The sequence below is a fragment of the Alloyangia pacifica genome, from assembly GCF_020524285.1.
In the GTDB taxonomy this organism is placed as follows: Bacteria; Pseudomonadota; Alphaproteobacteria; order Rhodobacterales; family Rhodobacteraceae; genus Salipiger; species Salipiger pacificus_B.
Genome location: NZ_JAIVKX010000021.1, coordinates 56,256 through 112,935 on the forward strand (window position 1 = coordinate 56,256; position 56,680 = coordinate 112,935).

The 56,680-nt window shown below is 64.6% G+C and carries 54 protein-coding genes (1 of these 54 running past the window's edge); 29 read left to right on the forward strand and 25 right to left on the reverse strand.

Annotated elements, in window-relative coordinates:
• The 7 genes in view from LC039_RS23815 to LC039_RS23845 are tightly spaced (at most 15 nt apart) and all read left to right on the forward strand, a layout consistent with a single transcriptional unit that may run on beyond the window.
• Positions 1-990: the 3' portion of an MBOAT family O-acyltransferase gene (locus LC039_RS23815; RefSeq protein ID WP_226628885.1), read on the forward strand. Its footprint begins 468 nt before the window's first position; only the last 990 of its 1,458 coding nucleotides appear in the window; the start codon falls outside the window, past its left edge; it ends in the stop codon at positions 988-990.
• An 8-nt stretch (positions 991-998) separates the two neighbouring features.
• The gene (locus LC039_RS23820) at positions 999-2,096 is read left to right on the forward strand and encodes an alginate O-acetyltransferase AlgX-related protein (RefSeq protein WP_226628887.1); all 1,098 of its coding nucleotides are present in this window, start codon (positions 999-1,001) and stop codon (positions 2,094-2,096) included.
• Positions 2,093-2,911 (forward strand): hypothetical protein, encoded by an 819-nt coding sequence (locus LC039_RS23825; protein ID WP_226628888.1) that lies wholly within the window; start codon positions 2,093-2,095, stop codon positions 2,909-2,911. The genes LC039_RS23820 and LC039_RS23825 overlap by 4 nt, the downstream gene beginning before the upstream one ends.
• On the forward strand, positions 2,908-4,257 hold the full coding sequence (locus tag LC039_RS23830) for an alginate O-acetyltransferase AlgX-related protein (protein WP_226628889.1): 1,350 nt from the start codon (positions 2,908-2,910) through the stop codon (positions 4,255-4,257). The genes LC039_RS23825 and LC039_RS23830 overlap by 4 nt, the downstream gene beginning before the upstream one ends.
• Positions 4,254-4,904, forward strand: a complete 651-nt coding sequence (locus LC039_RS23835; protein ID WP_226628890.1) for an alginate O-acetyltransferase AlgF — start codon at positions 4,254-4,256, stop codon at positions 4,902-4,904. The genes LC039_RS23830 and LC039_RS23835 overlap by 4 nt, the downstream gene beginning before the upstream one ends.
• A gap of 15 nt (positions 4,905-4,919) precedes the next feature.
• Positions 4,920-7,697 carry a tetratricopeptide repeat protein gene (locus tag LC039_RS23840; protein WP_226628891.1) on the forward strand — a complete coding sequence of 926 codons (2,778 nt, stop codon included), beginning with the start codon at positions 4,920-4,922 and terminating at the stop codon, positions 7,695-7,697.
• 2 nt (positions 7,698-7,699) lie between these two features.
• Positions 7,700-8,722, forward strand: a complete 1,023-nt coding sequence (locus LC039_RS23845; protein ID WP_226628892.1) for an alginate lyase family protein — start codon at positions 7,700-7,702, stop codon at positions 8,720-8,722.
• Between the two features lie 24 nt (positions 8,723-8,746).
• Here the strand turns inward: LC039_RS23845 and LC039_RS27010 are convergent, their stop codons facing one another.
• Complete coding sequence (locus LC039_RS27010; protein WP_319003743.1) at positions 8,747-10,798, reverse strand: calcium-binding protein; 2,052 nt, start codon at positions 10,796-10,798, stop codon at positions 8,747-8,749.
• 561 nt (positions 10,799-11,359) lie between these two features.
• On the opposite strand from LC039_RS27010, the gene LC039_RS23860 reads away from it, so the two are divergent.
• The 3 genes from LC039_RS23860 to LC039_RS23870 all read left to right on the forward strand — a co-directional run bounded on the left by LC039_RS23860 (position 11,360) and on the right by LC039_RS23870 (position 14,474).
• A complete protein-coding gene (locus LC039_RS23860) occupies positions 11,360-11,686 on the forward strand; it encodes a single-stranded DNA-binding protein (RefSeq protein ID WP_226628893.1) in 327 nt (108 codons plus the stop codon).
• An 834-nt stretch (positions 11,687-12,520) separates the two neighbouring features.
• On the forward strand, positions 12,521-13,405 hold the full coding sequence (locus LC039_RS23865) for an ArdC family protein (RefSeq protein ID WP_226628894.1): 885 nt from the start codon (positions 12,521-12,523) through the stop codon (positions 13,403-13,405).
• Positions 13,406-13,991: 586 nt separating this feature from the next.
• Positions 13,992-14,474 (forward strand): hypothetical protein, encoded by a 483-nt coding sequence (locus tag LC039_RS23870; RefSeq protein ID WP_226628896.1) that lies wholly within the window; start codon positions 13,992-13,994, stop codon positions 14,472-14,474.
• Between the two features lie 33 nt (positions 14,475-14,507).
• Here the strand turns inward: LC039_RS23870 and LC039_RS23875 are convergent, their stop codons facing one another.
• Entirely contained in the window at positions 14,508-15,218 is a 711-nt protein-coding gene (locus tag LC039_RS23875) for a hypothetical protein (RefSeq protein WP_226628898.1), read from the reverse strand.
• Positions 15,215-15,997, reverse strand: coding sequence for a ParA family protein (locus LC039_RS23880; protein ID WP_226628899.1), 783 nt, complete (start codon positions 15,995-15,997; stop codon positions 15,215-15,217). Before LC039_RS23880 ends, LC039_RS23875 begins: the two co-directional genes overlap by 4 nt.
• Before the next feature lie 621 nt (positions 15,998-16,618).
• On the opposite strand from LC039_RS23880, the gene LC039_RS23885 reads away from it, so the two are divergent.
• Genes LC039_RS23885 through LC039_RS23895 form a run of 3 tightly spaced genes read left to right on the forward strand, consistent with a single transcriptional unit; the run spans position 16,619 to position 20,836 of the window.
• Positions 16,619-17,155 carry a helix-turn-helix domain-containing protein gene (locus LC039_RS23885; RefSeq protein WP_226628901.1) on the forward strand — a complete coding sequence of 179 codons (537 nt, stop codon included), beginning with the start codon at positions 16,619-16,621 and terminating at the stop codon, positions 17,153-17,155.
• Positions 17,152-19,053, forward strand: a complete 1,902-nt coding sequence (locus LC039_RS23890; RefSeq protein WP_226628903.1) for a relaxase/mobilization nuclease domain-containing protein — start codon at positions 17,152-17,154, stop codon at positions 19,051-19,053. The genes LC039_RS23885 and LC039_RS23890 overlap by 4 nt, the downstream gene beginning before the upstream one ends.
• 22 nt (positions 19,054-19,075) lie before the next feature.
• On the forward strand, positions 19,076-20,836 hold the full coding sequence (locus LC039_RS23895; protein ID WP_226628905.1) for a type IV secretory system conjugative DNA transfer family protein: 1,761 nt from the start codon (positions 19,076-19,078) through the stop codon (positions 20,834-20,836).
• Positions 20,837-21,368: 532 nt separating this feature from the next.
• On the opposite strand, the gene LC039_RS23900 is transcribed toward LC039_RS23895, so the two are convergent.
• The 18 genes from LC039_RS23900 to LC039_RS23985 all read right to left on the reverse strand — a co-directional run bounded on the left by LC039_RS23900 (position 21,369) and on the right by LC039_RS23985 (position 35,109).
• Positions 21,369-21,932, reverse strand: coding sequence for a hypothetical protein (locus LC039_RS23900; protein WP_226628906.1), 564 nt, complete (start codon positions 21,930-21,932; stop codon positions 21,369-21,371).
• Positions 21,925-22,194 carry a hypothetical protein gene (locus LC039_RS23905; RefSeq protein WP_226628908.1) on the reverse strand — a complete coding sequence of 90 codons (270 nt, stop codon included), beginning with the start codon at positions 22,192-22,194 and terminating at the stop codon, positions 21,925-21,927. Before LC039_RS23905 ends, LC039_RS23900 begins: the two co-directional genes overlap by 8 nt.
• Before the next feature lie 162 nt (positions 22,195-22,356).
• Positions 22,357-22,674 carry a HigA family addiction module antitoxin gene (locus tag LC039_RS23910; protein ID WP_226628910.1) on the reverse strand — a complete coding sequence of 106 codons (318 nt, stop codon included), beginning with the start codon at positions 22,672-22,674 and terminating at the stop codon, positions 22,357-22,359.
• A 187-nt stretch (positions 22,675-22,861) separates the two neighbouring features.
• A complete protein-coding gene (locus tag LC039_RS23915) occupies positions 22,862-23,107 on the reverse strand; it encodes a hypothetical protein (protein ID WP_226628911.1) in 246 nt (81 codons plus the stop codon).
• 247 nt (positions 23,108-23,354) lie between these two features.
• Entirely contained in the window at positions 23,355-24,350 is a 996-nt protein-coding gene (locus tag LC039_RS23920) for an ATPase, T2SS/T4P/T4SS family (RefSeq protein WP_226628913.1), read from the reverse strand.
• Positions 24,350-25,864 (reverse strand): TrbI/VirB10 family protein, encoded by a 1,515-nt coding sequence (locus LC039_RS23925; protein WP_226628915.1) that lies wholly within the window; start codon positions 25,862-25,864, stop codon positions 24,350-24,352. The genes LC039_RS23920 and LC039_RS23925 overlap by 1 nt, the downstream gene beginning before the upstream one ends.
• 1 nt (position 25,865) lies before the next feature.
• On the reverse strand, positions 25,866-26,603 hold the full coding sequence (locus LC039_RS23930; RefSeq protein ID WP_226628916.1) for a TrbG/VirB9 family P-type conjugative transfer protein: 738 nt from the start codon (positions 26,601-26,603) through the stop codon (positions 25,866-25,868).
• 2 nt (positions 26,604-26,605) lie between these two features.
• A complete protein-coding gene (locus LC039_RS23935) occupies positions 26,606-27,259 on the reverse strand; it encodes a virB8 family protein (protein WP_226628922.1) in 654 nt (217 codons plus the stop codon).
• A 22-nt stretch (positions 27,260-27,281) separates the two neighbouring features.
• Complete coding sequence (locus LC039_RS23940; RefSeq protein WP_226628923.1) at positions 27,282-28,334, reverse strand: type IV secretion system protein; 1,053 nt, start codon at positions 28,332-28,334, stop codon at positions 27,282-27,284.
• A complete protein-coding gene (locus LC039_RS23945; protein ID WP_226628925.1) occupies positions 28,334-28,846 on the reverse strand; it encodes a hypothetical protein in 513 nt (170 codons plus the stop codon). Before LC039_RS23945 ends, LC039_RS23940 begins: the two co-directional genes overlap by 1 nt.
• A 36-nt stretch (positions 28,847-28,882) precedes the next feature.
• Complete coding sequence (locus LC039_RS23950; protein ID WP_226628926.1) at positions 28,883-29,713, reverse strand: type IV secretion system protein; 831 nt, start codon at positions 29,711-29,713, stop codon at positions 28,883-28,885.
• A complete protein-coding gene (locus LC039_RS23955; protein ID WP_226628927.1) occupies positions 29,706-30,785 on the reverse strand; it encodes a lytic transglycosylase domain-containing protein in 1,080 nt (359 codons plus the stop codon). The genes LC039_RS23950 and LC039_RS23955 overlap by 8 nt, the downstream gene beginning before the upstream one ends.
• Before the next feature lie 61 nt (positions 30,786-30,846).
• Entirely contained in the window at positions 30,847-31,080 is a 234-nt protein-coding gene (locus tag LC039_RS23960; RefSeq protein WP_226628929.1) for a hypothetical protein, read from the reverse strand.
• The gene (locus LC039_RS23965; protein WP_226628932.1) at positions 31,077-33,449 is read right to left on the reverse strand and encodes a type IV secretion system protein B4; all 2,373 of its coding nucleotides are present in this window, start codon (positions 33,447-33,449) and stop codon (positions 31,077-31,079) included. The genes LC039_RS23960 and LC039_RS23965 overlap by 4 nt, the downstream gene beginning before the upstream one ends.
• On the reverse strand, positions 33,439-33,720 hold the full coding sequence (locus LC039_RS23970; protein ID WP_226628966.1) for a type IV secretion system protein VirB3: 282 nt from the start codon (positions 33,718-33,720) through the stop codon (positions 33,439-33,441). Before LC039_RS23970 ends, LC039_RS23965 begins: the two co-directional genes overlap by 11 nt.
• A gap of 54 nt (positions 33,721-33,774) precedes the next feature.
• Complete coding sequence (locus LC039_RS23975; protein WP_226628934.1) at positions 33,775-34,095, reverse strand: TrbC/VirB2 family protein; 321 nt, start codon at positions 34,093-34,095, stop codon at positions 33,775-33,777.
• Positions 34,092-34,703: a lytic transglycosylase domain-containing protein gene (locus LC039_RS23980; RefSeq protein WP_226628935.1), complete on the reverse strand. Its 612-nt coding sequence runs from the start codon at positions 34,701-34,703 to the stop codon at positions 34,092-34,094. Before LC039_RS23980 ends, LC039_RS23975 begins: the two co-directional genes overlap by 4 nt.
• Positions 34,704-34,734: 31 nt before the next feature.
• Entirely contained in the window at positions 34,735-35,109 is a 375-nt protein-coding gene (locus LC039_RS23985) for a hypothetical protein (protein ID WP_226628937.1), read from the reverse strand.
• 166 nt (positions 35,110-35,275) lie between these two features.
• Between LC039_RS23985 and LC039_RS23990 the strand changes: the two genes are divergently transcribed.
• The 8 genes from LC039_RS23990 to LC039_RS24025 all read left to right on the forward strand — a co-directional run bounded on the left by LC039_RS23990 (position 35,276) and on the right by LC039_RS24025 (position 43,466).
• Positions 35,276-35,554, forward strand: coding sequence for a hypothetical protein (locus tag LC039_RS23990; protein ID WP_226628938.1), 279 nt, complete (start codon positions 35,276-35,278; stop codon positions 35,552-35,554).
• Between the two features lie 80 nt (positions 35,555-35,634).
• Positions 35,635-36,420, forward strand: coding sequence for a hypothetical protein (locus tag LC039_RS23995; protein WP_226628939.1), 786 nt, complete (start codon positions 35,635-35,637; stop codon positions 36,418-36,420).
• Positions 36,421-36,730: 310 nt separating this feature from the next.
• On the forward strand, positions 36,731-37,969 hold the full coding sequence (gene repC / locus LC039_RS24000; protein ID WP_226628940.1) for a replication initiation protein RepC: 1,239 nt from the start codon (positions 36,731-36,733) through the stop codon (positions 37,967-37,969).
• A 320-nt stretch (positions 37,970-38,289) separates the two neighbouring features.
• A complete protein-coding gene (locus LC039_RS24005) occupies positions 38,290-38,508 on the forward strand; it encodes a hypothetical protein (RefSeq protein WP_226628941.1) in 219 nt (72 codons plus the stop codon).
• Between the two features lie 222 nt (positions 38,509-38,730).
• Entirely contained in the window at positions 38,731-39,765 is a 1,035-nt protein-coding gene (locus LC039_RS24010; protein WP_226628967.1) for a toprim domain-containing protein, read from the forward strand.
• Between the two features lie 285 nt (positions 39,766-40,050).
• Positions 40,051-40,212, forward strand: coding sequence for a hypothetical protein (locus tag LC039_RS24015; RefSeq protein ID WP_226628942.1), 162 nt, complete (start codon positions 40,051-40,053; stop codon positions 40,210-40,212).
• A 118-nt stretch (positions 40,213-40,330) separates the two neighbouring features.
• Positions 40,331-41,824 (forward strand): tyrosine-type recombinase/integrase, encoded by a 1,494-nt coding sequence (locus LC039_RS24020; protein WP_226628943.1) that lies wholly within the window; start codon positions 40,331-40,333, stop codon positions 41,822-41,824.
• A 580-nt stretch (positions 41,825-42,404) separates the two neighbouring features.
• Positions 42,405-43,466: an acyltransferase family protein gene (locus tag LC039_RS24025; protein ID WP_226628944.1), complete on the forward strand. Its 1,062-nt coding sequence runs from the start codon at positions 42,405-42,407 to the stop codon at positions 43,464-43,466.
• A gap of 382 nt (positions 43,467-43,848) precedes the next feature.
• On the opposite strand, the gene LC039_RS24030 is transcribed toward LC039_RS24025, so the two are convergent.
• Entirely contained in the window at positions 43,849-44,091 is a 243-nt protein-coding gene (locus LC039_RS24030) for a hypothetical protein (protein WP_226628945.1), read from the reverse strand.
• A gap of 139 nt (positions 44,092-44,230) precedes the next feature.
• Here LC039_RS24030 and LC039_RS24035 point away from each other — a divergent pair, with 139 nt between their 5' ends.
• From LC039_RS24035 to LC039_RS24070, 8 genes are all read left to right on the forward strand, one after another.
• Positions 44,231-45,088, forward strand: a complete 858-nt coding sequence (locus LC039_RS24035) for an isocitrate lyase/PEP mutase family protein (RefSeq protein WP_226628946.1) — start codon at positions 44,231-44,233, stop codon at positions 45,086-45,088.
• Positions 45,089-45,098: 10 nt separating this feature from the next.
• Complete coding sequence (locus LC039_RS24040; RefSeq protein ID WP_226628947.1) at positions 45,099-45,812, forward strand: SDR family NAD(P)-dependent oxidoreductase; 714 nt, start codon at positions 45,099-45,101, stop codon at positions 45,810-45,812.
• The gene (locus LC039_RS24045; RefSeq protein ID WP_226628948.1) at positions 45,809-46,327 is read left to right on the forward strand and encodes a TRAP transporter small permease; all 519 of its coding nucleotides are present in this window, start codon (positions 45,809-45,811) and stop codon (positions 46,325-46,327) included. Before LC039_RS24040 ends, LC039_RS24045 begins: the two co-directional genes overlap by 4 nt.
• Positions 46,324-47,601 (forward strand): TRAP transporter large permease, encoded by a 1,278-nt coding sequence (locus tag LC039_RS24050; protein WP_226628949.1) that lies wholly within the window; start codon positions 46,324-46,326, stop codon positions 47,599-47,601. The genes LC039_RS24045 and LC039_RS24050 overlap by 4 nt, the downstream gene beginning before the upstream one ends.
• Positions 47,602-47,633: 32 nt before the next feature.
• Positions 47,634-48,650: a DctP family TRAP transporter solute-binding subunit gene (locus tag LC039_RS24055; RefSeq protein WP_226628951.1), complete on the forward strand. Its 1,017-nt coding sequence runs from the start codon at positions 47,634-47,636 to the stop codon at positions 48,648-48,650.
• A 104-nt stretch (positions 48,651-48,754) separates the two neighbouring features.
• On the forward strand, positions 48,755-50,176 hold the full coding sequence (locus LC039_RS24060; protein WP_226628952.1) for an FAD-binding oxidoreductase: 1,422 nt from the start codon (positions 48,755-48,757) through the stop codon (positions 50,174-50,176).
• Complete coding sequence (locus LC039_RS24065; protein ID WP_226628953.1) at positions 50,173-50,961, forward strand: HpcH/HpaI aldolase family protein; 789 nt, start codon at positions 50,173-50,175, stop codon at positions 50,959-50,961. The genes LC039_RS24060 and LC039_RS24065 overlap by 4 nt, the downstream gene beginning before the upstream one ends.
• 79 nt (positions 50,962-51,040) lie before the next feature.
• Entirely contained in the window at positions 51,041-51,715 is a 675-nt protein-coding gene (locus LC039_RS24070) for a GntR family transcriptional regulator (protein WP_226628954.1), read from the forward strand.
• Positions 51,716-52,023: 308 nt separating this feature from the next.
• Here LC039_RS24070 and LC039_RS24075 read toward each other — a convergent pair whose 3' ends face one another.
• From LC039_RS24075 to LC039_RS24085, 3 genes are all read right to left on the reverse strand, one after another.
• A complete protein-coding gene (locus LC039_RS24075; protein ID WP_264179663.1) occupies positions 52,024-52,632 on the reverse strand; it encodes a pentapeptide repeat-containing protein in 609 nt (202 codons plus the stop codon).
• A gap of 11 nt (positions 52,633-52,643) precedes the next feature.
• On the reverse strand, positions 52,644-53,786 hold the full coding sequence (locus LC039_RS24080; RefSeq protein ID WP_226628957.1) for a hypothetical protein: 1,143 nt from the start codon (positions 53,784-53,786) through the stop codon (positions 52,644-52,646).
• A gap of 400 nt (positions 53,787-54,186) precedes the next feature.
• On the reverse strand, positions 54,187-56,223 hold the full coding sequence (locus LC039_RS24085) for an acyltransferase family protein (RefSeq protein ID WP_226628959.1): 2,037 nt from the start codon (positions 56,221-56,223) through the stop codon (positions 54,187-54,189).
• Positions 56,224-56,680: the final 457 nt, after the last annotated feature.

Below are 56,680 nucleotides of genomic sequence, written 5' to 3' on the forward strand. Positions count from 1 at the left end.
ATCGCGCTTTTTCCGCAGCTCATCGCCGGGCCGATCCTGCGCTACAAGGATCTCGAGGACCAGTTCCGCAGCCGGACCCATTCGCTCGACCTCTTTTCCGAGGGCATGGCGCGCTTCCTGATCGGGCTGGGCAAGAAGGTGCTGCTGGCGGATGCGGTGGCGCCGCTCGCCGACCTTGCCTTCGAGGGCAGCGGCGAGGTCGGCCTGCTGCTCGCCTGGGCCGGGGCGGCGGCCTACATGCTGCAGCTCTATTTCGACTTCTCGGGCTATTCCGACATGGCGATCGGGCTCGGCAAGATGATGGGGTTCCACTTCCCCGAGAACTTCCGCTTCCCCTATATCAGCCGTTCGATCACCGAGTTCTGGCGGCGCTGGCACATCTCGCTGTCGACCTGGTTGCGCGACTATCTCTACATCTCCCTGGGCGGAAATCGCCGGGGCCGGGCGCGGACCTATGCCAACCTGATGACGGTGATGGTCCTCGGCGGGCTCTGGCATGGCGCGAACTGGACCTTCGTGCTCTGGGGCCTCTGGCATGGCGGCCTGCTGGCGCTGGAACGCGCCACTGGTCACGACCGCCGCGCGCCCGGTGTTTTCTGGGCGCTGCCGGTCACGCTGCTGCTGGTGCTGCTCGGCTGGGTGATGTTCCGGGCGGGCAGCGTGGGTCAGGGGCTCGAGGTCTACGCCGCGATGCTGGGGGCCAACGGCCTCTGGGGCGATGCGGCGCTTTGGCACGCGCTGACCCGCGAGAGCCTTGTCCTCACCGCCATCGCCGGGCTTGTCGCCTGGGCCGAGCCGCGGCTTGCCGCGCGCCGCGACGGGCAGGCCCCCATGCGCGGCCGGCCCGCGCCGCCGGGCCGGGGCACGCGGATCCTCGACGGGGTCGCGGCGCAGGCCCTGACCGCGACCCTGCTGCTCGGCCTCGGCGTGCTCACCGTGCTGAAGCTGTCCGAGCAGAGCTTCTCGCCCTTCCTCTACTTCCAGTTCTGAGGCCCGCCATGACACATCATCTCGCGCTGAAACTGGTCCTGCCCACGGCCTTCTTCGGCTATGCGGCGGCGGCCAACATGGCGCTGGTGCTGGGGCCGACCGCGGCCCTGCCGAGATTCGCCGGGATGGGGCAGCAGGCCGTCACGCAGGAAATCGACACGCTCTACCGCGAGAACCTGCCGCACCGGGACCTGGCGATCCGGCTCATCGGCGCGGCGCGCTACGCATTGCTGAACGAGGGCCGGCCCGGGGTCGCGGTCGGGACCGGCGGGGTGCTCTTCACCGACGAGGAAATGCGCCAGCCGACGCAGGCCCCCTATGCGGCCGCGCTGGCCGAGATCACCCGCACCGCCGAGACGCTGCGCACCGGCGGCGCGGAGCTGATCGTCGCGCCGCTCCCGGCCAAGCTCGACCTGATGGCGGCGCAGAGCCCCGACCGGGCGCTCTCGGAAGAGCTTCGCGACGTCTACGACCGGCTGCGCGCCGATCTGGCCGGCCGCGGCATCGCGGTGATCGACACCCGCGCTGCGCTGGCGGCTCTGCAGCAGCCCTTCCTCGCGACCGACACCCATTGGACTCCCGAGGGCGCGCGGGCGGTCGCGGCGCTCATCGCCGCGCGACCGGGGCTCGGCGGCTCCGACGAGTTCGAGGCGGCGCCGGGCAGCGAGGTCCGCTTCGCCGGCGACCTGGTGTCCTACATCACCTCCGAGGAGTTTGCGCCGCTGGTCGGTCTCACCGCGGAACGGGTGATCCGCTACGAGGCGCGCCCCGTGGGCTCGGGGCAGGCGGCGGTGCTCGATCTCTTCGGCGATGCGGGGGCGGGCGAGAGCCTCGATCTTGTCGGCACCTCCTATTCCGCAAATCCCAACTGGAGCTTTGCCGAGGCGCTGAAGCTCGAACTCCACCGCGACGTGATCAACCACGCGGCCGAGGGGCAGGGGCCCTTCGTGCCCATGCGCGACTACCTGCAGGCGCGCGCGCCGGAAGAGGGGGCGGCCACGGTGCTCTGGGAAATCCCGGTGCGCTACCTGATCGACCCCGACCTGCCCGGGGCGCTGGTCGCGGCGGGCGACGGCGCTCACGTGCCGGAGGAGGGCGGGAGATGAGAACACCTCGCCGTACCCCGGGCCTGCTTGCCCGTCTCGCCGGGCTCGTGCTGCTGCCAGTGGCCGCGGCGCAGGCGCAGGAGGGCAATCTGAACACCGGCGTGGCGGTCTACCGCGGCGCGGCGGCACAGCATGTGGACGTGACCGTGGTGCACGGTATCACCCGCTCGGACCAGCTTCCGCCGCGCCTCCTGGCGGTGCGCAAGCGGCTGTCGCGCGGGGCCCGCGTGCGTTTTGACCAGCTCCGCGACCTGGCGGATCATCGCGACGGCAATGCGGCCTTCCAGCTCGCCAACCGGCTCGATCTGCAGGCGCGCCCGGATCTCGCCGCGGACATTGCCCACTACTACGGCATCGCCGCGGTGACCGGCAGCGGCGGCGCCATCTTCGGCTTCGTCGAGGCGCTGGACCGGGTCGATCCCGAGCGGACCTCTGCGGGCCGGCTCGAGGTGCTGAAGAACGCGCTGCTCGCCTATGCCACCGCCGGCAGTTCCGCCGCGACCGAGGCGCTGATCCGTCATCACGTCAGCGGCACGCCCTTTGGCCCGATGCAGGCCGAGCTCGAGGCGCTGGCCGCGCGCGAGGGCGCGCAGGGCGCCGAGGCCGCCGCCCTGCAGCTGGCCAGCGAGATCCTGCAGGACGGCGCCGCGGCTCCGGAGGATCTGCGCCGTGCCCGCGGCTATCTCGAGGCCGCCGGGCGGGGCCACAGCCTGCGGCATCAGTTGATCGTGCAGAACCTGCAGCCGGTGGTCGATCTGCGCCTCGCCGAGGCGGTCGCCCTGGCAGCGCTGACGCGCCGGGAGGGACCACGATGAGCCCGCGAAGCCTGGCGATACGCGGTGCGGCGCTGCTGCTTGCGGCCCTCGCGACCGCCGCGCCTGCCGCCGAAAGCGCCTATGGCTGCTCGGGGCTCGAGCGCAACCGCGACCTGCCCAGCCTCGAGGGGCGGGATGGGGTGTTCTTCCGCATCAACGCCGATCTGCGCATGTATCACCCCTTCTCGGCGGGCGTGGTCGACGGGCTGGCCGAGCTTTCGCGGGCGCTGGAGCGGCGGGGGACCACGCTGATCTTCGTGCCGATCCCGACGAAGAGCGTGTCGATGCCGGACCACCTGCCCGACGAGGCGGCGCTCTACGGCTTCGATCTCGACGTGGCCACCGAGGTGCACCTGGACATCCAACGCCGGCTCGCGGCGGCGGGCGTGGTCACGGCGGACATCCGGGCGGCACTGCTCGACGCGGAGCCGGGCCGGCTGCCCTTCTTCGGCGCGGATTTCCACTGGTCCGCCTATGGTGCCGATCTCGGCGCTCGGGCGATCGCCGAGGTGATCCGCGTGCAGCCTGCCTACGCGGCCCTGGCCAAGACCGACCATGTCACCGTCGAAACCGGGCAGGAGACCTCCTTCTCCGGCATGCGGCGGATCCTGCAGGGGCTCTGCACCGAAACCCTTCCCGAGCCGGAAACCGAGACCTACGAGACACGCGTGGCGCAGCTCGACCTCGTGCCCGAGGAAGACCTGAGCGGCGGGCTCGATCTCTTCGGCGACGCGCAGGAAAGCGTCGATATCGCGCTGGTCGGCACCTCCTTCTCGGATTCGCCGATCAACAATTTCCCGGGGTTCATCGCACAGCACAGCGCGCTCGAAGTGATCAACTACGCGATCACCGGCGGCAACCAGTTCGGCGCGATCACCTCCTACCTCACCTCCGAGGATTTCCAGGAGGCGCCGCCGGTGTTCCTGGTCTGGGAGAACCCGATCTACAACAATCTCGCGCAATACGGAGACCAGCCCATGCGCGAGCTGATCGCGGCAGCCCGTGGACCGTGCACGGCGCGGATCGTTGCGGACGTTTCGGAGGATCGCAGGTTGCTGCGCGCCGATCTCGGCGGGCTGGGACTCGGGGCAGAAGACACGCTGTTCCTCGACACCGGCGGCTCGACGGCGCTGGAGCTGGAGTTCCGGTTCCTTTCGGCGACCGGATCAGAGCGCACCCGGGTCCTGCACCGCAGCGAGCGCATGCGCCGCACGGGCCGGTTCTACATGCCGCTCTCCGGGCTTTGGCCCGAGGGCGCCGAGAGGCTTGAAATCGCGCTGTCCGCGCCGCTCGGCAGCGATCCCGCACTCTATACTTGCACGCCCCCTTCGGAGGACAAATCATGACCACGCGACGCCTGTTTCTTGCCGGGGGCACCGCCTCGGCGCTCTTCGCGCCTTTCGTCACCTTCGGCCCCGGCGCCGCGCGGGCGGGGGACGAGGGGCTCTACCGCGACGTCTTCGACCCGGAGTCGAGCTTCATCCGCATCCTCGCACCGGGCGAGAGCTTCGCGGCGGTGGACGGCACGACGGTCCGGGATTTCACCTCGGGGCTCTCGGGCTACGTGAACGTCATGCCGGGCGCGATCAACGTGTCGTTCTCGGCCAGCTCGATCGAGTTCGAGGTCGCGCCCAGCTCCCACTACACGGTGGTGGTCCCCGAACAGGGCGCGCCGCTGGTCACGCAGGACACGCTCGAGATGAGCCCGGCGAAATGCGACGTCACCGTCTTCAACCTGACGCCGCAGCCGGCGCTGAGCCTCTACGTGCCGCTGGCCAAGGCGGTGGCGATCGACGGGCTCGAACCGGCGCAATCCCGCTCGGTTGCGCTGAAGGCACCGCTGACGCTCGACTTCGAGCTGCGCGACGGCACCGAGGCGCTTGCCACGGTCTCGGCGGTCGAACTCAAGCGCAAGACCGGGGTGACCATCGTGCTCACCGAACTGGACGGCGCCTATTCCGCCGCCGCCGTACCCAACATCTACATCCGCTGAGCGAGGGACCGAGCGATGCCCCGGACGAAGACCGCCACCATCTGGATCCGATGCCTTGCGCTGGTGCTCGGCATGGCGCCGGCGGTGGTCGGCGGGCCATCCTGGGGCAGGACGCTCGACCTGGAATTCCGCCCGCCGGATCTCGACATCGACCCGATCTGCGTCGCCCGCCCGCCGGACGAGGAGACCACGGCCTTCTGGGCCGCATGGGATGCCGAAGCGCTGCCGGACTGGGAAACCGCGATGGTGCGCCGAGATCTCTCGCGGCTGATGCATCTCGACCCGGCGCGCTGGTTTGACACGGCGATGGCGATGATCGAGCGGCTCGAGGAGCGGGACCCGCGCTTTCTCGGGCAGAACGCGCTGCTGGCGCGGATCGCGGTGATGGAGGCGGCGGGCCGGTTCGAGGCGCTGATGCGGAGCCGCATGGTGCCGCAGCTTGCGGATTACGGCGACACGCTCTCGGCCGGAAGCCGCACCGCACTGGCGCGCTTCTACCGCGATGGCATCGGCGTGCCGCGGGACGTGGACGAGGCGGATGCGCTGCTGATCTCGGCGGGTTTCGCGGGCAATGCCGACGCGCTGCTGACGCTGTCGTCGATGGCGCTTGCAGGAGAGGCCCCCGCGGCCTGGGACGTGCCGCTCGAACTGGCGGTGACCATGGCCTTCGGGGCGCTGGTCGGCGAGCTCAATACCACGATCTGCGACCGCACTGCCCGCATCGCGCGCGAGTATCACTCGGGCGAGATCGTCACCAAGTCGCCGCAGCTCGCGCATGACTGGTTCCGCTTCACCGCCGATCTCGGCGATGCCCACGCCGCCTGGAAGGTGGTCGAGTACCATCTGGAGGCGGAGGGCTTTCGGAAGTCGAACGACCTGCTGCTGAAATACCTGACGCAAGCCGCCGACGCGGGGCTGCCCTACGCCGAAATCGAACTGGGCCGACAGTACGAAAGCGGCGCCCTGCTGCCGCGCGATCTCGACCGCGCGCTCGAGCTCTACGAGCGCGCCGCCGCCGATGGGGCGCGGGCAGGGCTGACGCGGGTGGCGCTGTTTCTGGAGCTGCACGCGGCGGAGTTTCCCGACAAGCGGCCGCGGCGGCTGGAGGCATTGCGTGCGCTGGTCAGCCTCGCGGATGCGCCCGGCTGGGCCTTCACCCGGCTTGCCGCGGCGGTGATCGAGGACAAGGGCCGATGGGCGGGCGCTGCCGAGGCGCGTGCCCTGCTCGAAGAGGCCGTGGCGCGCGAGGATCTCGACGGCACGGTGAGCCTTGCCGAGCTGCTTCTGGCGCAGCCGGGCGACCCCAGCGACTTCGACCGGGCCGTGGACCTGCTGTCGCGGGCGGTCTCGGTCAGCGGCGGGGTGACGCCGCTCAAGGTGCTGTCCTCGGCCTTTGCCTGCCGGGCACAGGATGCGCCGCGACTGCAGGAGGCCGCTTACTGGGCAGGGTTGGAACGCGAGACGGACACCGCGAACCTGGACCTGCCCGGCGAGAGGTTGGTCTCGCTCTCGCCGCGCCGCGAGCCGCTGGTCTATGCGGTGCTGCAGTCCCACGCGCTCTACGGCCGCCCGTCTGCGCTGGCCGGCTGGCTGCGGCTTCTGCAACGAGATCCCGCGGCAAGCGACGAGATGCGCAGCTTTTGGCTGGAACACTCCAAGCGCTACGGCCTGGTGAGCGACGCGCTGATGAAGACGCAGGCCGAGCTGGGCGGTCGGCGCGACGAGAGGTTGCAAGAGGCGCGGCGCCTGCGCGCGCGCTACGCGAAATCGGGCCCCTCGACGGCGCTGAAGCTCGCCGAGATGCTGCTCGACAGCCCGCCCGGCGACACGCCCCTGCGGCGCATGGAGGAGCAGGCCGAGGCGCTGGCACTGCTCGAGGCGCCGGCCGCGGAGGGCATGGGGCGGGCGATGCAGCTCATGGCCGACCATGCCCGCTCCGCGGTGGAGCGCCGGGACATCTTCGAGCGCTACCGCGAGGTGATCGCCGCCGACGGAGACTTCGAGGCGCTTCTCTTCGCGGTGCCCTTCCTTGCGCCGGGGGAGCAGCGGGCACGCTACCTGGCACGGGCCAAGGGGATCATGACCTGCGACTACAAGAGCGCGATCTCGATGGCCAACGTGTCCATCCTGATCGGCGAGCGCACCATCGCCGAGCACTGGATCGAGGTCTCGAGGCATCTGCTTGACGACAACGCCTGGGCGATGACCGACCTTGCCAAGACCGTGCTGGCGCTTGGCAGGCCGGGGGCGCGGCCGGAGGCGGTCGAGCTGCTGACCCGGGCGCGGGCGATGGGGGATGAGACCGCCAGCCGGACCCTCTTCGATCTGGCGATCGCCAGCGGCACCGACAGCTACGATCCGCAGCAGGCCGCGGCGATGCTCACCGAGGCCTCGGCACAGGCCGAGTACGCACTTCTGACCAGCTTCCTGTCGCGGCTGCGGCGCGCGGACGAGCGGGTCCGCGTGCCCATCGCGCAATTGCTCGATATGGCCGACCTCTATCGCCGCGCCGCCGAAAGTGGCGATCTGATCTCGATGCGCAGCTACGGGCTCTTCCTGCAGGACACCGCCGCCTCACCGGCGCAGCTGTCCGAGGCGAGCGATTGGCTGCGCCGCGCCGCCGAGGGCGGCGACACGGCGGCGATGTCCGAATACGGCGAGGCGCTGGCCTTCGGGATCGGCGTCACACCCGATCCGGAGCGGGCGATCCACTGGCTCGAACGCGCCGCGGCGCAGGGCAACCAGCGCGCCGCGGGGATCACCCGCCTCGTGCGGATGAGCGGGGGAGGCTGAGGATGCGGCACCTGTCGACACTGCCGCTTTCCGCCGCGCTGCTGCTCGCTGCCGGTGCCGCGCTGGCGGAGGAATGTCCGCCTGCGCCGGAGCCGGTGGTGACGCTCGACTACGGCAGCCGCTACGCGGCAGATGACCCCTCGCGCTCGTCCATCGACCAGGAGAGCAACGCAGCGGTGAGCCGGGCTCTGCGGCCGATCGACGCCTTTATCCGCGAGCTCGTGGCGCAGTCCAACGCGGTGCTGGCCGAGGCGAACGCGGGTCCGGAACAAGCCGATTGCGTGCTGTCCCGGATCGCCGCCTGGGCCGGGGCCGACGCGCTTTCCGATCTCGGCAGTTTCACCGCGCGGCTGTCGGTCGGCGCCCGGCTCTCGGGGATCGCCGAGAGCTATCGGCAGGTGCGGCCCCGGGCCACAGACCTCGGTGCCGCCGCGGAGATCGAGGACTGGCTGACCCGGCGCAGCGCCGAGCAGATCGACTTCTGGGAGAAGGAGGCCACCTCGGGCGCGCGTGTCGGCAACCTGCGGGCCTGGGCGGCGCTGGCGGTGCTGCTGACCGGCGAGATCACCGGTAACGACATGCAGGTCGGCTGGGCCTCGGCCTCGGCCCTGCGGATCCTCTGCACGGCGCGTCCCGACGGAAGCCTGCCGCAGGAAACCAAGCGCGGCGGCTACGGGCTGCACTACCAGTTCCATGCCATCGCGCCGCTTGTCACCATCGCCGCGCATCTGGACCGGCTGGGCCAGCCGATCACCCGCGGCTGCGACGGGGCGCTCGAACGCGTGGTCGGCTATGCGCTGTCGGACTATGCGGCGGAGGGGGCGCTCACCGAAGCCTATTCGGGCAAGCGCCAGTCCTATTTCGACGGCACCGAAACCCTGCAGCCGCACGAGCTGGCCTGGGTCGCGGCCTACCGCCAGCTCTTTCCGCAGACCGGCCTCGCCAGCCCGCTGGGCGCAGAGGCGCCGCTGAACAACTCCAAGCTCGGCGGAGACCAGCGGCTGCTCTGGACGGATGGCAGCTGAGGCCCGGTTTTCGGCAATGTGGTGTCAGGCAAAGAGACTGCCTTCGGTCATGCCGAGCAGGGTGATGCTTTCGTCGAGCCACGCCAGGTGCAGCGCCTCCTGTCCCTCCACGTCTTCCTCCCGGACCTCCAGCAGGCCGTCGCTTCCGCCGCCGGCAAGATAGATGCCGAGCGCCGCGTTCGCCTCGAGGCCGGCGCCGTTGAACAGCAGGCTGTCGCCCTCGCTCCGCGAGAAGTCGGTCACCAGCGTCGCGCCGCTCTCGGCGAGGAACAGGTCGGCCCCGGCGCCCCCGGTGAGCGTGTCGTCGCCGGTGCCGCCAGCGAGCGTGTCGTCTCCGGCCAGGCCGAACAGCGCGTCATTGCCCGCACCGCCGAGAAGCAGGTCGTCGCCGCCGCGCCCCAGCAGCCGGTCGTCGCCGGCGCGGCCCTCGATCCAGTCATCGCCAGAGCCGCCCATGACGTGGTTCGCCAGCGCGTTGCCGATCAGCTGCAGGTCCGCGATGCCGTCGTAGGTCACCGCCTCGAGGGCGTCGCCCAGCACACCCGATCCCGTCACATGCACCCGCTGCCAGCCGCTGCCGCCCTCGTAGACCGTGGCGGGCAGGCTGGATGTCTCTCGGTAGAGACGGCTGTCCGCATCGCGGTTCTCCAGCTCGGACACGGCAACCTCGACACCATCGAAGACCGCGATCTCGACATTGCTGAGCCGGGTCGTGAAGCCGTCGCCCGAGAGCGTGACCGTATCGTCCTGCCAGTGCACGCCGAGCCCGTCGAGCGGCTGCGCGAAGACGATCGTATCGGTGCCCGCGCCGCCGTCGATCCAGTCCGCGCCCTGCGAGGCGATCACCGTGTCATGGCCGGTGCCGAGCCGGACCTCGTCGTTCCCCGCGCCGCCGATCACCATGTCCGCCGATCCCAGCGTCGAGATCGTGGCGCCATCCGCCGCCGCGGTGACCAGATCGGCGCGCACCGTGCCGACCACCTCGGAGAAGGTCACGCTGTTCAGGTCGGGATCGGTCGGCGCGCCGTAGCTGGTGCCGGGATTGAAAAACAGCGTTGCGCCGAGGAAGTCCTGCTCCTCGCCTTCGCGCACCGAGCTTTGCACGTGCACGACATTGTCCCGGTCGAGCCCGCCGTGGAAATTGATGTCGCGGTTGGTCTCGGAAACCTCGATGAGATTCCCGATCGCCGTGTTGTAGGAGCCGAAGACCACCGCGTGCCGGCTGTCGAGCAGGGTGAGCTCGGTGAAACTGCTGTGGTAGACGTTGCGCAGCCAGAGCGCGTAGCCGTTGCCGCCCCCGCCCTTGTTGTGCGCGCCGGTCACCTCGAGCTCCGAGACGGTCAGCCCGATGCTGTCATCGACGGTCAGCCCGTTGGAGGCGGGCGCGCGGATCTCGATATCCGCCAGCGTGCTGTTCTTGCTGCCGGCGACGAGGATCGCCGTGGCGCGCGTGGCATCGGGCAGCGTGTTGCTGAACTCGGAGGCGTCCGCTTCCGTGCCGACCTGCGTGAGGCTGAAGCCGCCCAGGGTGACGTTCTCGACCAGCCCGCGTTTCTCGACGGAGGTGGTCTGCGGGTCGTAGTCGAAGGCGAGTGGCGCCGAGAGGGTGACCCGGTCGCCCTCGACGGCGACCACCTCTGCCATCATCGTGCGCAGGGGCGTGTCCTTGCGCCAGAGCGTGTCGCCGATCTCGTCGAAGAATGCGTCGGTGTTTTCCTGCTCGAGGCAGATCACGTCGCCGGCCTGCAAGCCATGATCGGAGGCGAGCACGATCTCGGTGTCGCCCTCGGTCGCGGCCCGGGTTAGCGCCGTCTTGGCCTCGGCGATCTCCTGGTAGAGCGCGTGTCCGAGCTGGAACACCGGTTGCCCGCGCATCTCCTCGGTCACGGTGATCTCGGTCTCGCCGACCCCCGCGCCGAGGAGCGTCAGATCGCTGCGCGCGATCACGATGGTTCTGTCGAAGACATAGCTGCCCGCTTCAAGCAAGAGTGTCGCGCCTTGCGGTGCCGTGTCGATGATGTGCTGAAGTTCTTCCGCGGTGGTTGCCGTGGCGACCACGATCTGCGTGCCTGTCATTCTGCCGTCCGAAGTCCTGCGGGGCGGCGCAAGCGGCCCCTATTTTTATGGTTGCTTCGGATGTGCCGGGAAAACGTGGCGGGGCAGGGGCAGCGGTGTGACGATAGGTCGAAATCCGGGGCCGGAGGGGAGGCGCTCTTTTGAGCGTCGCCTGAGGTGCGTTTTGCATTGCATAAGACGGTAGGGACGTCGGTCGAGTTCCTCTATCACCTTTTTCGGAAGACTTCGGCTGGAGTTTTCTAGCCGAGGCACTTGCGGGCCGCGCAATGGCCCTTGCCCCCTGGCCTGTCTAGCAGCCGTGACCGGTGATCATCTGCCCTCGTCCATAAGTTTCCCGCCTGCGGAGAGCCGAGCTTGCAAGGTGCGGCCCTGTCTCCGCCAGCGTGTTTCGGACACTCAACATGACTCGGTCCGCTCTTCGCGACCGGTCGGCGCTAAAGCGCCGTCTTTCAAACAAAAAGCCGGCTTCCACTTTGCGGACCCTCCGGCTTTTGGTTTGATCGCATCGCGGCCCGATCTGCTCGTTTTTCACCGAAACACTCAAACTGACGGAGACACAAAATGCGTACCTTTGCAGAATTTCAGATCATCGGCCGGGTCGGGAAAATCAAGGAAGTTGGCCCCACGCTGCGGGTGAGCATCGCCGCTGAATACGGCCGGAAAGATGATCACGGCGACTTCCAGCCACGCCCATTCTGGAACGAGGTCACCATCTTCAAGAACAGCGTCATCGGCTGGGCGAAAGAGAATATTGCCCCGGGCGACGTGGTCCACACCCGCGGTACAGTGCGCCAAAGCGAATACTCCAAGGACGGCCAGACCGTCTATGACGTCACCTTTGCCGCCAACGACTTCGACCTGCTGCGGAAGAAGGCTAGCGAGGGCTGAATCAAACGGGCAGGGCGGCCCACGGCCGCCCTTTCCGTGTCGTGAGCCCCACAGATCGGTGGCGAGAAAGCTCGATTGAGCCTCGCCGCCTTCGTGACAAGACCCGCATTCGGCAAGCTGCACAGCTCGCGGCGCAGATTCATCCCCAGTTGCAGGGGGCAGCCCTGTGGATAAGAGCCCGCCTGGGCCTTCCTGCATTGGCGCTGGCCTAGCCTGCCCAAAAATCAGGCGTTGATCTTGGGCGACGCTCTGCGGGCTCGATGGCCCCGTTGCCCAAAGTCCCCCCTGACCGCGCCCGCCCCGCCTTCGGCCGGGCAGCAAGCCAGACCTTCCCACAAGTCGGCTCGCCATCCTTCGCTATATGGGTGCGCTTCCGGCTCGCCGCCTGCAAGGCCCGAGCCGTCCCCTCGGCCGGGGGCGGGCTGGAAAGCTCTGGCGGATTGATCTGAGGAGAGCCGCGCGGGGCGCGCGTCTCGCATGGGGCCGAAGGGCAGGGCAGGGGCTCGACGGGCTGGCGCCCGCTCACCCCGGCCCTGACATGATGCTGTTTGTTTGTCCGCCCAACAGACCGGCCCCGGAAAGTCAAAAGACAAGCGCCGCCGCTGGCGTCGTCTCCGCCGGGGCCGTGTCCTCGCGCTGCGCGCTGCGGGCCGCACCACCCCCGTCTCCGATCCTTTGACTGTCCGTGTCCGGCCCGTGGGTCGGGCTTCGCCCTCTCCCACTCTGTTCCGCCGAAAACATGCGTTTCCGGTCAGACAGATTGGCCGAGGCGCAGCCCATCGGCGGAAGGCGGGCCCGGGGCCCCCACCGTCTCCACCACGAAGGAGGCCACAAATGGCAAAGGCGAAGTTTGATGTTTACCAGCACGTCACCGATGAGATCATTGCGCAGATCGAGGCAGGCACACCGCCCTGGCGCAAGCCCTGGACCGGCGGCGCAGGTGGCGCGCAGATGCCGGCCCGCTTCAATGGCGAGGACTATCGCGGCATCAACGTGCTGATGCTCTGGGCGACCGCCGCCAGCAAAGGCTATGTGTCGGCAGGTTGGATGACCTATCGGCAGGCGCAGGAGCTTGGGGCGCAGGTGCGCAAGGGCGAGACGTCGGCCACGGTGGTGAAGTTCGGCACGGTCGAGCGCGAGAATGACGACGGCGACGAGAAGAAGATCCCCTATTGCCGCGCCTACCGCGTGTTCAACTCCGACCAGATCGACGGCCTGCCGGAGGAGTTTTATACCCGCACGGAGCCGCCGAGGGATCTCGGCATCACGGCCGATCCGAAACTCGAGGCGTTTATTGCCCGCACTGGTGCGGCGATCCATTCGACCCCGGAGCCGCGGGCTTACTATGACATCCGCGCGGATCACATCCACATGCCGCCGATCGAGACGTTTCTCAGCGCGCAGGCATTCTATGGAACCGTTCTTCATGAACTGACGCATTGGAGCGGTTCGGAAAAACGTCTCGATAGGTTCAAGCGCTTCTCCGACCGCACGGCCTACGCCTTCGAGGAATTGGTCGCCGAGATCGGCGCTTGCATGCTCGGGGTGCAGATCGGTGTGGCGCCGGAGTTCGACCAGAGCGCGAGCTATGTTGAAGGGTGGGTTGCTGCCATGAAAGGCGACAATCGCGCAATCTTCCGCGCCGCGTCGGAGGCGCAGAAGGCGGTGGACTTCATCTTGGCGGAGGCCGGGCGCAGCGCGGCCGAACAAGCCGCCTAAGAGGTTTGCCACCTTGAAGCTGATGATCGGGCCTCGCTCAGGCGGGGCCCGTCAAATTTCGCGGGTTGGTCTCAGCGTCTGCGCCGCCGAGGCCAACCCGCGCGGGCCGGGCCTAGGCCCGACCCGGGGAAGATGAGGCAGGGATCGGCTCTTCGCAGATTAGGCCCATCTTGAAAGCGCCGGGGTTCTCCCAGGCAATTTCGGTCTCTCCTGTGTTCCACCGAAATCTCAGTCCCAGGAAGTGTTCTTCTCCTGCGTCATCGAGGTGAAAAACTTTGGAGATCGGGAAGGCATAGAGTTTCTTTGCCAGCATGGTTCTTGTCCCAAATAGTTGAAGCCGGATAGCGCGCTATCCGGCCTGCCCGCCGGCGAGGCCGGGGGTAGCAAGGGCAGCAGAAATCGACAGGGGTGGTGCGGCCCGCAGGCCTTGGGCCGAGGACACGGCCCTGGCTATTTCTGTTGACCGCGCGAGGGGCTGCGCCCCTTAGCCCTGCCCATGCAGTTTTGCTTGCGGGCTTCGGTTTTCATTCCGGATGGGATGCCCTAGCGTAAGAGATGTACGCTTTGTGCTCAAAAGGAGTGTTTTATGCGACGTTCATCATTCGGTGCATTCATCGTCTCTGCGCTGATGCCGCTCATTGCACAGGCGCAGCAAGAGACCGGGACGCAGGAGGGGACCGCGGCGGGAGCTGCACCGGTGGTGATCTCGGATGTGATCTGGTCTCACAGTCTCCAGCGCGGATTGCCGGTGCATGATCTCGAGGGCCCCGGCGCAACGCTGCAGCTCGTCTGCGACCCGGATCGTGTCTTCGGCCCGCAGCCGAACGGGTCTTTCGCCGTGACCCTGCCGCAGGAGCGCGCGCCGGCGCGGATCGTGGTCCTGGCGCAAACCGGCGAGCAGGCAGCCTTCGAGCTCGAAGATGGCCGCGCCCTGCAGGCGAAGGCCGATCCCGATGCGTGGGCGACGCTGGTCGCCATCCTTGGGTCGAGCACCGAATTTGCCGTGGTCAGCGCGCATGATGCGGTGACTTGGAATGTGGACGAGGTCCTGACCGGCCCGTGTGAGTGAGCCGGCACCGTGGGCAGAAGCCCAGGGCGGTGCTTATCCCACCACTTTCCCCTCGTAAGCCGCCAGCGTGTCGAGACCGTAGAGCCGGAACAGTGCGCCGATGATCCGCGCGTCGGCGATGAGATCGAGCGGATCGCCGATCTCCGCGCGCAGGGCGCGGACAATCTCGGGATCCGAATAGGCGTTCACGAAAAGACCGCCGCTGCCCTCGGCCCGCGTCAGGTTGAGATGCGTCTTAAGCCGCTTGCTGTCGCGTAGCGCGCTTGCGTGATCGAGACCCAGATACCTCTTGCGCGCCTGCTTCATCAGCGCCTTTTCGAGATAATCGACGCTGGTGCCGAGCCGCACCGCCAAAGCCTCCAGCCGCGCCATGTCGGCCGGCAGCCAGACCACGAAGCCACGCACGTTCTTCTTCGCTGGAGCCCCGGCCTCCTCGGCCGCCGCGGCTTGCCGCGCTGCCGCCTTCGGCTGCGCCCGTCGCCTCGGCTGCGGCCGCATTGAGCCCGCGGGGCTCTCCTTGCCAGTCGGGGCAAGGTCAGGAGTGACGTCGGCGCTTGCGTCGGCGTCGGGCTTGGGCTCGATCCTCGGCTCTTGCGGCTCGGGAGTGGCGCGGGCCGCGTAGCGGGCCGTGGACCCTGCGAGCCGGCTGCTCGCCTTTGCGTGCTCGGCGGCGTTTGGCAGCGCATGCGAGGTGCGCACGACACGGGACCTCTTGCGCTTTTCTGGCTTGGGATCGTTGCTCATTCTGCCGCCTCCCTAACGTCGATGACGGCAAGGAGTTCGTCGAGCAGCGCGTCGCCGCCGGCCAGGATGTCCAGCATGGCTCCGCCCTGCAGCCGCCCGGCGGGCTGGGCGTTCGCCGCCTCGGCGGCCACGCCGAGCGGACCCCAGGCCGCGATCTCGCGCCAGTATTTCGAGTTGGGGATCACGGTCAGCGCATGCGGCATGTTCATGACCGCCTGTAGAGCGTCGCGATCGCGTGGCGTCAGGCTCGCGATGTCGAGATCCCCGGTCAGCACCGAGATCATCTTGGCTGGCACTGCGGTCAGCACCGTGCGCAGCGCCGGGGTGGGGGAGTCGGGCGTGACGGTCTTGAGGATGTCCTCGAACCACTCGAGCGTCCGCTCGGCAATCGAGTAATCCGACTGCTCGGGCCGGGTGGGGATCAGCACGAGATCGGTGGCAAGGATCAGGTCTTCGGTGTCAGCGTTGGCGCCCGGGCGGGTGTCGATCAGCACGAGATCATAGCCCTCGGCTTCCATGCGATCGTAGCCGTCGTAGATCTCATCCATATCCGCGACCGCGCCGCTGATGGTCAGCTGGTCGTGGCGCCAGGCGGGTTTGTCGATCTTGCCCCAGGAGGCGCGGTTGAAGCTGGCCTCCCAGCCGAGCGCTTGGGGGTCGGTGTCGACGTCGAAGATGTGGACCTTCATGCCGCGGGCGAGGGCGGCCGAGGCGAGGATGCGGGTCAGCGTCGTCTTCCCGCTGCCGCCTTTCATCATAATGGTCGAGATGGTCTTCAAGCCCGGTCCTCCAAGTCCTGCGGTCCACACATTCAGCACGCCAGAACTCCGGCGGACCAAGCCTCCAGCGATCAACAACGCCACGGCTCCAGCACTCAAGCTCTCATCTTCTCAATGAGTTAAAAACTCAATATTTCAATATCTGCAGCATTCCGCCGATCCAGAAGTCCAGCAATGTTGCACTCATTTATTCCTTCTCTCCTTCTCTCCTTCTCTCCTGCGTTCCAGCACCTGCCGCGATTTTTTTGGTCCGGAGATTGCGCGCGGAGCGCACATGGGGCTGGGGGCCAAAAAATCGCACATTGGCCCTCTCCGCCTGGCGTGGGGCGGCACGCCCCACGCCAGGCACATCGGGACGGGTGTGATCCGCGGACGGCCCCGGCGGCAGCTCTCGCAGGGGCGAGATTGCCCCCTCCTGGCCTGCGGATCACCGCGCCCTGCCTAAGTGACCCCGAAGGGTCACCGGGCGCGATACGGAGACCATGAAGGCTGTCCGGTTTCCGCAAGCGGAAATCCCCCGAAGGGGCGAAAACCGGCCTTTATGGTCGGTTGGCTGGAACGGTATTGCGTTGTACATCTATAGAGCGTGTCTGAATTTTGATTGCTGCTTGAGGTTGCGATATGCCCCGCGGGCCCCGTCTCACCCACAAGGATATTGCCGAGATCAATCGCCTCCTGGGCGAGGGATTGTCCGAGGCCGAGATCGCCCGGCGTAGCGGCCGGTCGCGCCAGACGGTGGCGCGCGTGCGCAACCAGGCGGTCTCGTCGCACACCACGACCGAAGGCGCGGTGGTCGGCACCCGGGTCAGTGTCGAGGAATACGCGGCCTTCAAGGCGCTGATGGAGGCGGAGGGGCTGACGCCTTCGGACGGTATTCGCCGTCTCATGCGGCTGGCCGTCGGGGCGCTTGATCTGCGGGTCGAGGAGATCGAGGCCCTCGCGCAGAGCCGGCGCGAGCTCGTGGCGGTGGGGCGCAATCTCAATCAGATGACCCAGCTTGCGAACTCCGGGGGGCTCAAGTGGAACGTCCGGGACGGCAAGACCGTGGCGCAGCTCGACGCGCGGGTGGGAGACCTCACCGAGGCGCTGACCAATTTCATCAACGTGGCGCGCCGGCGGACGTTGGCGGATGTGGCCTTCCCGGAGGTGGATAAATGAGGGCGGGGTCGGGGTCGCTGTCGATCGAGGAGGCCGTTCTTGGCTATCCGCTCGAGGACCTCGCGCGCCGCAGCCGGAGCGGCGGGACGGGCACGCGCGTGCCGGGCGCGGGGCATGGCAGCGTACAGGCCCGGTCCTTCCGGGCCTTTGCCGGCAACGCGCAGCGCTCGCCGCAGTCTGTGGTGAAGCGGATCCGGGCCGGGGGGTGCCATTCCAAGGAGGAGCTGACCCGCCAGCTCAACTACATCACCCGGGAAGACGCGGCACATGCCACCTGGACGAACTTCGCCGGGGTGGACCGTGATCTTCGCCCCAACACTTTGTCGCGGGCGGTGGAGGATTGGTCTTCGTCCTGGCGCGGCGCCCCCCGGCGCGGGCACACCGACCACATCATTTTGAGCTTTCCCAAGGGCACAGGCATTGAGGCGGCCGAGGCGGTGGCGCGGGAGTGGGGGCAGGCAATCTTTGCCAGCGGCGACTATGGCGATCAGTGGCGCTATGTCGCCGCGGTGCACCGCGACCCGGATCACATCCATGCGCATTTTGTCGTCGACAAGGTCGGCTGCGACTGGGGCAACTTCCTGTCGATCAGCATGAAGTCGGATCTGAACTACGACGTGATGCGCGAGTGTCATGCCGAGCTCTCGCGGGCGCATGGCATCGACATGGTGGCCTCCAACCGGCTGTCGCGCGGGATCATCGAAAACCCGCCGCGCGAGACCGAGTACCGCGCGGCGCATGACAGGACCGGTCGGGGGGACCTGGTTCCGCCGCCGCCGATGTCGGATGCGGAGAGGGCGCACCGCCGCGCGGTGGTGCAGGACTTTGCGAGGCAGTATTCCAGTCTTGGTCTGCTCGCTTCGCTCTCCGGCCCTGGCAACGCTTTCATGGAAAAGCTGTCGCAGGCGTTCTTCGCGTCGGCGCAAACCCTTGAAGACGGAGGTCGTCTCATGCCCGAGGCAGACACCCTGATGCCACCGCAGACGCACGCCGCCGAACAGGCGGGGAGCTTTGATCCCGTCGCGGCCATGACGCAGGCGCGCGAGCAGTTGCTGGCCGAGGCGCGGGAGACCTGGGAGAGCATCCAGGCTATGGAGGCGGGGCCGGAGCGGGTGCGGATGGAGGCGGAGTTCTCCCGCACCAGCACCGAGCTTATGGCCGCCACCCAGGCCGATCCCTTCTTCAAGGACCACGCGTTGACGGCTGAGACGCGCGACGATTTCTTTGCGCATCTGACCTCCGCCTCGCTGCAGCACGTACGGGACGGGCTCGAGGCGGAGGATCCGCGCATAGGCCAGATCGACAGCACGCTGGACGATCTGCGCGAGGCGCTGACCGCCGCGTTTGAGCCGGATGCGGATCTTATGACGCAGCTTGGCACGACGCCCGAGGAGTTGGCGGAATACGCGGCGCAGGGGGACCACTCCCTGGCGCAGGCGGCGCTGTGGCAGGGCCGCACGGAAAGTCTGGACGAAGGTGCCTCCGCGCGGCTGGCCGCGGTCTTGGAAGAGGGGCATCGGATCATCGACGGCGTGGCGGTGCCGCGGGACCTTGTCGAGCAGTTGGCGCTCGACCAGCTGCTGACCGTGGACAAGCACCACCAGCTTGCCGACGTGCCGGCCATCGAGAGCCTCGTCGATCGGATGGCGGATACGCTCTCGGATGAAGATCTGGGACGCGTGCTCGAGGGCGACAGCACCCCGCTGCAGGACGAAATCCGCGATCCCGCGGTTCGGGCGGCGGTCGCGGGCGAGCTGAAGAACGAAGCCGACCTAGTGGTGGGGCAGGGGGCCCGCGAGCGCGAGACCGTGGAGGCCTACCAGGCCATGGCGCAGGTCCGGCAGGCCGAGCTCGCGGCCGAGCAGGGATTGGGCATCGAGGACGGGCACGAGCTCTAAGCAGACGGGAGGATCTCTTACGATGATCCAGAATCTAGATACGGCGTGGCGCTATCCGCTCGCCGTGATTGGCGGTCTGCTGCCCGGCGGTTACATCGGCGCCATGCTCGCCACCATCTACGGCGCGCTCGTCTTCCGCGAGAGCTTGAGCAGCCTCGATCCGCTCGAGCCCTGGTTCCTGCGCTGGAGCTGGCCCACGCTTCAAGCCAATCCAGACGCCCTGCAGGTCATCTTCCTCATCAACGGTCTGGTGGCGCTAAGCCTGGTTGCCGTGGGGGTCGCCGGGGTCTACCGCGGCCGGCTCACCAGCTATGACAACGCGCATTTCCAGTCGCGGCGGGAGATGCGGCGCAACAAGATGGTCAAGCCGATCTCCGAGGAGGGGTTCGTCTTCGGCAAGACCACGGGGCCGGAAAAGCAGGGGCTCTACATCTCCGCCACGCCAAACCGGTTTCCGCATTTCATCATGGTGGCCCCGTCCGGGCGCGGCAAAGGTGTGGGCTTTGTCAGACCGAACCTTCTGCATCATGGCGGCAGCGCCATCGTGCTCGATGTGAAGGGCGAGAACTTCGAGAAAACCGCGATCCATCGCCAGAAGGGTCTCGGGAACCGCATCTGGTATTTCTCGCCCTTCGATTACGTGGAGACCGAAGGCGGGCCTTCGACCCGGACGCATCGCTTCAACCCACTGGCGCGGATCGCGGCCATTTCTGCGCCGGACCAGCAGTATACCGCGCTCAATATCCTGGCAGACCAATTCCTGGTTGTGCAGGGAGATGCGGCCAAAGGCTTCTACCAGGCCGGCAAGCGGCTCTTCGTCGCCTCCTGTCTCTTTGCCATCGAGCAGGGCCGGCCGAACCTCGGCTTTGCCAAGGAGATCTTCGGGGGCGGCGGCAAGACCGAGGAGACCTACCGCGAGTACGCCGAGATGACCGACATCCCCATCGTCGCGACGATCTTTTCCGAGATGGCGGGGATGAGCCAGAAGATCACCGACAGCTACCGCTCGGTGATCAATGGTGCCGGCTTCCAGCTCTGGGACGACCCTTCGGTGGTCCGTGCGACGCTGGAGAACGACTTCGATTTGACCAGTTTCCGCCGGGAGGCGCAGACGCTCTACATCACCACGCAATCCGAGCACCTGACCACGTTGGCGCCCCTCGTGCGACTGCTCTTCGCCGAGGGTATCGCGTCGCTGCAGCGCGCTGAGCCGGGTTCCGACGAGCCCTACACGGTCATGTTCCTGATGGACGAGTTCGACCAGCTCGGGCGCCAGCCGCTGGTCGAAAACAGCATCAAGACGATCCGCTCCTTCGGCGGGCGCTTCTTCATCATCACCCAGTCGATTGCCGGTCTCGACAACACCTCGCTCTATGGTGAGGCCGGGCGCCGCGCGCTTATGGCCGGCGCCGGGGTAAAAATATTTATGACGCCTCAGGAGGACCACACGGCGACGGTCCTGTCGGACATGCTGGGCAAACACACCGTGGTGTCGAAGACCGAAAGCCAGAGCCGTATTCGCGAGCTCGACGACAGCGCCAATATCAGTCGCCGCAGTGAAGAGCGGGCGCTGCTTTCGCCGGGCAAGCTCCTCCAGTTCCCGATCGACGAGGTGCTGATCCTGCCGGAGGGCCAGTATCCCATCAAGGCGCATCGGATCACGTCCTACGAGGACCACCATTTCGGGCCGATTGAGGCGGCGCGACACGGGCACGCGCTGCCCTATCCGCCGCTGACCGCCAGGCCGAAGCGCAAGGTCGCGAGCCTGGCGCAGATTACGTAGGCGGAGGAGACGGTCGAGACCTGCGAGCACTACGGCGAGCGGTTTGCCGAGATGCGGACGCGGGCGGAGGCCAAGAGGAACAAGGGCGGGGAAAGCGGAGTGGCCTCCCGGCGGCGTCCCAAGCGGGCGGGCGCGACGGATTTGTCGAAGTTTGAGGATGCCGATGGGGGCGTGCAGAAGGAGGAGAGCGAGAAGGTCTAGGAAGCCTTTTCCCCGGTCGGCCGATCCTTCTGTCCTCACCGCCCACCGCCGGACCTGAAAAACGATCTTTGGCCCTGAAAAATGTACCTGCCGTGGGGATGGCATGAATTCTGTCACCGGGTCTCCGATGCGGCCGAATGGCGGCTACCATGGAGGAGCTAGGTAGTGTTTTGGGGGCGACAGATCCTTAGCGGGAAGGGGTGAAGAAACGACCGTACGCCCGTTTGGTCCGCTCCCCTATCGAGCTTCGGTTGTCGCCGTCATGTCAAAGACAAAAAAGCCCGAACCGGATGCGCGAGCGGCGTGCAGAACCGTCGAAAGCTGGCCCTTTCTAGGGCTGAAGGACAGCAGGCTGTTCGCGATCGGTACGGGGGGTTCGCTCGATCGTGGCGGGGTCGATTTCGCGCATTGTCAATTGAGCATTCACGCGCCGTGCAGCGGGTCCCGCGCGAAACCACTTCGAAGCGGAAGCGAGGTTAAAACGAGGACGGCGCTGGCCCTCTTTCGGCATGGAGGCCTCCATCACCACCTCGATCATCTCATCAATGCGGTATAGGCCGCCCGCGACGGGGAGGGGCATCTTGCGCTGCTGAAGGGCCTGACGCTTCACTTCGAGCTTTTCGGCAACATCTGCGAGACTCACCAGATCAGGGCGGACCTCGCGCAAGACAGTGCCAGCCGGCAGCGCTTTGATCAGCGCCCGCGCGGCGTCAAGGATCACGCTCTCTGCATCGTCCCCTTCGGCTTCCAGCTCTACACCCAGCAGGCCTGCATGACCGGTGCCCACGAGAGCATCCTCGAAGCCCGCTTCGAAGACGGCGTCGGACAGCGCAAACGCATCGTGCTCACCTTCCGGGAGCGCGAAAACCAGTTCGAATTCGATTTCTTCAGCCATCGGACTTTCCTTCGCCTTCTTTATCAAGCCTCACGCAGGCCAGAGCTTTCTGCCGGATCTTCTTCGCGAACTGCTGCGGGTTCTTGGGTGTCGACCAGACCGACATCTGGCAAAACTCGCCGCAGCGGCATTCCTTATCGTTCGCAGGGCACCGGAGGATCCCCCACGCGTGCCCTTTGCCTTCGATAAGAGCCCATCCCAGCTCTTCGAGCTCTTGGATGACGGTCTCGATTTCCTTCGACGTGTGCTTCTTTCTTGGCACTCAAGATACTCCGCTCGATTAAATTGTCAATCGACAAGATAAGCAATGAGCGAGCCCACTACTGCACCTCGTAGTCTGTCTCATCACGTCTCTGCAGCCGGTCCCTGGGACGTTCATCCGAGGGCTTTGCCCTTCAGGAGGCCGGGATACAGACGCGAAGGTCTAGGTCGTGGCCACGCTATCAGACGCGGCGCTTAGTGTCGGGATGGCCGACACATCGACGTCGCGGGTTGCATGCCAGGCATCATAGGCCCCCTGCATCCTGATCCAGACCAGTGGCGCGGGGCCGAATAGCTTACCGAGCCGCACGGCGACTTCCGGGCTGACGGGCTTCCGTTCGGCCAGCAGGTCATGCAGGTGCTGACGCGATATCCCCAGAAGGCGCGCGATTTCGGACTTGGATTTCCCGGTCGCGGGGATCACATCCTCGCAGAGCAGTTCGCCCGGATGCGTCGGGCAGCGGTTGGGGTTGCGGCTCATCCTCGCCTCCTCCGTGATATTGCTCGTAATCCTGCACATCGGAGTCGCCGTCGCGGAACTCGAAGGAAATTTACTATGGGAGCTTCTTCCCGCGACCCACAACGCAATGCAGGGCCTCCTGCAAGCGTTCGAGAAGAACCTAGTGTTAACGCCACGGAGCCGATCAGGGCCGCGCGCGGTATAGGCATCACGCCTTGCTGCGGTGGTGCCGAAGGACATTCGCAATCATCACGCCGCAAAAATAGCACATCATCGCGATGAAGAAGTAGGGGATGGCCAGCCCGGGTGTCGTGAAGGTCCGGGTGTCGAAAAGGCGGCCGATCGCCACAAGCAGCCCGAGAGGCACGAGTAAGGCGCCCAACCAAGTCGGCCATTTCCGAGGCCAGGTGAAGTGGCGAACCAGAAAACCGATGAGGGTCGGAAGATACAGCAACGTAAATCTAAACATGGGGAGACAATTTTCTTTCCAAACCGGGCAACTCTGACCGTCAAGAATGCCGCTGACGAGATCCAGGAAAACCCAATTCTCCGATTCTAACGATAAGGTGTGCCCATTTATGGGCACACCTTGCTTTGCATCATACGAAGATGGCTGCCCCAGCGCACGGCCAACGCGCAAAATACCACCCGTAAGCATTACCCTTCTTCACCATTGCGCAAGGCTCGTACCTGACCGCCCGTCAGTTTCCCATCCCTGGCAGAAGAATCTCCGCAATCCCCCTTCTCCCATCCTCTCTTCCAAGCTGGATCACCACATCGATGCTGTGCGCGCAGTAGCGGCGCACCTCTTCGAAGCTCATGTTGAGCCCAGTGCCGAGCACCATCACCGCAAGCCGATCGATGGCCTTGAGCGCGGTGTCGGCGTGGATGGTGGTGAAGGACCCGCCGTGGCCGGTGTTGATGGCTTCGAGGAAGGTGAGGGCCTCAAAGCCGCGGAGCTCGCCGAGAATAATTCGGTCGGGGCGCATCCGCAGGCTGGATTCCAGGAGCTTGGCGGGGGATTTTTCAGACCCCGGCAACCGGTCCGATTTCATGGAGACGGTGTTGGCGTGGGCCGGGAAGAGCTCGAAGGCGTCTTCAATGGTGACCAGCCGTTCGCGCGGGCCCACCATGTCGAGGAGCGCGCGGGCGAAGGTGGTTTTGCCTGTGGAGGTGCCGCCGGAGATCACCACGTTGAGTCGATCCTCGATGCAAAGCTGCATGGCCTCGGTCACCTTGCCCGCGCCGGTCAACTCGCGCACCTGCTGTGCCCGGTCGCGGCGCCGCTTGTCGAGATCGATGAGCTGACCATGCAGAAGCGTCATGTCTCCGATCTCGAGCTTGGACTGCGAATACCGCCGGAAGCAGACCGAGGGCGCGCCTTCGATCACCGGCGCCGCCACCACCTGCGCCCGCAGCGGCGCGCCGGCATGTGTGATCTTGCCTGAGACGATCGGCTTTTTCGCCGAGAGCGGCACGTCGACCTCAGAAGCGATGGCTTTGGCGAGGTCGGCGGCCTGGGCGGGCGCGAAGCCCAGCCCTTCGGCCCGCTGCATGTGGCTGTCGCCTTGCCGCTCGACCCAGACCCCGCCATCTGGGTTGATCACCACTTCCACCACGTGTGGATCCCCGAGATAGGGGCCCAGAGGCACAAGGTAGCTTGCAAGGAAGGACGCGCGCGGCGGTGCTGCGGTCATCAGAAGAACTCCAAGTCGCGATCGACGATGACAGATATGGCGCTGCCTTGCTCGACTGTGATGATCGGGGGCAGGGTGGCGTAGTCCGCCGCCGCAGAGCTGGTGGCGTCGCCAAGATCCTCGGTGACATCGCGGGCAATGTCGGAGGTGGTGTCATCGTCGATTTGCGCGGCGGCGATGCTTGGGCCCGCACCGATGAGCGAGATCAGCGCGGCATTGCCGAAGCGCGTGCCAAAGCGGGTGTCGACCTGCCCGCTGATGCCGGAGCGGCCCATCTGATCGCCGCCAAAGGCCGAGAGCTGCACCGATTGGCCGCCCGGGGTCACGAGACGGGTCCAGCCGATGAGGATGCGGCCCTGACCGATGTCGATGTCCGAGCTGTAGGAGCCGAAGAGGCGCGAGCCAGAGGGGATCAGCACCTGGCTCTGATCGAAGGACCAGACCGGGTAGTTGACCACGGCCGATACGACGCCGGGAAGCGAGGAGTCGACGGCGTTCTCGAGGCTCGCCTGGATCATCGTACCCTGCAGAACGGTGTAGGAGGGATTGGCAATCTCCGTCGCCTGCTCGGTCGGCGTGGCACCAGTGCTGCCGGTGACAAAGGCGCGCAGCGCGCTGTCGCGCGATTGCCCGCGCGGGCTCAGTTGGCCGGCTGTGTCCCCAGGCCCACCTTGCGCCGGTTCCGCGCTGCCTGAGCTTGCGCCGCTGTCGTAAATCACCGCCTCTGATTCGACGCGGGCCTGCAGCTCTTCCTGCTGCTGGCGCCGACGCTCGGCCAGCTCGGCCTCGCGCTCAGCTTGCCGCCGCCGCTCGGCTTCGGCGTCCTGGGCCTCCTGCGCGGCGTCGTTGCTGGCGGTGGTGATCTCGGTCTGCAGCGCCAGGTTTTCTCGGCGCAGCGACTCCAGCGTCTCTTCCTGCTGGGTCATGCGCTCTTCATTGGCAGCCTGCAGGGATTTCAGCTGGTTGGCGAACTCCTCGCGCATCTGCTGTGCCATTTGGGCATTCTGCTCCTGTGTTTCCTGCAGCGCACGGGAGAGGTCTGCGACGACGGCGCTGTCCTCGCTGCCGGCACGACCGGACAGATCGGCGAGGCTGCTCTGCAGCTTCTGCACCTGTTCCTGCAGGGAGGCATTGCGCTCTTCGAGCGCGCTGCGCTGACTGTCGAGCTGGTCCTGGATGAGGCCGAAGTCAAAGCCTTCGTCTTCGGGCTCTGGTGTAGCGGTAGGCGCGATGTTGCCGAAGCCGCCGCCCGTCGCCCCGTCCTGGAATTCGGTCACGTTGGAGGTTTCCACGGGCGCGCTGTCCTCTTCGCCCGCAACCATGGCGTAGGCCAGCACCACGAGCAGGCAGGCCGCGATAATGCCGGAGATCAGCTTGCCGGCGAGCGAGTTCAGCCCCAGCGCCGCGCGGCGGGGCTTGCGCTCAACGCGGTAGGCTTTCTCCTGAGCCGTGCCTTCACCCTCGAAATCGGTCTGCTCGAAAGCCTGATCGTCGGTGCCTATATGCTCGGCCATCTCAGAATTCCTTCCCGGCAAGGCTGCGGAGGATGAAGGGATCCACGGTCTTGCCGCCCGCCACGCGGCGGATGCAGATCACCTCGTCGCCGATCCGGATGGTGAAGGCGTCAGCCAGACCGCCGACGCGCACGATCCGGCCGCGGGTCTGCGAGTTCACCGTCAGCTCATAGCCTTCGCTGTCGACGGCGAAGATCGAGGGGCGGACCTCCTGGCGGAACTCGAAATACGTCGCATGCCCGTCGTTCCAGACCGCCGTGGGGCGGGGCTGTCCGCCACCGGCGTATTCGTAGCCGGTGTCGCGGGTGCCGATCGCCTTGGGCGTGCTGGATGCCCGGGCCGGCTGGTCCTCGGGGTATCTGACCACGACGCGGTAGGTCGGGGTCTTGCTGCGGCCTTCGGTCAGGACAAAGGCGATCGCGCGGCGCGACGTGTAGATGGTCATGTTGCTGTGGGCGCTGGCGATGACCGGTTTGACCGAGACCGTATTGCGGTTCGACAGAACCTCGACATCGAAGGCCTCGGAATCCCCGAGAAGCACCTGCTCGATCCGCTCACCCCGGCCGAGCTCGAGCGCAGTGTTGGTCCGCAGGTTGGTGTCGACGCGGATCACGTCGGAGGGGTTATACCAGACCGAGCGCACGCGGGCGTCCTGGCCCATGGTTTGCGGCGCGCGTTCTGCCAGCGCCGGCAGGGGGAGAAGGAGGGCGGCGAACGTGAGTGCAAAGATGTTGCGCATTGTCAGCCTCCCAGCGTTTCGGCCGAGACATTGAAACTTGTCACGGTAAAGCCAAGCGGGTTTTCCCAGACCCGTTCGAGGGCGCGTTCCTCGCGCGGCTGGAACTCAAAGCCGATGACGGCGACGAAGGGACGGGTGACGCTGTCCTGGCGCGGCGTGCGCAAGGTCTTCTCATAACGGACCTGGGCGACCGTCGTCTCGAGGAAGGTGATGGTTTTCACCCGCACTGTCACCTCCGCCCCCTGCCCATAGAGGCGGGGCGGGTAGGTCTCATTGTCGCTGTCATTGCTCCAGAGGGAAACCAGCGAGCGCCGGGCGCCGCCAGCCGAGCGGCGCTGCACGCTTTCGAGCCGCTCCTGGATGCCGGCCATGAGGAAGGACTCGCGGTCCGAGACGTAAGAGACGAGCAGGCTTTCCTTCACCGCCTGCTCGTCTTCGATGCCGGTGGGCTGCACCTGCATGATCCGCTCCGCGTCGCCGGTGTCGCGGTCCACCAGCACGGTGAAAACCTCGGTCGTCTTGAGCGGCATCATCGTGGCGATGGAGAGGGCCATGAGGACCGAGACGCCGGTGGCAACGCCGGCCACGATCCAGGCGCGCTTTTCACTGCGGCGCGGGGCCATGATGATGTCCGTATCGAAACTGTGTTCTTTCACCAAAACCTCCTTCGCGGGCCGATTACTTGCCGCCCTTGGCGACGGATTTCTGCGCCAGGGACACGGCGAGCCGGGCGGCGGCGGCCGCGCTGCCAGGCGCGCCGCCCGCGGCGCTCGAGATTGCCGCGCCGACCGCATGGCCTTCCCGGCGGGCGCCGGAGCTGATTCCGTATTTGGGTTCCTTGCGCCCGGTCATGCCCTCGGCCATGCCGCGGGCGCCGGCCACAGCGCCATAGCTGTGGGACTTGGCCTGCTGGTAGGTGCCGGAGGCGGCCTGCCCGAGGCCAATGGCGGTCGAGCCGAGGGATTGGGCGATGGTCGGGACCATGAACATGAGCCCGGTGCCGAGCATCATGACGACCACGAAGCCGATGATGTCGCCGATGGTCTCGGCGGTATCCGGTTCAGGCGCGAGCATCTCGCTGGTGGCGATGGTGAAGCCGGCCATCGCCGCGGTCAGCAGCGGCACGAAGGCGAACCCCAAAGCCAGCTTGGTATAGGTCTCGAAGATCGGCGCCGATTGCTTGAAGAGCGTGCAGGCAATCGCCAGCGGCCCGACCACGATCAGCACCGCGATCATCAGTTTCGCAGCGCAGATGACGACGATGGAGATGGTCGCCATCAGGGCCGCGATGAGGAACATGAGCAGGCTGGCGAGGGCGCCGGAGATGTAGGAGCCGTTCTCGGAGACCGCTTGGCCAAGGTCGAGGGCTTGTACATAGAGCGTGTCGAGACCGTGGTAGAGGTCCGTGACGCTGGCACCAGTCATGGCTGAGAGTACAGTCCCGCCCAACTGGCTCGGGGTTTCTGTCAGAACGCCATAGACCGCGTCGAAGTTGGCGAAGGAGGACAGGAAGATCATGACCAGGGCGATCCGGGTGATGAGGCTGAGCCCATTGCGGACCGTCATCGGGACGGCCTGGATCGCGAGGTTGATCCCTGTCATCGCCACGAGGAGCACCGCGCCAACGCGGAACACCGGGATGACCGAGCCCGCCACTTCGTTGTAGGCGGCGGCACCGACAGACGCGGCCGTCGTATCTACCGCCGACAGGACATCCGCGATGATGGCCATCAGGGAGCCTCCCGGCAGGTTTGATTCCGGAAGTCTCGATATTCAGCGTACACGGCGTTCTTGTTCGCGATGTTGTACTCGCGCAGCTTCTGCATCTCGGTTTCGGAGATGTCCTCGGGCATCACGCCAAGGAACTTGACCGAGAACTCCTCGAAGGAGCGCGCCGCCTGCGGGCAGGTGCAGGTCTGCTCTTCGAGGCGCTGGACCTTGTTGAAGGTCTGATAGGCGGTGCGCGCGGTGCCGAAGTTGAACCCCGGCTTGGCGAGCAGCCCGACCTTCGGGGGCTCCCGGCGGCAGAGCGCCTCGTCGCCTTCGAAGAAATACATGCTGCGGCTCTGCATCTCCTGCATGATCGCCAGCAGGTCGTCGGCATCTTCGGCGTCCACCGCCGCGACGGCCGCTGCGCTGAGCTCCGGTGCCGAGGCGGCGCTGTAGTCCTCGGCCCAGGCGACACTGGCCACACCCGCCAGGGCAAAGCCCGCCGCCAGGCCCGTGATCATCTTCGCAAACATATGGGTCTCCTCTTTCAAATCGCGTTTAGGCGCCGCTCAGTCGGCGGTGCCCGAGTAATCAAAAAAGCTGCGTTCCTTGGCCTGCTCGGCGGCCCAGTTCACGCCGGTCTGGCCCTGTGCGAGGCCGGCGGCGGCGTTGAGCCGCCACATCTGGCCGAGCATGAAGTTGGTCTCGGCTGCCATGCGGGTGTTAAGATCGACGCTCTCCTTGAGCGTCTCCTGATTGGCGATCTCATCCACTAGGCCGTTGACCCGCTCGAGGCTGGATTCAGCCTCCTCATACGACAGCTGCGCCGCGGCAATCGCCGTTGCGCTGGTGCCCGCGGTCTGGGCGATGACCTTGTCTTGGGGGTTTTCCGAGGAGGAGAGCTGCGAGAGCCGATCGGAGGTCAGCCCGGCCGAAGCCAGGGTTTCGCGCATCTGCTCGGCGGCATGCTTCTCGCCCATGGTGACATCGCCATCGAGCAGGTTGTCGAGAAGGGCGTCGAAGTCCCCCATGGCCAGGTCATCGGCGAAGCCGCTGAGGTCGGTGATCTTGGCGGCGCGGTCCCGCAGGTCTTCGGCGCTGTTGTAGAGCGTGGCGATGTCATTGAAGCCGGTCAGCGAGTCCCCGATGAACTCGAGGCTGGTGATCTGCTCCATCTGCAGCTCGATCTGTCTCTTCAGCTGCTGGATTTGCTCGATCTGGTTTTCGGCATCCTGCAGCGCCTGCTGCAGCTGCTCGACGTTCTTTGCGAGGTTCGAGCCGTCGATGACCGGCACGCCCTGCGCGAGACCGGGCGCGGTCAGCGCGAGGGTCGCGGCGCTGGCGGTGCCGAGGCAGATGGCAAAGCGACGCAGGGCCCTGCGAGCGGTCGTCTTACTCATCGCGGTACTCCCAGAAATTCGTGGCCTGCAGCCCTTGGGCGGCATCCGACATGCCGCGGGCGGCTTCCACCTTCACCTGTGCAGCGCGCCGGCGCAGGGTCAGCGCCATGAGCCGTGCCCGCTCGGCCATCATGTAGGTGTTGTGATCGGCGGCCTGCTTTTCGGTCTCGGGCCTTGCCTGCTGCAGGAGGCCATAGATGCGCTGCATCGCCATATCGATCTGGGCGTTCACCTCGTTGGCGTAGCCCATGGAGGCATTCGACCAGTTGCCCCATTGCGCCGAGGCGCCATCGATCCCGGCGAGCGTGCCGGTCTGGTCCTTGCCGGTGATGAGCGACAGATAGCTCTGGTAGTAGCCGCGGATCCGGCGGACGTAGTTTTGCGTCTCGTCGAAGGGGGGCACGCCGCCGTATTTGTCGACATTGCCGGGCCCGGCGTTATAGGCGGCGAGGGCAAAATCGATCCGGCCGTAGGACTGGAGCTGAGCGAGGATGTAGCGCGCGCCGCCGTCGAGGTTCTGCCAGGGATCGCGTGGATCGACGCCGAGATCGGCGGCAGTGCCGGGCATAAGCTGGCAAAAGCCCATGGCACCCACATGCGAGACAGCGGCATTGTTGAAGCGGCTCTCCTGCTTGATGAGCGACTGGAACAGGATGCGCCAGGTCAGCGGGGTCAGGCCCGCGGCGCCGACACCTGCGTGGGTTTCGTATTTCGCGGCCGTCTCGATGATCATCTGCTCGACGCTGGCATCCTCGCCAAAGAGCCTCTGCGCATCAGCGCTGCTTTCCTCCGTCACCGGATAGGTTTCGGCAGCGCTCGGAAAGCCACCCGCGCCGTCTTCGAAGCCCGAGACATCTGTCGTGCCCGTCGTCTGCTCGAGGAAGCGCGCGTAGGCCTCCAGCTGCTCCTGGTGCAAATCCTGCTGCGCCTCGCGGCGGCCGAGCTTGTCCTGCTGCTTGGCAAAGTCGCGCTCCCCCTCGGAGAGCCGCGAGATCGCATTGGCGAGGTTCGAGCCGTCGACGATCGGCACGCCCTGGGCCAGAGCGCTGGGGGCGGGGACTGCAGCTAGCATCAGCCCGGCCACGCCCAGCCCCGCCGCCCCGGTCCGCGATGCGGCTGAGATCGGTGCCCACTTAGAGCGGGGAGAACTGGCAATCATCACTCCCCTCCGCAGCAAAACTCATTTGGGAAGGCGACGCGGCGCCCCGGCTCACCACGGCGCCGCGCGTCGCGGTGGCCGGGATGACCGCGTAGCTGCCCTCGGTCCGGAACGTGCCGGCGCAGGGCGACTTGCGCCCGGTCGAGACGCCGGCGGCGCAGCCGGCGAGGGCCAGTATCAGGGCAGCGGTGGAGAGGAGCTTTGTCATGCCATGTCCTTCCAGAAATCAGAATTGCGGCGCCACTCGAAGGGCGCGCGATCTTCGCCTTTCGCCCCGCCGCCGAGCACGGTGACGAGATCCGGGCCGAGGCCTGAGAGGTCGAAGTTGACGAAGAGGCTGTCGCCGGCCGAGCGCAGCAGCGCGAGGCGCAACCCGCCTGTGCTTTGCGAGACAAACTCCGCCTCGCGGTCATTGAGCTTGAGGATACGGTAGTCCTCTGGATGAGCCGCCGGGTTCGGAAATAGGATCTGCGTCGAGACCATCTCGGAGATGATCGCGCCCACGCTCGACTGCGCGAGATGGCCGGGGGTCTGGGTCAGCATCGTCACCACGCAGTTCTTCTTGCGCATGGTGACCAGCCATTCCTGCAGGCGCTTTACGAACATCTCGTCGTTCAGCATCTTCCAGGCCTCGTCGATGACGAGGATGGTCGGGCGCCGGTCCTCGATGACGCGCTCGATCCGCCGAAAGAGGTAGGCCAGAAGCGCCGTGCGCTCGGTGCCGAGATCCAGAAGCTCGCTCATGTCGATGCCGACGACATCCTCGCCGATTTGAATGCCGGTCTCTGCCTCCTCATCAAAAAGCCAGCCGAAGCGGCCCGCCGCGGTCCACTCGCGCACGCGGGAGACAAGATCGCCATCGTCGTCGGTCTGGTTCACCGCCGAGGCCAGGGCCGAGAAGCTGCGCAGCTCGGGCTCGGCCGAAACCACGCGGCGGATCGCGTCGTTTAGCGCCACGGTCTGGAAGGTCTCGAGCGGGCGGCCGCTGCGCGAGAGAATGTTGGCGGTCCAATCGGTGAGCCAGGCCGCGCCGCGGCTGTCGGTCTCGGTGAGGAAGGGATTGAAGCCGGTGGGCTGACCGATGCGGACCGTGCTGTAGGTACCGCCCATGGCGCGCACCGCCATCTCGAGGCCGAGGTCCTTGTCGAAGACCACGATACGCGCGCCGACGCGGCGGGCTTGGGCCATGAGGAACGCGGTGCCGAGCGTCTTGCCCGAGCCCGGGCGTCCCAGCACAAGCGTGTGCCCGCCCGAAGGCTCGGCGGTGCGCGATCCCGGTTCGTGGAAATTGAACCGGTACTGGCACGACGACACCGAGGGCAGGGCGGTGATATTCTCACCCCAGGGGGATTGGTCTTTGTTGCGCCCGGGCGCGCCGGCATGGAAGGCGGCGAAGTCCGCGAAGTTGGTCGAGGTGGTCAGCGCCGCCCGGTGCCGGTAGCGCCAGTTGCCCGGTGCCTGGCTGAAGAACATGGCGCGGGCCGCAAAGCTCTCGCGCACCAACGTCGCGCCCGACTCCTGCCCTGCCCGCCAGACCTCGGAGGCGGCCTCTTCCAGCGCCTTTTCGCTCTCAGCGGTGACCATGACGGTGAGCTGGTGCTTGCCCAGCACGCCGCGGCCGGAGGCGATGTCGTCGAGCAGATCGTAAAGCCCCGCACGCAGCGACTGCGCGGCATCCTCGGTCGCCCCCATCTGCCGCGCGGTGCGGGCAATCTTTTCCTCGGCCTCGTTGTTGCGGATCGGCGTGAAGCTGTTGGTGACCACGATGTCATAGGGCAGCTCCAGCGCGTCGAGCACGGTCGGCAGCGACTTGTTCGGCCAGGCCTTCACCCCGAAAATCGCGCCGAAGCGGCGGGTCATGCCAATGTCGATGGCAAAGCGCTTTCCCTTGAAGAGGTATTGGGCGTTGGTCATGGAGGCCGAGAGAAACTGGCCGGGCTGCCCGTGCATCGGCTGGAATTCCTGGCCCTGGATCGTGCCGAGATAGCCGAGCCAGTCGCCATCCGAGACGCGCAGCCGCCGGAACCCAACCGCGTGATACATCGCCTGCAGAAGGCCCATGGCCTCGGCCATGCGCTCCTTGCGCACCGCGAGGTCAGCCTCGAAGCTGGATTTGACGGCCCGGCCCAGCCCCATCTTCTGGCTTGCGCTCGGGCGCATGGCGAGCGTGAGCAGCAGGACCCGGCGCTTGAGGGATTTGGCGGCAATCGTCTCGCGCCAGCGCCGGTCGATCTCCGCGGCGAAACCGGCCTCATCAAAAGGCGCGAGGTCGAGATCCGCAGGGATGGTGATCTTGTTCACATAAAAGCCGAAGCGCTCGCCAAGCTGGCCGACAAGACGGGCAAAGCCCTGCGTCAGCGCTTCGATCTCCGGGGCCTCGGCGGTGAAGCTGTCGATGCCGCCGATGACGGCCGAGGCCAGAAGATCGCCCTGGCGCGTGAGGATGAGATCATCCTCGGGGGCCGAGAGATAGGGCAGGTGGCGCGCCACCGGCTCTTCGGCAAAGAGGCTCTCGGGCAGTACCGAGCGCAGTAGGGCGCTGTCCTCGAAGAGGGCGGAGAGGCGGTTAAGAGACATAGCGATCGCCCCCGTTTCGCGTGTAGGTCCGGGTGCGCGGGGTGGTGGAGAGGACCCCGGCGACGATCTGGAAAAGATGCGGGTTCCTGTCCGCGACGAGCCAGAGGATTGGGTAGGCGATCAGGGCGATGCCGAGGAACCGCACATCATCAAAAGCCACAAAGGGGATCACCGAGCCGAGCGCTAGGCTGATGAAATAGCCTAGCGGAAGCCCGAAGAACTTGGGAGGGCGTGTCAGCCCGAGAAACAGGGGGTGCTCTTGCATCGTCATGCGCTCCAACGAAGAAGGCCTCCCGCGCCACGCGGGGCGGGGAGGCTCATGGCGTCAGGTGGCCTTGAAACCGTCGATGATGGTTTCGGCGGAGAAGACGATGACAACGCCGACGAGAATGACGAGAAAGAGCGGCCAGTTGAGGCGGCCGGTGAACATCATATAGCCGGACCCCACGAGGGCGAGGATCGCGATCAGACGGCCGATGGGGCCGGTCAGCGCATCGACAATCGTGCCAAGCATGTTCTCGAGCGGATCGAGGTTCTGCGCCAGCGCGGGCTCGGCGATGAGCGCGAAGATGGGCAAGAGGTAGAGCAGCCCCTTCCAGTTGAGGGAGGTGAGGCGGCCTATAAGCCCTTTCGTGATCGTGGTCATATGCGGTCCTTACCGATGGTTGCCAGGTAGACGTCGAGCACCTTGCGAACGTGCCCTTGTGTCTCCCGGTAGGGAGGAATGCCCTGGTACCGGGCGACGGCATCCGGACCGGCGTTGTAGGCGGCAAGCGCCAGGGGCACCGATCCAAATTCTTCGAGCTGCATGAGGAGGTAGCGGGCCGACCCGTCGAGGTTCTCGCGCGGGTCGTGCGGGTCGACACCGAGGACCTGCGCGGTTCCGGGCATGAGCTGGCCAAGGCCGATCGCGCCCACGTGCGAGCGGGCCGATTGCCGGAAATTGCTCTCGATGGCGATATTGGCCCGGAAGAGGGCGATCCACTCCACAGGGGAGATGCCCGCGCGGCGGAGCCCCGGATGGTGGGCGTGGGCCTGCGCGATGCTCGAGATCAGCCGCTCGACCTCAGCAGAGCCGTGACGGCGCGAAAGGCCGGGACGGGAGGGGGCAACGGCGGCAGCAATTGCCTGCGTGCCCCCGGCTTCAGAAGAAAAATCCCTCGGCTTGCCGAAGTCGAGAACCGAGGCGGTGACCCGCCCCGCGTCTCGCGGGCCCCCGAGGTCGATGACCTCGGCGTGGGCCCAGGGTGCCATAGCCGCGAGCGCGGCGGAGGCACAAAATCGTCTAGTCTTTTGACGTGTCCTCATAGGTTTTCCAGACCGCGCGCTCTCCTACGTGACGCGGAACGGAAATGGGGGAGACGCCGAGATCCATGCCGAAGGACAGGAGACCTGTCAGAGTTCGGATGGTCTTCGTCTTGATATCCCTACCGTGGACAAGAAGCAGTCGGTGCGTTTGACCGTCAATCTCGGCAACGGCGTAGAACTTCCACGCGGCCTGAAATTGGTTGCTCACGCGCTCTGGCGCTTCGATGCACTCGACTTCAACTGTCCCACCGGCTTCCAGGGTTTCCCTCACTCCCGCAAGCGTAATCACTGGTGAAACTTCTCGCATTTTTTTTGCCTCGTTCCTGGGGTCGTTCGATTTGTCGAGTGACACGGAGGAGGCATACACACTTTTTGGGTAGCGCGAAACACATCATGGTGCAATACATAATTAGTAAAACTATAAAACGTTAAAAATGTCTAAAAGTGATGTTATATACATGACGTGGATGTATATGCCTGCCACCCGCTGTGTAAGATGCGCTGCCTCCGGAGCAGCCTTGGTCGCGGTGACGCTAGCGGGGACCGCGCCTGCGCAAACGACAGCGCTGGACTGTGTGCCGCCACCGGTTCCTACCGCAGACCTGCCGCAGGACGTTCTCGAGGAATACCGCAATGAGCTCGGGCTCGAGTTCTCGAGCTACTTTACCGAGGCACAGCGCTACCTGCGGTGTCTTGAGCTGGCGGAAGAGACAGCGCGGCAGGACATCGACGCGGCACTCAAGGCCTACGCGCGCCTGCAAGTCATTAATTCAGATGAGAAACATATTCGAAAGTGATGTATCGTGCAGAAAACATGCTGGACGATTCAGGAAGTGATGTGTTTAGTTTACGGCACACCTTTTGCGGGAGTAGGGCGATGAAACATCTCCTTGGCGCTTCAGCCACGGCTGCCCTGGCATTTGCCGGGAGCCTGACCGTGACATCGCACCCGGCGTGCGCCTACCAGATCGATTGCGCGATCCTGCTTTGTCTCTCCGGCGGCTGGCCCGCTTCGGCGCCCTGCGTTGCGGCAAAGACGGAGTTCATCCGCCGGATCACCCCGTCGCCGATCGAGCCGCCGCTGCAGATCTGGCGCTGCCCGATGCATGCGACCTATCCGGGAAACGAGGACCGAACGCCGGAACAGCGCCTCTATGATGTTGCGTTTGACCGGCGCGCGCACCCGGTCCAATCGCCGTCGGAATCCAGCGGCACCCAAGCTGGCATGGGTGAAGGTGCAGTGCCGATGGACGGGCTCATCTCTGCGGTGATGAAAGAGGCTGCGGTTGGAGACGCCCCGAGACGCGCCCTCTTGCAGCAGATCGCCGACTACACCTCCGAGCATGGCGTGGCCGATATCGACATCAGCGATCCGGTCTTCGACTTCGTGCGCTCGATCCGGGTCTACAGCGTCGAATACATGCGCCAGCGCGAGCGGGGCAGCGACAATGACCACTGCGAGCGGCAGAGCCGCGTGCGTGTCGGCCGCTATGGCGTGCAGGGCGATTTCTACTGGCGAGACAGCAGTCCCTCGGCGCTGCCGGCTGCCTTTGTCGGCGATGAAGGCTGGGGCGAAAGCTGCACTTACATTTCGCGCCGATCGGTCTTCGTGGACTGGTCGGACTATGAGGGCAACTACGACTACGAGCAGGTGAATTACTAGCGGCCCGGCCGCCGCGCGAGGTCGCGGCTTGCAGAGCGGGTCTTGAGTGGCAGGCGCGTCGCCGCAAGCGGCGCTTGGAGAGAAAGGAGCAGCTTCCCCACCCCCCAAATAAGAAACCCCGCGAAGGCGGCAACCTTCACGGGGGAGCTCTTAGAACAAGGGTGTGCAAACCCTTGGAAGCAAGCCTCATCACTTGCGACTCTATCAGCCTCCCCCAATGGCAGACAAGGAAAAACGCACCTGTGCGAATGGGTAAATCTTGTCTGGCGCCGCCTCGCCAATACCGGACGAGGAATACAGACCGATGCATATGGCTGAAGCCATTTTACCGACCCGACAACACATCTCCTTCCCCTCTTTGCCGCAGGGTATGGAGCGCGACGGCTTCGTTGCGCTGATTGACGCCGTGGCCCCGCTGCTCGGAGTCAGAAGTGCCGCGCTCGCGACCTTCCGCACCATGATCGGTGCCACCCGCCCCAGCGCCTTCAAGAGCGGCGAGGAAGAGCCCTGCTGCTATCTCGCCCAATCCGAGATCGCCAAGAAGCGGAACGTCTCGCCAAGCCGGATTCGGGCGGACGAGGCGCAGCTGGTCGCGGCAGGGCTGATCGAGAAGCGCACCATGGGCAACGGCGCGCGCTCGGGCTTTGTCGGATGCGGTGTGTATTTCTCTGTGGCCATCAAAAGGTGCCAGGAATTCCTGGCTCTCCGCGAGGGGATCGAAGAGGGACGCCGGCAGCACGCGAAGCTGCGCGGGCTTCGCAGCATCCACAAGAAGCACCTGAAGAGTTGCCTCGCTGAGCTGATCGCGGAACACGGGCAGGCGGCCGAGGTTCAGGACATTACGGACGCCTTCGAGGCCTGGCCAAGCGCGGACAAGCTGCACCGGATGTCGCTCGAGGAGCTGGAGGCGCATGTCGCCGAGGCGGACGTGCTCTGCACTGCGGCGCTGGATCTGCTGCCGGCGATGTCAGAAACGCACGGTGGACCGCACGAAAACGAGCGGTCCTATATACAAGATACAATTCAAGATTTTAACGAAGTACCTTGTAACGCTGGCGTTGATCAGCGGAGCGCGGGCAAGCCCGCGCACTCGGATGATGAGGACGCCACGCCTCGCGGCGCGCCGTCTTGCCGAGAAGAAAAAGCTGGGGCGGGGGCCGCCGAGCACAAGTCCAAAATCCTCACAAACCTCCCGATCCAGACATTCATCCCGCTCGCCTCCGAGGAGATGCGCTTCTACCTCGACGCGCGCCGGCAGGGCCGGGGCGGCTGGTCGAGTCTGCACCTGCATGATTTTACCGTCGCCGCGCTTTGCCGGCTGCCCGAGCTCGGCATCAACCGATCCGCCTGGGACGATGCAGTGCGAAAGATGGGCGTGGAAGACGCGACCTGGTGCGTGTTCATTCTCGATGCCAGGGCCGGCGATCCCGAGACACCGATCCTCAGCCCCGGCGGGTATCTGCGGGCCATGACACGGCGCTACGAGGAAGGCACTCTGAATATCGTTGGTGGGCTGATCGGGCTGTCGATGCGCCGGAATGCAGAGTAGTGGCGGGGCCAGTGCGATGCGACAGGGCGATTGAGGCGCCGTCCATCTGGAGGGACCGCGCGCGCTCGAGAGGATGGACTCTGCGCACAGGTAAAGGGCGCGTAAGTGGCGGAATACGCGCGCAATTGCGCCAGAGGCGTGGAGCGGGAAGCCGCAAAATGGCCGCAGTTACGTAGGGTAAGCAAAGTCCCGCTCAGGTTGAGTCATTCACATTGCAGTCAACGTGTAAGCTCTTGTTACTTCCCATTACGGCGCGACCAGCTGCGCCGCAGAAGACGGTGGGCCGCGTGTTGGTGGGGTCTGCCGGGAAAGGGAAAGCAATGAACCAATTCAACCACTCCGCCTATGAAGCGGAGATTGGATCGGTCGAGGAGGAACCTCGACAACGGACGCGACTTGAGACCCTCGGCAAGGCGGGCCTCCTATGGGCCGACCCCTTGGTGCCGAAGAAACAGGTGATCGCGGAGACGGGCCTCGACGCACGCGAGCTGCGCCGCCTCTTCGGCAGACGACGCGTTCCAGCCGTGTGCGACCTGTAGCTTGGTCTGCATCCCCGATGCGGATCTCTCGCGCGCCAGCTAGCCGCCAGAGCGCGCGAACAGTTTGCGAAACAGCGCTTCGGAAACCTGTCGGCCATCGCCGGTATGAGGCGGGCTGTCAGGGGATAGCGGATCTTCCAGGGGTCGGATTTTACATCTCTTCAGGCACCTACAAGTCCCTTGAGCCCGGGAAACATGCGACAAGCAAAGATTGATTTTGCCATGAATACCGAAACTCAGGACCTGCTGCGCGAGCTGGCACAGAACGCCGAAAGCGTGTGCCGGCACTATCTTTCCGCCGGGCGGCGCGAAGGTGGCTACTGGTTGGTTGGAGACCTTCAGAACACGCCAGGGCGCTCGCTCTACGTGCGCCTCACCGGTCCCGATGAAGGCAAGGGCGCAAGCGGCCGCTGGACCGATGGTGCGACTGGCGAATACGGTGATTTGCTCGACATCATCAAGGCGCGGACTGGGATCGCGCGGTTTCCCGATCTTCTGGAGGAGGTCCGGGCACACCTCGGGCGCCCCATGCCGGCGGCGCATCCGAGCACGCCCCGAAGGCGCAGGAGCACATCCGGCAACCGGATATCCGCGAAGCGCCTCTTTGAGGCGTCGGTCCCACTTTCCGGGAGTCTTGCGGAAATCTACCTCCAAAGCCGCGGCATCACCCGCGCCGCGTCCGCGTCGGCGCTGCGCTTTCATCCGCGCTGCTGGCATCGCGATCACGACGAGGCCGCGTCCAAGGCGCGCCCCGCCCTGATCGCGGCGGTGACCGACAGGGCAGGGCGTCTTCGCGGCGTACATCGCACCTGGCTCGCAGAGGATGGGTCGGACAAGGCATCCGTCGAGGTGCAACGCCGGGCCATGGGGGAACTTCTGGGCAATGTCGTGAAGATCGACCCCCCGGGCGAGTGCCTTGCGATCGGTGAAGGTCTCGAGACCATGCTGTCGCTCTGCGAGGCCCTTCCGGGTCTTCCGGTTTGGGCTGCGCTTTCGGCTGCGCACCTCGGCGCCGTCGATCTGCCCAAAGGGATCCGCCAGCTCTACATCGCGCGAGATCTCGACGATGCCGGGCAGGCCGCGGCAGACAAGCTGAGCACGCGGGCCAGAGACGCAGGTATCTCGGTTTCGGTGCTCGAGCCTAAACTCGGTGATTTCAACGATGACCTGCGGGAGGATGGCGCAGCCGCGCTGCGGCAGCGGCTTCTTGGTCAGTTACAGCGCGACGATCTGGTCCGCGTTGCGCTCAAGCGTTGATGCACCGAAAGCATTGAGCGTCGCGAAGTCATACCCTTCGACGGAGCCGCGCGCTTCGCCATGTTGCGCGCTCGTGTCGAGGCGTACCAGCGGGGCGCTGGGGTACCCAAATCATGCCCTCTAAAGATAATGGGGCAGCCACAGCTCAAGCTAACTAGTCCGGAAAGGGCTCGAATTGGTCGAACGCGCTGCCCAGAAAGCCCGCGAGGCTGCGCCGCGGACGCGGGATTAACCTTCCGTTCAGCATTTCATTGATATCCTGTGCCGAGAGGAAGGAGTGCAAAGATGAAGAATACCGTGTCCTTGAGCGACGTGATGTCTGACTACATCAGCCGGTACGGGCTTACTGAAAAGGCTAGACGATTTTTCCTTGAACGAGTGGAGCAAGAGGCTGCTTCCGAGGGTTGGGGCCGTGCCGAAGAGCAAGACAAGTCATCTTTGAAGTGACGCAGCAGCCTGCGCTTTAGCCAAAATTGGACGGCAGATTGTCGTTTCTGGACGGGACGACTTCGCCAAGGCGCGTAAGACTTGCATCGCTGGCGAGTGGCCAAGGGTGCACGACATGATGTCTCCGCCGACCTCTTCCGAGCTCATTCCACCCACAGCTCTCGACGCAATCGAAGCGTGCCCGTTTGCCAATGAAGGGGCTATCACGGCCCTGAGGTTTCGCGAGACACCCTATTGGCATTCTCTTCTCAAATGCAGGCACCTCGGCATTCACCGACCCGACGGTCGCATCTGCAACTGGACCGCTCGCATTCTGACCAAGGACAAGCGGTATATCCAGAAGTGCTTGGGGCCCGCCCTGGACCTTGGACGCGGGCAGGTGGCTTTCGGTCTCGCCGTGGAGCGCGCCTTCGCCTGGTTTGCGCAGTCTGACATGCAGAAGCTCTCGAACGAGCCGAAGCCGATCGGCAGGACCCGAGAAATCAGCATCTGCCCCATCGGGGATGTCTACACGGTCGGCCATGCGCTGCGCGACTACACCGATTGGACCCGTTTAGCGCGCTCTCCCGGTGGTCACTACAATAACCTTGTTCTAATCAACTACCACCTTATCCCGAGCTTTGCGCATCGACCGCTCGAAGACTTCGACGCGACCGACGTTCTGGCGCTCGCCAAGCAGGTGATTGAGACGCCGCCGCGTTTCGGCTTCATGCCCTACTCCTCGCGCAAGGAGGTGCAGGAACTGTCAGTCGATGTGCTACGCAGACGAAAGCGGACCTTCAACTCGCTGCTCAGCATCTTGCGTATGGCCTTTCGGCACGCGTGGGACAGCAGCCGCATCCAGTCGGAGAGGCCTTGGCGATGCCTCCATCGAATTCCGGTGGCGCATTCTCCGCGCACGATATTCCTGACGCGCGAAGAATGCCGGCGATTGCTCGGGGTATGTACGCCCTCTCTCCGCAAACTTGTTCTCGCGGCGCTCTACACGGGCTGCCGCGTGGGTGAACTAGGCGCACTGCGTGTCGAGGATGTCGGCCGGCAGGGCTTCGGGGTCAGGGTCGGAGCCTTCAAGAGAGGTGCGGCAAGGTTCGTCTTTCTTCCGGACGAGGGTATGGCATTTTTTCTCTCATGTTGCGAAAGCAAGCAGGACCGGGACCCGGTCTTCACGTCCGACATGGGACAAGTCTGGAGACGCCAACACGGCAACCTCTTCAGGCGGGCGGTTGCGGAAGCGGGCCTTCCCAAGGCTTTTGTCTTTCATGGCCTACGCCACACTTATGCGAGTGATCTGGTTCGTGCCGGAGTTCCTCTGGAAATCGTCGCAAAGCAGCTCGGGCACGCAAATACGATCACGGTCAGCAACACCTATGGGCACCTCTCAGAGCAATTTCGAGAGGAACAAATTCGCACTCTCTTCAGCCCCCTGAGCCAAACCCATCGAGCCTTGGCAGTCGAAAAACGCTCTGACCTCGAGCACCTGTGGCATTCGTTCCAACGCGAGGATTGGCGCGACTACGCGCGGGTTGAAAGCAAAGGTTCGCATCCCAAACAGGCATTTGCGCGAGGAAGCCAGGAGGTTATCCAGCTGTTCGGTCGTCTTCAGGCCGACTGACCAAGCCGGTATGCCAGGCTGGTGCTGCGGAAGAAGTCGCAAGTGCAGCAGATGATCAGAAATGCCGCCGATAAATCTCGAAGCAGGACCGAATTGACTGAGTTCCCCCGGGTGGCTCAGAAAGCGGGTGTTTGGCTCTCCGCTCCCGCATGACGTGAACGATATTCTTGCTGCTATTGCATCGAGGGAGCGGGTTCCTGACTCCCAATAGATTAACGTGCACGAGTGCAAGTCATTGGAAACGTACTAATTTTAATCATTCGTTTACTAAATTCATGCCTGCGAGTCATGTGTGTTTGGGGGACTATTGTGCTTAGCGTCATCACCCGTCTTCTGAGTAAGAAAATCGGCAGATGTTATCCATAAAGCAATGCGCAATAAGCTATAAGTTGTACGATTAAAATATTCTACATCTTGCAGCTCACTATGCGTACGATAGCATGCCTTTTGAGGTGAACATTCTCCTCCGTGAACGGGAGAGGTAAAGCCTTAAGCTGATCGCGCCTAGAGGCGTATTTTTGGCTTGGGAATTTTTAGAAAATTTTGCACTAAACTCATTTTATTCTTCGGATTAAATACTATGCATATCAATTCTCTTGATGGCTACAGATTTCTTGCGGCGCTTATTGTTTTATTGGGGCACTTCTCGAATCAGACTGGAATCTTTGCGAAAACATTTGGTGGAGGTGCGGAGCAAATCGGCGTCGTGATGTTTTTCTGCCTGAGTGGATATTTCATGGGTTATAAATATTTCAATTCAGGCTTTTCTCTCAGAGAGCTTAAGATATATCTTTCGCGGAGGCTTGGCAGGGTTATGCCTCTTTTTTTGTTCTCCCTTTTTATTGGAGTGTTGTTGAGTCATCTAGGCAATGACTTGCCATTTTACAAGATTGATTACTTGGTCGCACTAAAGAGTATTGCTTTGGTCGAGAGTGTGAGTGTTATGTGGTCAATAGTTACTGAGTGCCGATTTTATTTCATATTTCCGTTCATTTGGCTTGGATTTTTTATAGATAGGAGGATCGGAATTTTCTCAATTTTTCTTATTGTAGCTTTGGGGTGGTCGTTTAGAGGTCATGAGAACGAACTTCCTAAAGAGTCTCTAGTCCAGTATTTGCATATTTTTGGTGTTGGTGCCGCCTTGTCTCTACTCTGCTCCCGGAAAAATTCTTGCGTAAAATCGAAGGACTTTAAAATCAACGCGAGAACTTTGAACGTTCTTTGGCTTTTCTCGGGCTTCTTTATCCTTGTGACCTACCCTGGTATTTCTGAGAGGTTTCTTAACGTATATCGCAGCCAGTCAGCCTATTCCGATCCCTACGTTCTGTTTGCTTGCTGCCTCTTCCTTGTCCTCTCCATCTACAGTCCTCTTGCTCATAAGATACTGGGTTGCCGCTTTGCTACATTTGGAGGTCGCGTATCGTTTTCGATATACCTTTGGCATATGCCGGTCATATGGGCGTCAGAATTAGTAATTTCGGAGATTCCGCTAGAGGCGCAGCTCATCTTGGTAGGGTTTGTGACGCTATTTGTATCTTGGTTGAGCCACAAATTTATTGAATTGCCTGGGCAAATGTTGTTTCAAATTTTGGTTCAGACCGAAATGGGGAATTTTTCTCAAAAGTTACGGAGGGAACGATGATTTGAAATTTCTTACAAAGCATCCTTCCTCGCCCAAGTGGGCGCATAGGGAACACAATTGAAATATGTGCTATATTATCCTACGAGCTAAGCCCTCTTAATCTAGTTCGCCAAATCAGGCTGGGTGCGTATCGTTCTCTTGCATCGAAGTATGCTGCACCTCTCGGCAGCATTGGGCTGACATCAGCCGAATGCACTTACGCCTCTGGTGAGAGCCGTCTGATGGGGATTTGAGAGTGGTTCTAAGTCCGACCTTATGGTCGACCTAAAGTTCACACCCGAGATCTACATCCTGGCAAGCGGGGATGTTCCGCGCGGGCGACACCGGAACGATGCTGACTAGCTCCAAGTCGTGAAGGAAAGCTATCTGCGACAACGTCAGGTCACAGCGACGGCGCGGCGGCATGGGAAATCGCGTTCTCTTTATACGACTTGGCGGCAGCCGAAGCGCTTGACCCGCGAGTGCAGCGATCAGCCCCCTGCGAAAAAATACCGACGATCCCTCCGCGCTCCAGCACCGGGATGGCATCGAAATTCCCATCCGCGATCATCGGCAGCAGCGCCGCGATCGCTGAAGGCCGCTTCGCGCGCAGGCCGCCGACATTCGTGATGTCCGAGGCGGTCACCGGAGTCTCGCGCCCGAGATCGACGAGGCGCCGGAAGGGTAAAAACTCGCGCTTGACAGTTCTTACATGTAACATGTTACACATCAGCTGGAGACGGTCAGGTGCCTGAGGAGGCAGAGCCTGAGCCTGAGGAGGAAAGATGACCCGCGAAAACTTGTTGCGTGCCCGCCTTGAGCAGGGCCTGTTCTCCGTGGCGCCCGGCGCCGCCGACGCGCTGAGTGCCCGAATCGTACAGGCCCAGGGGTTTGACGCGGTCTACATGACCGGGCTCGGGGCGACGGCCATGCGGCTTGGCAAGCCTGACCTCGGCCTGATGACCCAAACCGAGATGGCCGACCATGCCCGCGCCATGGTGCGGGCGGTCGATATCCCGGTGATCGCCGATGCCGATACCGGCTACGGCGGGGCGCTCAACGTGGCCCGCACGGTACGCGAATACCTGCAGGGCGGTGTCGCGGCGATGCACATCGAGGACCAGGTCAGCCCGAAGCGCTGCGGCCAGTTGTCGGGCATCCGCCTCGTGCCGGCCGAAGAGGCGGCGGCCCGGCTCAGCGCCGCCGTCGAGGCACGCGGTTCGGAAGACATCGTCCTGATCGGGCGCACCGACGCGCTGCCGGGGCAGGGGGTCGACGAAGCGGTCAGCCGCGCCGCGCGCTACCGCGACACTGGCATCGACATGGTTTTCGTCGATGGGGTCAAGACCCGCGCGGAGGTCGAGCAGATCGCTGCCCGCGTCGAGGGGCCGAAGGTGCTGAGCCTCGTGGATGGCACCGATGCGGCACAACTGACCTTCGACGAGGTGCAGGAAATGGGGTTCTCCGTCGTCATGTACGCGGTCACCGGCCTGTTTGCAGCAGCGCAGGCGACGGCGGGCGCGATGGCGCGGCTGAAGTCCGGTGGTCGGCCCGGTGGCGGCGCGGCGCTCAGCTACGCGGAGTTCTGCGACGTGGTGGACCTGCAGGCGCATCAGGCCTTTGCCCACCGCCACGGCGAATGAAAGAGGCGACATGACAGCAAGAGTACTTATCACCGGTGCGGGGTCGGGCATCGGCCTCGCCGTGGCGCGGCGGGTCGTGGTCCGCGGCATGCGGGCGATCCTTTGGGATATCTCGGCCCCGGCGCTTGAAGCCGCGCGGGCCGAGCTCGGCGACAGCGTCGAGACCCGGCAGGTGGATGTTTCCGATGCGCACGCGGTGACCGAGGCCGCCGCGTCGCTCGAGGGCGTGACCCACCTCGTCAACAATGCGGGCATCCTCGGGCACCGGATGGATTGGGACGACCTCGATCCCGCCGAGGTCGCGCGGGTGCTTGCAATCAACGTGACCGGCTTCATGCAGGTCGCCGCGTGCTTCATTGCGGCCCGCAGTCCGCATCCTGCGGCGTCCATGGTCAACATGGCCTCGATTGCCGGGGAGAACGGCGGTGCGCCGGGCTTTGCAAGCTACGGCGCATCGAAGGGGGCGATCATGGCGCTGACCCGCGCCATGGCCCGGGACTTCGCCCCGGAGGTCCGTGTCAACGCCCTGTCGCCGGGCATCATCGACACGCCGATCCAGGACGCGGTGATGACCGATGCTGCCGCGCGTGCGCGGGCGGCCGAGGGCATCCCCATGCAGCGCATGGGCAGCTCGGACGAGGTGGCGGAGGCGGCGGAATGGCTGCTGTTCGATGCGTCCTACACCACGGGCGAAATCATTCGGATCGCAGGAGGCCGGCGGTGAAACTGATCGACTGTTTCTTCAGGGCACTCGAATGGGTGCTGGTGTTCCTGCTGGCCGGCATGACGATCATGGTCTTTGCCAATGTGGTGCTGCGCTACGGCTTCGGCTCGGGCATCGATATGAGCGAGGAGCTTTCGCGCTTCTTCTTCGTCTGGCTAATCTTCCTCGGCGCGATCGTGGCGATGCGGCACAACATGCACATGGGCTTCGACCTCGTGATAACGACGGTCAGCGCGCGGGTGCGCCGGGTCCTTCTGACCGTCGCCAATGGCGCGGTGCTGGGGGTCTGCATCCTGATCCTCGTGGGCACCCTGCAGCAGTTCCATGTCAACGCGACCAACATCGCCCCGGTCACCCGCATGCCGATGATCTGGGTGTTTGGCGTGCTGATCCCGATGTCCTCGCTCGTGGGGCTGATGGCCGGACTGCGAATGCTCGGATACGCCACGGGCCGCCTGACCGAAGCCCCCGGACATCCCACCGCGGCTGAAAGCGAGATCGAGGTGCACAAATGACCCTTGTCCTGTTCATCCTGACGCTCGGCGTCAGCCTCGTCATAGGCGTGCCCGTCGCCTTCGCGCTGATCATCTGCGCGGCGGCCATGGGGCTGCACATGGACCTCTTCGATCCGCAGATCATCTCTCAGCGGATGGTGGTGGGAGCCAACAACTTCTCGCTGCTGGCGATCCCGTTCTTCCTGCTGGCGGGCGAGCTGATGAACGCGGGCGGCATGTCCCGTCGGATCATCGGCTTCGCCATGGCCTTCGTCGGTCACGTGCGCGGCGGTCTTGGCGTGGTGGCGATCTTTGCCGCGATCATCCTCGCCTCGCTGTCGGGCTCGGCCGCGGCAGACAGCGCGGCGCTGATCGCCATCATGCTGCCGATGATGAAACAGTCGGGCCATGACGAGGCGCGCTCGGTCGGGCTCATGGCCTCGGGCGGCGTGATTGCCCCGATCATCCCGCCGTCGATCGCCTACATAATCTTCGCCGTGGCGACCAACCTGTCGATCACCCAGTTGTTCATGGCCGGCATCGTGCCGGGCGTGATGATGGGGCTCGGCGCGATCATCGCCTGGCTGATCGTGGCGCGCCGTGACAACGTGCAGCCGCAGCCGCGCCAGGGCTGGGGCGTGCGCATCAGGGAGACCCGCAAGGCGCTGTGGTCGCTGGGCATGCCGGTGATCATTCTCGGCGGCATCCGCTTTGGCGTGGTCACCCCGACCGAGGCCGCGGTGATCGCAGCGGTGTACGCGATCTTCGTGGGCATGGTCGTGCACCGCGAGCTCAAGTTCAAGGATCTGTTCGGCGTGTTCCGCGATGCCGCGCTGACCACTTCGGTGGTGATGATGCTGGCCGCCGCGGCACTGGCGACCGCGTGGTTCATCACCATCGCCGATCTGTCGGGCATCGTGCTGGACCTCGTCGGCCCGCTGGTGGACAGCCCGACGCTGCTGCTGATCGTCATCATGGCGCTGGTGCTGATGATCGGCACGATGCTGGACATGGGGCCGACCATCCTGATCCTCGCCCCAGTGCTCCTGCCCGTGGTCGAGGAGGCCGGCATCGACCCGATCTACTTCGGCGTGCTCTTCGTCATCAATTGCGCCATCGGACTTGTCACGCCGCCTGTCGGCATCGTGCTCAGCGTCTCGGCGGGCGTCTCCGGCGTGCCACTGCACAAGGTGGCCAAGGGCGCTGCCCCTTTCCTGATCGCGCAGATCACCGTGTTGGTGCTGCTCGTGCTGTTCCCGCAACTCGTGCTGGCGCCGCTGAACTGGCTGCGCTGACCGACCCCGCTTCACTTAGGAGGAGACCTACCATGAAGTTCAAGTTCAAGACCCTCGCGGCCGTCGTTCTCACGGCGACTGCCCTGACCAGCCCGGCGCTGGCGGCGGATTTCGGCCGCCACACTTTCAAAGTGTCGAACGGCGCATCCAAGGATCACCCCGTGGCCGCCGGCGTCGATGCCATGTCCGAATGCCTCGCCGGTGGATCGGACGGGTCGATGAAGCTGCGCGGTTTCTACTCCGGCCAGCTCGGCGATGACGCCGAGGCGACCCAGTCGGTGCGTTCGGGCTCGATCGAGATGGTGGTGACCGGCGCCGCCGCGATCGCCGGCATCGAGCCTGCAATGGGCGTGTTCTCGTTGCCCTTCGTCTTTGCCAACGACGAGGAAGTGGATGCCATCATGACCGGCCCCTACTTCGACTATCTGGCCGAGAAGATGCCCGCGCATGACCTCGTGCTGCTGTCGATCTGGGAGAATGGTTTCCGCAATGCGACCAACTCCAAGCGCCCGCTGAACGCGGTGTCGGATTTCGAGGGCCTGAACGTCCGCGTGATGCAGAACCCGATCTTCCTCGACACCTTCCGCCGTCTCGGCGCGAACCCGGTGCCGATGGCCTTCGGCGAGGTCTTCACCGCGCTCGAGACCGGCGCTGTCGACGGGCAGGAGAACCCGCTGCCGCTGATCGAGGCGAGCAAGTTCTACGAGGTGCAGAAGTACCTGACGCTGACCCGTCACGCCTATTCGCCGACGCCGGTCCTGATGTCGCTGCAGGTCTGGGAGGGGCTGAACGCCGACGAGCAGGCGCTCGTGTCGTCCTGCGCCGCCGAGGCGCGTGACGCGCAGATCGACCGCTCGCGTGCCGCCGTCGGTGAGGCCGCGGAGCTGCTGACCTCGGAAGGCATGGAGATCAACGAGATGCCCGCCGCCGAGATGGACAAGCTGCGCGAGCTGGTCGGACCGGTCTACGAAGCGGCCGCGGAGTCGGTCGGCCAAGAGAACCTCGACCGCCTGCTGCAGGAACTCGAAACCGTTCGCGGCGGCTCCTGAATATGTCCGGCCTGCGGGCCGGACATGAGACCGGCGCGGCGTCCTCCCGTGCGCGCGCCGGTCTTCCAGAACTTTCTTTCCCTGTTCCATCGACCGGAGCCTCCATGCCTCTCGACACCGCTTCCTGCCTTGCCGCCCTGGCCGAGGCCTTTCCCGGAGCCGCCCTCTTCACCGGCGATGCCGTGCCCGCGCGGAACCTGCATGACACAAGCTTCCTGCCGGATGTGGCACCGCTGGCCGTGGTCCGCCCCGACAGCCCCGCAGGCGTCTCCGAGGCGGTCAGGATCTGTGCCGAGCACGGCGTGCCGATGGTGGCGCAGGGCGGGCTGACGGGGCTTGCCGGGGGCGCGCACCCGGTCGCGGGCTGCGTCGCCATCTCGCTCGAGCGGCTGAACGGTGTCGAGGAGATCGACCCCGCCGCCGCGACGATGACCGTGCGCGCCGGCACGCCGCTCGAGGTGATCCAGAAGGCGGCGGACGAGGCCGGGTTCTTCATCCCGCTCGACCTCGGCGCGCGAGGGTCGTGCCAGATCGGCGGCAACATCGGTACCAACGCCGGCGGCAACCGGGTGATCCGCTACGGCATGACGCGCGAGATGGTGCTCGGGCTCGAATATGCGCTGCCGGACGGCACATTGATCGACGGCCTCAACAAGATGCTGAAGAACAACGCCGGCTACGACCTGAAGCAGCTGTTCATCGGCTCCGAGGGCACGCTGGGCATCGTCACCCGCGCGGTGCTGCGCATGCATCCGAAACCGGGTTGCGTCAATGCGGCCCTCTGCGGATTGTCCTCTTACGACGACGTACTGAAGCTTCTGGCTGCAGCCCGGCTTGGTCTGGGCCCGATGCTTTCTGCCTTTGAGGTGATGTGGCCGGACTACTGGCAGGTCGTCACCGAGGAGGTCGGGGCGCGCAGCCCGCTCGGGGGCACGCACGAGATGTATGTGCTGCTTGAGGCGCAAGGTCTCGACGAGGCCATCGACGGGCCGCGTTTCATGTCCTGGATCGAAGGAGTCTTCGAGGAGGGGATCATCGCGGATGCGGCCATCTCGCAAAGCCTTGGCGACGTGCAGTCCTTCTGGGACGTGCGCGACGCCTGCGCCGAGTTCCAGACGGTGCTGGGGCCGCATTGCGCCTTTGACATCGGTCTGCCGCAGACCAAGATGAACGAATTTGCCGATGCCTGCCGGGCGCGGCTGAAAGAGGACATGCCCGAGGCGTTGTCAGTCTACTACGGCCATATCGGCGACGGCAACCTGCACATCGTCGCGCTTGACCGCGCGCAGGCGCAGCCGCCGATGAAACGCATCAGCGCGATCGTCTACGACACCGTGCGCGATTTCGGCGGTACGATCTCGGCGGAACACGGCATCGGCCTGTTGAAAAAGCCCTATCTCTCCTACACCCGGTCCGAGAAGGAACTAGCGCTGATGGCCCGCATCAAGGCCGCGCTGGATCCGCAGGGGCTGCTTAATCCGGGCAAGGTCTTCGACACGCCCGCAAACGGAAAGTCCGACACATGAACGCTCTGAAATCCCGCTTGCAGAAAGGCGAGTTCGTCGCCGCCGCCTGGGCCGAACTGGGCCATCCCGACATTGCCGAGATCTTCGTGCGCCACGGCTGGCCGGTGGTGCTGATCGACGGCGAACACGGTATCGGCAACCTCGAGACCTGGGTTGCCGTGGCCCGGGCCGTCGAGGCCGCGGGCGGCGAGGTGATCCTGCGCGTTCCCGACGGGTCGGACACCACGCTCAAGAAGGTGCTCGACCGCGGTTTCCGCTCGATCGTCGTGCCCATGGTGAACAGCGTCGAGCAGGCGCGCGACATCGCCGCCTCGTGCCGCTACCCGGTGCGCGGCAGCGGCGGGGTGGGGCGCGGCTACGCGGCACCCATCGTGCGCGGCTCGGACTATGGCACGCGCCCGGATTACGCGGTGCGCTCGGCAAACGAGGACGTGCTGCTGTTCGTGCAATGCGAGACCCGCGAGAGCATCGATGCGCTGCCCGGTATCTGCGCGGTGGAGGGTGTGGACGGGATCTTCCTCGGCCCCAACGACCTGGCGGCGACGCTGGGCCACATGGAGCAGATGGAACATCCGACCCCGCAGGCGGCCTTTGCCGAGGTCGAACAGGCGGTGATCGAGGCCGGCGGGCTGTTGGCGACCGTCTGCGGCGGCGGGCGGGACTGGGCCGACCTGCGCGCACGCGGGTTCACCCTCGTGGCCGGCGTCAACGACGTGTCGTTCCTCATCGGCGCCGCGCGTGACGCTGCAGCAGCCCGCGACGCACAGCTGGCAGACCTCGCGTAAGGCTGGATTTCCTGACATTGCCCCACGTGCTAAGACGTCGGGGTTGCGCCGGCGGGCGCCCGAGAACAAGGCGAGCCGAATGAGCGTGAACCGGAAGATGCAGATCGAACAACCGAAGACGCTGACCGAGATCGTCGTCGAACGGCTGCGCGAAGCGATCATCGATGGCCACTACAAGTTCGGCGAGAATATCTCAGAGGACAAGCTGGCCACCGCCTTCGGGGTCAGCAGATCGCCGGTGCGCGACGCGCTCAACGCGCTTCAGTTCACCGGTCTGGTCACCATCAAGCCGAAGCGCGGCAGTTTCGTCTTTCAGCCCACGGCGGCCGATGTGGCAGAGATTTGCGACTATCGGCTCATGCTGGAGCGCGAGGCGCTCCGGCTGTCGATGGCGGCCGACCGCGAGGGCTTTCTCGCGGCGCTGTCTGACACGGTGGAGCGGATGCGCGAGCGGATGCAGGCGGGCGACGAGATCGGATACGTGCGTATCGACACCGAGTTCCACAATTTGTTCTTCGACTTCTGTGGCAACAGCCTCGTGCAGAACGCCTTCGATCTGGTCGAAGCGCGCATCGCGACCATTCGAACCGCGTTGAACGCAAGGTTCAAACAGCGGCGCGAGGACAGCTTCGACCAGCACGTTGCGATTGTCGAGGGCTTGCGAAAGGGCGACTGGGAGCAGGTGGACGAGGTACTGCGCAAACACATTACCTCGATCCGATCTGATGCAATCGATGAGCTGTCGAGGGTGTGAGCATCCCTTTCGCCAAGTTTGCTCTTTTCAGGTCTCGCGAGGTTTCTCTTCTTTTCTCCTTCTGCGGGGGTCGCGCTTCTGCTGACCCCATAGACAGGTAAAGGCTTCTCCGGGCACCGAAGTCTCGTACAGATTGGCACTTATGCGAATCCGAGGCGGGTTAGGGCGCGGCCGCCAGGCGCCCGCTTGGCGTAGGAGTCTGACGCCCAAGGAATGCGTCTAAACATTGGCCAAGTATAACTAACAGCCCATGAACCTTTTCACCTTCCTCTTGGTGTGAGGTGCGTTGCAGGGCCAGCAGGCGACGATCAGTCACGCCACATGCATCCCGGGGCAGGCTGCACCGGCTCGACCTCGTGCCACTCCCCGTGGGCGAAGGTGCCTGAAGTGAGAGGGTCCGAGCCGGCTTCGATCCAGCCGCGCCACCGCCCGAAGAAGTCGGCGTCGGGCAACACGACGTCCGACCATTGGCAGGGCACGTCGACGCCGGCTTGCAGCAACACCGACGCGTCACCAAAGCTGTTCTTGAGGCCGTTGCGCGGATCGAGCGCCGCCGACCGGAGATCGACGCGCCTTAATGCGGCGCCGTCGATGGTGGCGCCGATCAGGTCAACTTCAGAGTAGGCATAGGCGAGATCAGGAGAGCCCGGTGCGCCGAAGAGCCGCGCGTAGTTCAGATTAGCGTCTGCCAAGCGCGCGAAGCTCAACGTAGCTCCGTCTAATCGCGCGAAGCTGAGGTCCGCGCCGGTCAACTCAGCTCCGTTCAGGAAGGTGCCATTGAGCTCTGCGTGCCGCAGCTTCGCGCCCTCGAGGTCAGCCACGATCGCCCACGCGCCATGAAGCAGCGCCAGATCGAGATTTGCGCCGGACATACGTGCACCGCTGAGATCCGCCCCCTGCAGCCTTGCGTTCTCCAAGTTGGCGCCCCTTAAGTCCGCGTGCTGAAGGTTCGCCCCCTCGAGCTCGGCCGCCCACAAAAAGCCGACCGAAGCCGCGCCTCGCGAAAGTCGATTCCGGGAATGTACGCGTTTCCAAGCTCCGCGAAAGCGAGGTCGCGCGCGCTCAGGTTCGGCTTTTGCAGAACCGCAAGGTAGGCGCCGCGGCGGGACCGCCACTCCTCTTGGAACACTCCGCTTTGTGGCAAGGAGGAGTCGCAATCAGAGGTATCTGGTCGGGCACACCATTCGGCGTAAAACTCTCGCTCGGCATGGGCGTGCGGTGCCCAGTCGGAGGGAAACTGCGTCAGCCGGGCCTCAGTAAGATTTGCCGGAACAGGACGGAACCACTCGACCGCATGCATGCGAAGGGTTGGGGGCGCTCTCCCGCGCTCTCCTGCCGAAGATGCAGGCGGATAGTTCCATATGTCAACTTTCGTCCTCAGAATCGAGACCCCGACCAATATCACGAGCGCGCCCAGCGACAGCCAGTTGCGCGTGACCGCGCCTCGAGCACAGCTCGTCCGACGCTGTTGCATCTCTTGCCGGAGGGCGGACCAGCTGGCCCAGGCGGTCCAGAGGGAGAGGGCGAGCATCAGGGCAAGAAGGACGGTGAGCCCCCAGTGGTGTGCCGGTTGCGAGCGGTACCAGAGGCCTGCGAGGACGGCGGGGGCGGCACCGTAAAGGACGACGGCCGAGGCGAGGACACCGAGCGTGCCGAGGGCGCCTTGCTCGACGCATGATGGCTCGGAGGGCGAGAGGCGGCGGCGGACCTGGAGGGCAAACTCGGAGATGAGCCAAGGGTGGACCTTCGCCCCAAGCGGTTCGGTCCCGATGCGTGGCGGGGCGCGGCCCAGGGCCTGCCAGAGCTGGGCGAGCGAGACGTGGAGGTAGGCGAAGACCAGCAGCACGATGAGGCCGCCGAAGAGGAAGAGGAACACCACCGGAACCGAGACCCCGATCAGTGGCAGGTCGGTGCCGCGGTCGACGGCGAAGAAGTCCACGTCTTCGACGTCGAGGAGCGTCACGGCGACGAAGGCGAGCGTGGCAAGATAGGTGAACCAGCTCGTCCGCGTCGCCTCGGTGACGATGCGGATGCGCTCGAGGATTGCGGCATGGTCGGTGCCGTCAGGCATCGGAGGTACCCCATTGCTTCTACAGGTCATGATACCTTCAGAACATACGGCCGCAAAATCCGAGGCTGGGTAGCGCGATCGCAGTGCATCAATCCACAGCTCCAGAAACCGCCATAAGCGCCCTGCGGTTTCGGGAAGCACAGTATTGGCATTCTATTCTCCGGTGCAGGTACCTCGGCATCCACCGGCCAGACGGACAGCACGGTCCCTAGCCAGAAGGTCTTCGACATCGGCGATGCTCCGAGCGAAAAGAATGCATGCGCAGGCCGCACAGGCGACGATCTCACGGGGTAAACGAAAAGCCCATCAGACGCGGCAGTCTCGACGGCAACTTCATCTGGGTCCCATGATCAGGCAAGTGCCGACCAGCGACTTGGGAATCCCGCCGAAACTCATGATGTCAATGCGCAACTCCGCAACAAGTCACAGCTTTGAGATCGGGGTTCTCGGTGCATTCCGTTTGGTAATGCGCGCGAAGGTCGCATGGGATCGTAGGGCGTTGCAGCGCGTCGACGATCTGTCCCCATGCCCATTCGGCGCCTGCCATTGAGAGGTGGTTGTCATCGGTGAAGAACCGCGTGTCTCGCTGCGTCAATTCACAGGTCTTTGGGATGCAGAACAAGCTCCGGCCTGAAATGATCTCGACCTGCGCAACAGAGCTCAAGACGGCCAGAAACTTGTCCTCCGCCCTGTGCCACTCGTTGATGTCGGTAGCGTCCACGACGCGGCTAGAAAATCGGGAGCGAGCAGAAAAAACGTTGAGGTCGGGCGTCTGCGACATCACCACGACCCGTGGGCCGCTCCCCAAGTTGGCCAGGGTCTCCATCATGCCGCGCGTGAGCGCGGAGCGTGAGGTGGCGAGGCTTGGAACTTCTTCGGCATTCGCAGAGGTCAGGTAGTAAGGGGGGGTGAGCTTGACACCCAATCTATGCCAGCCATTCAAGTACAGGGTCCACCGGGATGTCAGCAGGACAATCTCAGGCTCTAAGTCACGGACGAATCGGGCAATCTTTTCGATCTGTCCGGGTTCATTGCAGATGTGGTCCTCGTAGTCTGCGGCCTGAAGGTGCACCGATAGGGCTGGCGGACATCCCGGGTGGGAAATCACCATGACGGAATACTCTTCCGGTGCCGTGATGCCGCGGCGCAGTGCAAGGGCGTGTGAATCTCCCCACACGACGATCGACGCCAGGCCGGTTCCGTGGCGGGTGCACTTCAATTCGCCCTCAAGTATGGGAAAGCCGGCGCAGCCGCGGACGGTCTTGTCGGCCAGCGCGATCCGCGGGGGCGCGATCGCAGCGATATCTGGGTTCTCCAACTCGAGCAGCGTTGGTACGCGGTTCGCCGCAGTGAACGCAATAGCGGCGAAGGCCGCAATAATGCCTGCAGCCCCCCCCAATGTTTTACGCCTGCGCGCGGGCGTCGCTAACCCTGCCGGTCGGCGGATTGGAGTTTCCACCCATTTCCATGATGCCCATGCGAGAAGTAAGGCGAGTACCACCAAGCCAATATCCTCGCCTGTCGAGAGTGGAGCGGATTTGGCGATCCGCGCGAACGCGAAGAGCGGTTGGTGCCAGAGGTAGAACGAATAGCTCAGCAAACCTACGAGGAGCACTGGCCGGAATGTGAGCGCCTTTCCCACAAAGTCTGCGTCGGTTGTAAAGAGGATCACGCAGACTGTGCCACCAACCGGCAACAGCGTCGCTAGGGAGGGCCAGTGCGTCGTCTCGTCGAAGAGCACGAACGAGAGGCTCACGGCGCCGATCCCAATCAAGGAGAGAAACCCGTTTCGCCGAGGCTGGCCGCTCGCAAGCAACAGCGCCGCCCCGGCACCGGCCATGAGTTCGAAGACCCGCGTCGGAAGGAGAAAGAAGCTGGCGGCGGGTTTGGTGCCCACGAACACCTCTGCGAGGGTAAGGCTCACGAGGGCGGCCGAAAGAACAACCCCCGCCACAGCGCGCCGCCCGAAACGCCATATGAGGGCAAGGCCGAACGGGAAAATGAGGTAGAACTGCTCTTCGACCGAAAGGCTCCAGGTGTGCAGGAGGGGGTTTAATTCGGCGGCGTCCGAGAAGTACCCGCTGATGCTCCAGAAATGCACATTGGAGACCGATAGTACGGCATAGAAAAGCGACTGGCACAAGGCAGTGAATTGTGGGGGTGTCATTATCAGCCATGCTAGGAAGAGGCTGGTCATGGCCATGAGAAGGAATGCGGGCAAGATGCGACGCGCGCGACGCTCGTAAAACCGTGCGATGGAGAACCCGTCCCGGACCAAGTCTTCGATGAGGAGCGCCGTGATCAAATATCCAGAGATGACAAAGAAAATATCGACGCCGATGAAGCCGCCGTCCCAACCAATCCAGCCAGCATGGAAAAAAACGACTGGTAGCACCGCAACTGCGCGGAGGCCATCAATTTCTGGTCGGTATTGCAAGATTCCTGTTTCCCTTGCGACGGTTTCATCTCTGCGTAATGGATTTCTGGACCTCTACCCATGGTGTCGCTTTCATGCGACGCGCATATGGCTAGACGCGCTTCCGCGCGCTTGGCGCTTGGCAAGCGCGGTCTCGCACGCCAGCATGCGCTCCGGTTCCTCTCGCCTGTCTCTCCGTGGCCTGCGGGAGCTCACTATCCAAACTTCCCATTCCAAGTCAGATATTTACGGCAGGTGCTCAGCTTGTGTATCACTGTGCCCTCTTTGCCGGCTCGCGATCAGCCGCGAAGACCTCGTCTCGCGATACCTCTCCGGAGCCGTAAACACTCCCTCATCGCCCCATGCCTCAAAATCTATCTCGTTCGTGGTGCCGGTGCAGAGTGCGCAAATTTGGAAGGAAAAGAAAATGTCACTCTCAGCGCCAGCCGCGCCATTTTTTTGCGGCCTTATTCTGTAT

Excerpts from the sequence above, each read along its gene's own strand:
- LC039_RS23950 (WP_226628926.1), bottom strand. The coding sequence starts at position 29,713 with ATGAGTAAGACGACCGCTCGCAGGGCCCTGCGTCGCTTTGCCATCTGC.
- LC039_RS23825 (WP_226628888.1), top strand. The coding sequence starts at position 2,093 with ATGAGAACACCTCGCCGTACCCCGGGCCTGCTTGCCCGTCTCGCCGGG.
- LC039_RS23930 (WP_226628916.1), bottom strand. The coding sequence starts at position 26,603 with ATGCGCAACATCTTTGCACTCACGTTCGCCGCCCTCCTTCTCCCCCTG.
- LC039_RS23900 (WP_226628906.1), bottom strand. The coding sequence starts at position 21,932 with ATGGCTGAAGAAATCGAATTCGAACTGGTTTTCGCGCTCCCGGAAGGT.
- LC039_RS23995 (WP_226628939.1), top strand. The coding sequence starts at position 35,635 with ATGAAACATCTCCTTGGCGCTTCAGCCACGGCTGCCCTGGCATTTGCC.
- LC039_RS23910 (WP_226628910.1), bottom strand. The coding sequence starts at position 22,674 with ATGAGCCGCAACCCCAACCGCTGCCCGACGCATCCGGGCGAACTGCTC.
- LC039_RS23830 (WP_226628889.1), top strand. The coding sequence starts at position 2,908 with ATGAGCCCGCGAAGCCTGGCGATACGCGGTGCGGCGCTGCTGCTTGCG.
- LC039_RS23960 (WP_226628929.1), bottom strand. The coding sequence starts at position 31,080 with ATGACAAAGCTCCTCTCCACCGCTGCCCTGATACTGGCCCTCGCCGGC.
- LC039_RS23840 (WP_226628891.1), top strand. The coding sequence starts at position 4,920 with ATGCCCCGGACGAAGACCGCCACCATCTGGATCCGATGCCTTGCGCTG.
- LC039_RS23970 (WP_226628966.1), bottom strand. The coding sequence starts at position 33,720 with ATGACGATGCAAGAGCACCCCCTGTTTCTCGGGCTGACACGCCCTCCC.
- LC039_RS24010 (WP_226628967.1), top strand. The coding sequence starts at position 38,731 with ATGAATACCGAAACTCAGGACCTGCTGCGCGAGCTGGCACAGAACGCC.
- LC039_RS24065 (WP_226628953.1), top strand. The coding sequence starts at position 50,173 with ATGAACGCTCTGAAATCCCGCTTGCAGAAAGGCGAGTTCGTCGCCGCC.
- LC039_RS23820 (WP_226628887.1), top strand. The coding sequence starts at position 999 with ATGACACATCATCTCGCGCTGAAACTGGTCCTGCCCACGGCCTTCTTC.
- LC039_RS23945 (WP_226628925.1), bottom strand. The coding sequence starts at position 28,846 with ATGTTTGCGAAGATGATCACGGGCCTGGCGGCGGGCTTTGCCCTGGCG.
- repC (WP_226628940.1), top strand. The coding sequence starts at position 36,731 with ATGGCTGAAGCCATTTTACCGACCCGACAACACATCTCCTTCCCCTCT.
- LC039_RS24020 (WP_226628943.1), top strand. The coding sequence starts at position 40,331 with ATGTCTCCGCCGACCTCTTCCGAGCTCATTCCACCCACAGCTCTCGAC.
- LC039_RS24005 (WP_226628941.1), top strand. The coding sequence starts at position 38,290 with ATGAACCAATTCAACCACTCCGCCTATGAAGCGGAGATTGGATCGGTC.
- LC039_RS23870 (WP_226628896.1), top strand. The coding sequence starts at position 13,992 with ATGCGACGTTCATCATTCGGTGCATTCATCGTCTCTGCGCTGATGCCG.
- LC039_RS24035 (WP_226628946.1), top strand. The coding sequence starts at position 44,231 with ATGACCCGCGAAAACTTGTTGCGTGCCCGCCTTGAGCAGGGCCTGTTC.
- LC039_RS23895 (WP_226628905.1), top strand. The coding sequence starts at position 19,076 with ATGATCCAGAATCTAGATACGGCGTGGCGCTATCCGCTCGCCGTGATT.
- LC039_RS23920 (WP_226628913.1), bottom strand. The coding sequence starts at position 24,350 with ATGACCGCAGCACCGCCGCGCGCGTCCTTCCTTGCAAGCTACCTTGTG.
- LC039_RS23980 (WP_226628935.1), bottom strand. The coding sequence starts at position 34,703 with ATGGCACCCTGGGCCCACGCCGAGGTCATCGACCTCGGGGGCCCGCGA.
- LC039_RS24050 (WP_226628949.1), top strand. The coding sequence starts at position 46,324 with ATGACCCTTGTCCTGTTCATCCTGACGCTCGGCGTCAGCCTCGTCATA.
- LC039_RS23865 (WP_226628894.1), top strand. The coding sequence starts at position 12,521 with ATGGCAAAGGCGAAGTTTGATGTTTACCAGCACGTCACCGATGAGATC.
- LC039_RS23955 (WP_226628927.1), bottom strand. The coding sequence starts at position 30,785 with ATGCTAGCTGCAGTCCCCGCCCCCAGCGCTCTGGCCCAGGGCGTGCCG.
- LC039_RS23860 (WP_226628893.1), top strand. The coding sequence starts at position 11,360 with ATGCGTACCTTTGCAGAATTTCAGATCATCGGCCGGGTCGGGAAAATC.
- LC039_RS23975 (WP_226628934.1), bottom strand. The coding sequence starts at position 34,095 with ATGACCACGATCACGAAAGGGCTTATAGGCCGCCTCACCTCCCTCAAC.
- LC039_RS23845 (WP_226628892.1), top strand. The coding sequence starts at position 7,700 with ATGCGGCACCTGTCGACACTGCCGCTTTCCGCCGCGCTGCTGCTCGCT.
- LC039_RS24070 (WP_226628954.1), top strand. The coding sequence starts at position 51,041 with ATGAGCGTGAACCGGAAGATGCAGATCGAACAACCGAAGACGCTGACC.
- LC039_RS24040 (WP_226628947.1), top strand. The coding sequence starts at position 45,099 with ATGACAGCAAGAGTACTTATCACCGGTGCGGGGTCGGGCATCGGCCTC.
- LC039_RS23940 (WP_226628923.1), bottom strand. The coding sequence starts at position 28,334 with ATGGCCATCATCGCGGATGTCCTGTCGGCGGTAGATACGACGGCCGCG.
- LC039_RS23925 (WP_226628915.1), bottom strand. The coding sequence starts at position 25,864 with ATGGCCGAGCATATAGGCACCGACGATCAGGCTTTCGAGCAGACCGAT.
- LC039_RS24025 (WP_226628944.1), top strand. The coding sequence starts at position 42,405 with ATGCATATCAATTCTCTTGATGGCTACAGATTTCTTGCGGCGCTTATT.
- LC039_RS24060 (WP_226628952.1), top strand. The coding sequence starts at position 48,755 with ATGCCTCTCGACACCGCTTCCTGCCTTGCCGCCCTGGCCGAGGCCTTT.
- LC039_RS23835 (WP_226628890.1), top strand. The coding sequence starts at position 4,254 with ATGACCACGCGACGCCTGTTTCTTGCCGGGGGCACCGCCTCGGCGCTC.
- LC039_RS23885 (WP_226628901.1), top strand. The coding sequence starts at position 16,619 with ATGCCCCGCGGGCCCCGTCTCACCCACAAGGATATTGCCGAGATCAAT.
- LC039_RS23890 (WP_226628903.1), top strand. The coding sequence starts at position 17,152 with ATGAGGGCGGGGTCGGGGTCGCTGTCGATCGAGGAGGCCGTTCTTGGC.
- LC039_RS24080 (WP_226628957.1), bottom strand. The coding sequence starts at position 53,786 with ATGCCTGACGGCACCGACCATGCCGCAATCCTCGAGCGCATCCGCATC.
- LC039_RS23965 (WP_226628932.1), bottom strand. The coding sequence starts at position 33,449 with ATGTCTCTTAACCGCCTCTCCGCCCTCTTCGAGGACAGCGCCCTACTG.
- LC039_RS24055 (WP_226628951.1), top strand. The coding sequence starts at position 47,634 with ATGAAGTTCAAGTTCAAGACCCTCGCGGCCGTCGTTCTCACGGCGACT.
- LC039_RS23875 (WP_226628898.1), bottom strand. The coding sequence starts at position 15,218 with ATGAGCAACGATCCCAAGCCAGAAAAGCGCAAGAGGTCCCGTGTCGTG.
- LC039_RS24015 (WP_226628942.1), top strand. The coding sequence starts at position 40,051 with ATGAAGAATACCGTGTCCTTGAGCGACGTGATGTCTGACTACATCAGC.
- LC039_RS27010 (WP_319003743.1), bottom strand. The coding sequence starts at position 10,798 with ATGACAGGCACGCAGATCGTGGTCGCCACGGCAACCACCGCGGAAGAA.